At 72.6% G+C, this 57,036-nt stretch carries 45 protein-coding genes, 1 tRNA gene and 13 pseudogenes (1 of these 59 only partly in view); 17 read left to right on the forward strand and 42 right to left on the reverse strand.

Annotation, left to right across the window (positions count from 1 at the left end; translation table 11 throughout):
• The 9 genes and pseudogenes from BJF83_RS11680 to cysS all read right to left on the reverse strand — a co-directional run.
• Positions 1-824 (reverse strand): IS701 family transposase (locus BJF83_RS11680; RefSeq protein ID WP_316042262.1); only part of this gene is annotated, 824 nt, incomplete at its 3' end.
• A gap of 76 nt (positions 825-900) precedes the next feature.
• Positions 901-1,563 (reverse strand): annotated as a pseudogene (locus BJF83_RS30490) (hypothetical protein); the annotation flags it as partial.
• 63 nt (positions 1,564-1,626) lie between these two features.
• Positions 1,627-2,610, reverse strand: coding sequence for a hypothetical protein (locus tag BJF83_RS11690; protein WP_075926300.1), 984 nt, complete (start codon positions 2,608-2,610; stop codon positions 1,627-1,629).
• Positions 2,607-2,984 (reverse strand): pilin, encoded by a 378-nt coding sequence (locus BJF83_RS11695; RefSeq protein WP_262391476.1) that lies wholly within the window; start codon positions 2,982-2,984, stop codon positions 2,607-2,609. The genes BJF83_RS11690 and BJF83_RS11695 overlap by 4 nt, the downstream gene beginning before the upstream one ends.
• 99 nt (positions 2,985-3,083) lie before the next feature.
• On the reverse strand, positions 3,084-3,806 hold the full coding sequence (locus BJF83_RS11700) for a hypothetical protein (protein WP_075926301.1): 723 nt from the start codon (positions 3,804-3,806) through the stop codon (positions 3,084-3,086).
• A gap of 298 nt (positions 3,807-4,104) precedes the next feature.
• The gene (locus tag BJF83_RS11705; RefSeq protein ID WP_083678497.1) at positions 4,105-5,118 is read right to left on the reverse strand and encodes a tyrosine-type recombinase/integrase; all 1,014 of its coding nucleotides are present in this window, start codon (positions 5,116-5,118) and stop codon (positions 4,105-4,107) included.
• Between the two features lie 77 nt (positions 5,119-5,195).
• Positions 5,196-5,268: transfer RNA gene (locus tag BJF83_RS11710), tRNA-Thr, on the reverse strand.
• A gap of 66 nt (positions 5,269-5,334) precedes the next feature.
• Positions 5,335-6,288: a 23S rRNA (guanosine(2251)-2'-O)-methyltransferase RlmB gene (gene rlmB, locus BJF83_RS11715; RefSeq protein WP_075926302.1), complete on the reverse strand. Its 954-nt coding sequence runs from the start codon at positions 6,286-6,288 to the stop codon at positions 5,335-5,337.
• A gap of 118 nt (positions 6,289-6,406) precedes the next feature.
• Positions 6,407-7,801, reverse strand: a complete 1,395-nt coding sequence (cysS, locus tag BJF83_RS11720; protein ID WP_075926303.1) for a cysteine--tRNA ligase — start codon at positions 7,799-7,801, stop codon at positions 6,407-6,409.
• 271 nt (positions 7,802-8,072) lie between these two features.
• Here cysS and BJF83_RS28970 point away from each other — a divergent pair, with 271 nt between their 5' ends.
• The gene (locus BJF83_RS28970; protein ID WP_075926304.1) at positions 8,073-8,516 is read left to right on the forward strand and encodes a DUF2637 domain-containing protein; all 444 of its coding nucleotides are present in this window, start codon (positions 8,073-8,075) and stop codon (positions 8,514-8,516) included.
• On the forward strand, positions 8,405-9,706 hold the full coding sequence (locus BJF83_RS11730; RefSeq protein WP_262391477.1) for a hypothetical protein: 1,302 nt from the start codon (positions 8,405-8,407) through the stop codon (positions 9,704-9,706). The genes BJF83_RS28970 and BJF83_RS11730 overlap by 112 nt, the downstream gene beginning before the upstream one ends.
• 275 nt (positions 9,707-9,981) lie before the next feature.
• Here the strand turns inward: BJF83_RS11730 and ispF are convergent, their stop codons facing one another.
• The 3 genes from ispF to phoU all read right to left on the reverse strand — a co-directional run bounded on the left by ispF (position 9,982) and on the right by phoU (position 11,950).
• Positions 9,982-10,452 (reverse strand): 2-C-methyl-D-erythritol 2,4-cyclodiphosphate synthase, encoded by a 471-nt coding sequence (gene ispF / locus BJF83_RS11735; RefSeq protein ID WP_187347132.1) that lies wholly within the window; start codon positions 10,450-10,452, stop codon positions 9,982-9,984.
• 33 nt (positions 10,453-10,485) lie between these two features.
• On the reverse strand, positions 10,486-10,968 hold the full coding sequence (locus BJF83_RS11740) for a CarD family transcriptional regulator (RefSeq protein ID WP_026122741.1): 483 nt from the start codon (positions 10,966-10,968) through the stop codon (positions 10,486-10,488).
• Between the two features lie 319 nt (positions 10,969-11,287).
• The gene (gene phoU, locus BJF83_RS11745; RefSeq protein ID WP_075926307.1) at positions 11,288-11,950 is read right to left on the reverse strand and encodes a phosphate signaling complex protein PhoU; all 663 of its coding nucleotides are present in this window, start codon (positions 11,948-11,950) and stop codon (positions 11,288-11,290) included.
• A 124-nt stretch (positions 11,951-12,074) separates the two neighbouring features.
• Between phoU and BJF83_RS11750 the strand changes: the two genes are divergently transcribed.
• Both BJF83_RS11750 and BJF83_RS11755 read left to right on the forward strand, forming a co-directional pair.
• A complete protein-coding gene (locus BJF83_RS11750; RefSeq protein WP_075926308.1) occupies positions 12,075-13,268 on the forward strand; it encodes a cell wall metabolism sensor histidine kinase WalK in 1,194 nt (397 codons plus the stop codon).
• Positions 13,265-13,967, forward strand: a pseudogene (locus BJF83_RS11755) (response regulator). Before BJF83_RS11750 ends, BJF83_RS11755 begins: the two are co-directional and overlap by 4 nt.
• Before the next feature lie 85 nt (positions 13,968-14,052).
• Here the strand turns inward: BJF83_RS11755 and BJF83_RS11760 are convergent.
• The 3 genes from BJF83_RS11760 to BJF83_RS11770 form a co-directional block, all read right to left on the reverse strand.
• The gene (locus BJF83_RS11760; protein WP_158070357.1) at positions 14,053-14,652 is read right to left on the reverse strand and encodes a hypothetical protein; all 600 of its coding nucleotides are present in this window, start codon (positions 14,650-14,652) and stop codon (positions 14,053-14,055) included.
• A 470-nt stretch (positions 14,653-15,122) separates the two neighbouring features.
• Positions 15,123-15,548: a D-aminoacyl-tRNA deacylase gene (gene dtd / locus BJF83_RS11765; RefSeq protein WP_075926310.1), complete on the reverse strand. Its 426-nt coding sequence runs from the start codon at positions 15,546-15,548 to the stop codon at positions 15,123-15,125.
• A gap of 113 nt (positions 15,549-15,661) precedes the next feature.
• A complete protein-coding gene (locus BJF83_RS11770) occupies positions 15,662-17,509 on the reverse strand; it encodes a DUF2207 domain-containing protein (RefSeq protein WP_075926311.1) in 1,848 nt (615 codons plus the stop codon).
• A gap of 90 nt (positions 17,510-17,599) precedes the next feature.
• Between BJF83_RS11770 and BJF83_RS11775 the strand changes: the two genes are divergently transcribed.
• The 3 genes and pseudogenes from BJF83_RS11775 to BJF83_RS11785 all read left to right on the forward strand — a co-directional run bounded on the left by BJF83_RS11775 (position 17,600) and on the right by BJF83_RS11785 (position 22,071).
• Positions 17,600-18,550: a neutral zinc metallopeptidase gene (locus BJF83_RS11775; protein WP_083678499.1), complete on the forward strand. Its 951-nt coding sequence runs from the start codon at positions 17,600-17,602 to the stop codon at positions 18,548-18,550.
• Positions 18,520-19,514: pseudogene (locus tag BJF83_RS11780) on the forward strand (neutral zinc metallopeptidase). The gene BJF83_RS11775 and the pseudogene BJF83_RS11780 overlap by 31 nt, the downstream one beginning before the upstream one ends.
• 193 nt (positions 19,515-19,707) lie before the next feature.
• Positions 19,708-22,071 (forward strand): hypothetical protein, encoded by a 2,364-nt coding sequence (locus tag BJF83_RS11785; RefSeq protein WP_262391478.1) that lies wholly within the window; start codon positions 19,708-19,710, stop codon positions 22,069-22,071.
• A 24-nt stretch (positions 22,072-22,095) separates the two neighbouring features.
• On the opposite strand, the gene BJF83_RS11790 is transcribed toward BJF83_RS11785, so the two are convergent.
• The 4 genes and pseudogenes from BJF83_RS11790 to BJF83_RS11805 form a co-directional block, all read right to left on the reverse strand.
• Positions 22,096-22,395: a DUF2516 family protein gene (locus BJF83_RS11790; RefSeq protein WP_075926313.1), complete on the reverse strand. Its 300-nt coding sequence runs from the start codon at positions 22,393-22,395 to the stop codon at positions 22,096-22,098.
• Between the two features lie 114 nt (positions 22,396-22,509).
• Positions 22,510-23,456: pseudogene (locus tag BJF83_RS11795) on the reverse strand (M56 family metallopeptidase).
• Positions 23,457-23,461: 5 nt separating this feature from the next.
• Positions 23,462-23,824: a BlaI/MecI/CopY family transcriptional regulator gene (locus tag BJF83_RS11800; protein ID WP_075926314.1), complete on the reverse strand. Its 363-nt coding sequence runs from the start codon at positions 23,822-23,824 to the stop codon at positions 23,462-23,464.
• A gap of 48 nt (positions 23,825-23,872) precedes the next feature.
• Positions 23,873-25,378: a deoxyribodipyrimidine photo-lyase gene (locus tag BJF83_RS11805; RefSeq protein ID WP_262391479.1), complete on the reverse strand. Its 1,506-nt coding sequence runs from the start codon at positions 25,376-25,378 to the stop codon at positions 23,873-23,875.
• 90 nt (positions 25,379-25,468) lie between these two features.
• On the opposite strand from BJF83_RS11805, the gene BJF83_RS11810 reads away from it, so the two are divergent.
• From BJF83_RS11810 to BJF83_RS11830, 5 genes and pseudogenes are all read left to right on the forward strand, one after another.
• Positions 25,469-26,446: a DUF523 and DUF1722 domain-containing protein gene (locus BJF83_RS11810; protein ID WP_075926315.1), complete on the forward strand. Its 978-nt coding sequence runs from the start codon at positions 25,469-25,471 to the stop codon at positions 26,444-26,446.
• 203 nt (positions 26,447-26,649) lie between these two features.
• A pseudogene (locus BJF83_RS11815) lies at positions 26,650-27,641 on the forward strand (alpha/beta hydrolase).
• Between the two features lie 109 nt (positions 27,642-27,750).
• Complete coding sequence (gene mshA, locus BJF83_RS11820) at positions 27,751-29,049, forward strand: D-inositol-3-phosphate glycosyltransferase (protein ID WP_075926316.1); 1,299 nt, start codon at positions 27,751-27,753, stop codon at positions 29,047-29,049.
• 23 nt (positions 29,050-29,072) lie between these two features.
• Positions 29,073-29,585 (forward strand): YbjN domain-containing protein, encoded by a 513-nt coding sequence (locus BJF83_RS11825; RefSeq protein ID WP_075926317.1) that lies wholly within the window; start codon positions 29,073-29,075, stop codon positions 29,583-29,585.
• A 75-nt stretch (positions 29,586-29,660) separates the two neighbouring features.
• Positions 29,661-30,407, forward strand: a complete 747-nt coding sequence (locus tag BJF83_RS11830) for a phosphoglyceromutase (protein ID WP_075926318.1) — start codon at positions 29,661-29,663, stop codon at positions 30,405-30,407.
• 93 nt (positions 30,408-30,500) lie between these two features.
• Here BJF83_RS11830 and BJF83_RS11835 read toward each other — a convergent pair whose 3' ends face one another.
• Positions 30,501-30,863 carry a DsrE family protein gene (locus tag BJF83_RS11835; RefSeq protein WP_075926319.1) on the reverse strand — a complete coding sequence of 121 codons (363 nt, stop codon included), beginning with the start codon at positions 30,861-30,863 and terminating at the stop codon, positions 30,501-30,503.
• 14 nt (positions 30,864-30,877) lie between these two features.
• Entirely contained in the window at positions 30,878-31,651 is a 774-nt protein-coding gene (locus tag BJF83_RS11840; protein ID WP_075926320.1) for a GIDE domain-containing protein, read from the reverse strand.
• 197 nt (positions 31,652-31,848) lie between these two features.
• Here BJF83_RS11840 and BJF83_RS11845 point away from each other — a divergent pair, with 197 nt between their 5' ends.
• The 3 genes from BJF83_RS11845 (at position 31,849) to BJF83_RS11855 (ending at position 34,377) form a co-directional block, all read left to right on the forward strand.
• Positions 31,849-32,403 carry an FABP family protein gene (locus BJF83_RS11845; protein ID WP_075926321.1) on the forward strand — a complete coding sequence of 185 codons (555 nt, stop codon included), beginning with the start codon at positions 31,849-31,851 and terminating at the stop codon, positions 32,401-32,403.
• A 330-nt stretch (positions 32,404-32,733) separates the two neighbouring features.
• On the forward strand, positions 32,734-33,762 hold the full coding sequence (locus tag BJF83_RS11850; RefSeq protein ID WP_075926322.1) for a folate-binding protein YgfZ: 1,029 nt from the start codon (positions 32,734-32,736) through the stop codon (positions 33,760-33,762).
• 126 nt (positions 33,763-33,888) lie between these two features.
• Positions 33,889-34,377 carry a GNAT family N-acetyltransferase gene (locus BJF83_RS11855; RefSeq protein WP_075926323.1) on the forward strand — a complete coding sequence of 163 codons (489 nt, stop codon included), beginning with the start codon at positions 33,889-33,891 and terminating at the stop codon, positions 34,375-34,377.
• A gap of 105 nt (positions 34,378-34,482) precedes the next feature.
• Here the strand turns inward: BJF83_RS11855 and BJF83_RS11860 are convergent, their stop codons facing one another.
• The 9 genes and pseudogenes from BJF83_RS11860 to BJF83_RS11895 form a co-directional block, all read right to left on the reverse strand.
• Positions 34,483-35,199: a type 1 glutamine amidotransferase gene (locus BJF83_RS11860; RefSeq protein ID WP_075926324.1), complete on the reverse strand. Its 717-nt coding sequence runs from the start codon at positions 35,197-35,199 to the stop codon at positions 34,483-34,485.
• An 11-nt stretch (positions 35,200-35,210) separates the two neighbouring features.
• Positions 35,211-36,464: a MurT ligase domain-containing protein gene (locus tag BJF83_RS11865; protein WP_075926325.1), complete on the reverse strand. Its 1,254-nt coding sequence runs from the start codon at positions 36,462-36,464 to the stop codon at positions 35,211-35,213.
• An 85-nt stretch (positions 36,465-36,549) separates the two neighbouring features.
• A pseudogene (locus BJF83_RS11870) lies at positions 36,550-38,759 on the reverse strand (hypothetical protein).
• A 256-nt stretch (positions 38,760-39,015) separates the two neighbouring features.
• Positions 39,016-39,321 (reverse strand): DUF1416 domain-containing protein, encoded by a 306-nt coding sequence (locus BJF83_RS11875; protein ID WP_075926326.1) that lies wholly within the window; start codon positions 39,319-39,321, stop codon positions 39,016-39,018.
• Complete coding sequence (locus BJF83_RS11880) at positions 39,318-40,163, reverse strand: sulfurtransferase (protein ID WP_075926327.1); 846 nt, start codon at positions 40,161-40,163, stop codon at positions 39,318-39,320. The genes BJF83_RS11875 and BJF83_RS11880 overlap by 4 nt, the downstream gene beginning before the upstream one ends.
• A 378-nt stretch (positions 40,164-40,541) precedes the next feature.
• Positions 40,542-40,628 carry a putative leader peptide gene (locus BJF83_RS31035; protein ID WP_352983320.1) on the reverse strand — a complete coding sequence of 29 codons (87 nt, stop codon included), beginning with the start codon at positions 40,626-40,628 and terminating at the stop codon, positions 40,542-40,544.
• Between the two features lie 93 nt (positions 40,629-40,721).
• The gene (locus BJF83_RS11885; protein WP_262391481.1) at positions 40,722-41,027 is read right to left on the reverse strand and encodes a thioredoxin family protein; all 306 of its coding nucleotides are present in this window, start codon (positions 41,025-41,027) and stop codon (positions 40,722-40,724) included.
• Between the two features lie 82 nt (positions 41,028-41,109).
• The gene (locus tag BJF83_RS11890; protein ID WP_075926340.1) at positions 41,110-41,808 is read right to left on the reverse strand and encodes a DUF2993 domain-containing protein; all 699 of its coding nucleotides are present in this window, start codon (positions 41,806-41,808) and stop codon (positions 41,110-41,112) included.
• A 235-nt stretch (positions 41,809-42,043) separates the two neighbouring features.
• A pseudogene (locus tag BJF83_RS11895) lies at positions 42,044-43,199 on the reverse strand (putative quinol monooxygenase).
• A gap of 318 nt (positions 43,200-43,517) precedes the next feature.
• Here BJF83_RS11895 and BJF83_RS11900 point away from each other — a divergent pair.
• Positions 43,518-44,239: pseudogene (locus BJF83_RS11900) on the forward strand (HAD family hydrolase).
• 296 nt (positions 44,240-44,535) lie between these two features.
• Here the strand turns inward: BJF83_RS11900 and BJF83_RS11905 are convergent.
• The 4 genes and pseudogenes from BJF83_RS11905 to hemL form a co-directional block, all read right to left on the reverse strand.
• A pseudogene (locus tag BJF83_RS11905) lies at positions 44,536-45,530 on the reverse strand (epimerase).
• A 224-nt stretch (positions 45,531-45,754) separates the two neighbouring features.
• Positions 45,755-45,853 carry a 30S ribosomal protein bS22 gene (locus BJF83_RS11910; RefSeq protein WP_013155353.1) on the reverse strand — a complete coding sequence of 33 codons (99 nt, stop codon included), beginning with the start codon at positions 45,851-45,853 and terminating at the stop codon, positions 45,755-45,757.
• A 223-nt stretch (positions 45,854-46,076) separates the two neighbouring features.
• Entirely contained in the window at positions 46,077-46,712 is a 636-nt protein-coding gene (locus BJF83_RS11915; RefSeq protein ID WP_075926329.1) for a histidine phosphatase family protein, read from the reverse strand.
• 35 nt (positions 46,713-46,747) lie between these two features.
• Positions 46,748-48,042, reverse strand: a pseudogene (hemL, locus tag BJF83_RS11920) (glutamate-1-semialdehyde 2,1-aminomutase).
• A 225-nt stretch (positions 48,043-48,267) separates the two neighbouring features.
• Between hemL and rraA the strand changes: the two are divergent.
• A complete protein-coding gene (gene rraA, locus BJF83_RS11925) occupies positions 48,268-48,750 on the forward strand; it encodes a ribonuclease E activity regulator RraA (RefSeq protein ID WP_075926330.1) in 483 nt (160 codons plus the stop codon).
• Positions 48,751-48,967: 217 nt separating this feature from the next.
• Here the strand turns inward: rraA and BJF83_RS11930 are convergent, their stop codons facing one another.
• The 8 genes and pseudogenes from BJF83_RS11930 to BJF83_RS11965 form a co-directional block, all read right to left on the reverse strand.
• On the reverse strand, positions 48,968-49,630 hold the full coding sequence (locus BJF83_RS11930) for a bifunctional DNA primase/polymerase (RefSeq protein WP_075926331.1): 663 nt from the start codon (positions 49,628-49,630) through the stop codon (positions 48,968-48,970).
• A 95-nt stretch (positions 49,631-49,725) separates the two neighbouring features.
• Positions 49,726-50,724, reverse strand: a complete 999-nt coding sequence (gene hemB, locus BJF83_RS11935; RefSeq protein WP_075926332.1) for a porphobilinogen synthase — start codon at positions 50,722-50,724, stop codon at positions 49,726-49,728.
• Between the two features lie 39 nt (positions 50,725-50,763).
• Positions 50,764-52,452, reverse strand: a complete 1,689-nt coding sequence (locus BJF83_RS11940) for a uroporphyrinogen-III synthase (protein WP_075926333.1) — start codon at positions 52,450-52,452, stop codon at positions 50,764-50,766.
• A gap of 100 nt (positions 52,453-52,552) precedes the next feature.
• A pseudogene (hemC, locus tag BJF83_RS11945) lies at positions 52,553-53,511 on the reverse strand (hydroxymethylbilane synthase).
• Positions 53,508-55,041: pseudogene (locus tag BJF83_RS31040) on the reverse strand (glutamyl-tRNA reductase). Before BJF83_RS31040 ends, hemC begins: the two co-directional pseudogenes overlap by 4 nt.
• A gap of 140 nt (positions 55,042-55,181) precedes the next feature.
• Positions 55,182-55,876, reverse strand: a pseudogene (locus BJF83_RS11955) (redox-sensing transcriptional repressor Rex).
• A gap of 689 nt (positions 55,877-56,565) precedes the next feature.
• Positions 56,566-56,832, reverse strand: coding sequence for a glutaredoxin family protein (locus tag BJF83_RS11960; protein WP_075926334.1), 267 nt, complete (start codon positions 56,830-56,832; stop codon positions 56,566-56,568).
• Positions 56,833-56,866: 34 nt separating this feature from the next.
• Positions 56,867-57,036: the 3' portion of a MoaD/ThiS family protein gene (locus BJF83_RS11965; protein WP_075926335.1), read on the reverse strand. Its footprint extends 88 nt past the window's final position; 170 of the gene's 258 nt are visible here — the last part of the coding sequence; its start codon lies off the right edge, out of view; the stop codon is at positions 56,867-56,869.

The following is a 57,036-nucleotide window of genomic DNA, read 5'->3' on the forward strand; positions in this document are numbered from 1 at the left end:
CACGTGCGCACCTGGTGCTCGTCCAGCCCAGCCAGACCCTTGCCCTGCTGGAAGCTCTCCTCCACCCGCCACCGGCGCCCGGCCACGGCGACCAGACGCTTCAACGGCACCATTTCGGGTGCGTAGCACCGGTAGAACGCCAGCTCACCCGTGGTGCGATGGCGTCGGATCAACGCCCACCGGCACCCGGACGGAGCGGGTTCGGCATCGATGAGCGCCCAGTCGTAGAAGCGCTGGCCCTTGGCTCCGGGCCCGGCGGACAGGCGCTGCCACGCCGTGCCGGGGGCCAGGACCGCGAGTTCGCCGACGGTGGCCGGGCCGTGCGGCAGCATCAGGCGTTCAGTGCGGGCCACGGCCATGACGTATCCGAGCCGGTGTTCCTCCAGCGCCTGGCGCAGGTGCGGGTTGCCTCCGTCAACCTCGTCGGCGGCCACCCAGGCCGCGGGGGTGTGCGCGGCCAGGGCGGCGGTGATCATCTGCTCGGCGAGTGCGGGTTTGGTGGCGAAGGCGACGTGCTCGGGAACGCCCGCCGTTCGCAGGCGTTGGGGGTCGTTGGTCCAGGAGCGGGGGAGGCAGAGGCGGTGGTCGACCAACGCGTGCCCGGCCGGGGTGGTGTAGGCGAGGTAGACCGCGACCTGGGCGTTCTCGATGCGCCCGGCGGTGCCGGTGTACTGGCGTTGGACCCCGACCGTTTCGGTGCCCTTCTTCAGGTCCCCGGTCTCGTCCACGACCAGGACTACGTCCTGTTCTCCCAGGTGGGTGCGGGCGTAGGTGCGCAGATCCTCGACCAGCCCCGGTTCGTCGATGCGGGCGCGGGAGAGCAGGTGCTGGAAGCGGGACGACCGCGACGGCCCCGAGGAGCCACAGGGGCACGTCGCCCATCAGCAGCGAGAACAGACCCCACACCGTCAGCCCGACGGGAGCGATGACCAGCAGTTGCCGCGCGGTGAGGTTCCACAGCACGGGTTCGGGTCGATCGATGTCCGTGGGAATGCGTGCGTGCCACGTGGAAACGTCCTGGTCCATGTCGGTGTCCCTTCCTCGCGTGGGTGGTTCAGTGCCGTCGCCGGTTCCAGAACCGGAGCCGGGACGGATCGGGTCTGCGCGGCCACGGAAGACGGCGTTCGAAACGCTTCGGCCAAGGCTGGGCGCCGGACGACCGTTGGGCTGACCGGCGCGGGGTGGGCCCTTGCTGGTGCGTGTTCGGGCGCGGAGGGTGCCCGGTGACGGGACGGGCGCCGCTGCTTTCGTGCCGGTGGTCGGGCACTGGGTCCGGTGACGCCGTAGCCGGGGCTCGGCGCTGCCTGTTGGTGGGAGGCGCCACAACGTGTTGGGGGTGGGGAGCGGACGGGGTGTGTCCTGGAGCGTGTGTCCCGCTCGAGCCTGACACAGAGGGGGACAGTGGTTCGGGACAGCGGCGTGGCCTGTGGTGGCACGATGAGTCCGGTGACCGGCTGCTACGGACGCGGGTCGTGTGCCTGGCGTGCCGAAGCGCCAGTTGCGCGCGCGTCGGGGCAGGGGCGTCGTGGGTGCGGCGGTGCGGCTCGCTCGAACCCGGCGCATCCCCTGCTGCCCGACCCTCAGCAGTGCGCCCGTCCGACCGCCCACTCCCCGTACGGCCGCCGCTCACCCACCGGTCCCTGCCGTTACTGCTGCCACCGCCACCCAGGTCAGGGCCTTGGCCACCCAAGCCGCAGGGGATCGACCGGAGGGTCCCGACCACACCGCCCGGTACGCCCTCACGGGAATGCGGATCTGCACATAGACGAGCACCAGGAGGAGGAACAGGTCGAAGAGGTTGACGTCTCCACGCACGACCTGCGCGGCGCCGAACATCGCGCGGGCATCGCCCTCGAAGAACACGCGCATGAGCGCCACGAAGGCGAGGGCCTGGGAGATGGGCACGAGGCAGACCGCGCCCAAGGCGCGCCACCACATCTGCGCGACGCGGTTGGTCTGCGGGAGCCCGTGGAACATGAGCATCGCCGGTCCGCCGACCATCAGCAGGATCACGATGACGATGCGGACGATCTCCACGATCACCCACAGGATCATCAGGACGACGAACACCAGGAGGAAGAGCACGACGATCGCCGCGTCCTCACCCAGGAACTGCACCGTCCGCTCGTTGAGGTTCTGAGCGGCCACCTCGTTGCTGATGCCGTCCGCGGTGATGGCCTGGGCGACGGAGGTCGAGACGTGTGCCGCGAATCCGACGACGCTCAGCGAGACGTTCGAGGCGACGAACCCGGCCACGAGGCGTGGCAGGACCTCCCGCGCCGAGTACTGCGTCTGGAGTCCGTGGTGGGTCATGATCACGAACCTGGCCGCGATGACCAGCAGGGCGTAGGCGGTGTTGACCGTGGCGGAGCCTCCCTCCCACACACCGGTGATGCCGTCGGTGGAGCCGGGGGTCGTGAACAGCGTTCCGGCGATCCATCCGAAGAGCGGTTCGAGGATGCCGAGAACCAGTCCGTGGAACCACTGGGTGATGTGGCAGGAGACCTCGATCGCGCCGCAGTCGAAGACGTCGGCGTACTCCTCCTCCAGGCTCAGCGGACTCGCCAGCGCGAATTCTTCGCGCCCGGGCTCGGCCGGTGCCGTGCTCATGGCGACTCGTACTTGCTCAGGTAGTCCAGGGCGAAGAGCAGGACCTCGCCCGCGAACACCACGACGTAGCCCACGGCCGCTCCGGCGAACCCCCGCTTGGCCTTGTCGATCTCGTTGGGATCGCCACCGGCCAGCATCCAACGCAGGCCAGCGACGATGATGAAAAGCGTCGCCACCGATCCCGCGATGGCCTGGCAGAGCCTGGTGAGGCGCAGGATGACGTCGTTGAGCTGGTGGGCGAACAGCCACGCCTCGTCCGCGAGCACGGGTTCGGCGAGCCCCAGGACGAGGGCCAGCGCGCTCCCCGACGTACAGACCCAGGGCTGCGGCGAGCAGCGCCCGCGCCGTGGTCGGCGTTCGTGTGGAGTCGCCATGTCGCCCCCCGTGGTCGGCTCTCCTACCTCGGAACAGAGCCACCACGGAGGGCGGGATTGGACTCGATGTCAGCGATCCTTGACCCAGTCCTCGAGTGGTCAGGCCGCTGACAGGGCGGACAGGCGTGCGGTGACCAGCCCCGATCGCACCGCGTCCGTGAGCCGCCGTTCCGCGCGCGATCGGCGTTTGGCGAGCTGCCAGTAGGCGGTTCCGCGTTCTCGGGCCACGTCCGTCAGCGGCACCCGGTCCAGCCTGGTGCGCCCGATGAGGTCGGCGTCCGCCTTACTGATCACGCCCTGGCGGACCGCGTCCTCCAACACCAGGTCCGGGTTCCCGGTCGGGACGGGCCCGTTGGCGAGCGGTTCGGCCACCGCGGTCGGCACGGCCAGCGCCTCCTTACGCGCCCGCAGCCCCCATCGACTGGCGCGACAGCGCAGCACCCACGGCAGTCGGCACCAGGAGGTGTCCACCTCGTGGACGGCGGCGATGAACCCTGCCAGCATCTCCTCCTGGACGTCCTCGGCGGCCCGAGCGTCGAGGCCCACGCACATCCGCGCCGCGCACGCCCGGAGCGCGGGCATGGCCAGACCGATGGCGGCCACCATCCACTCCTCGCGCACGCGCGCCGACTCGATCACCGTGCGCCAGACGCTGTCACGCACCTGGCGGGCCAGCGAGCCCGACAGCAGGAGTTCGCGCAGCTCCAGCAGGGTGTCCGGGCGGGCGTCGGTGAACGGTGCCAGCTCGCGCAGCAGGTCGTCGGTGTCCAGCTCCAGGCGCAGGAATTCGTGCTCGGCCGCGCGCAGTGGGTCGTGACGCATGGTGGGTCTCCCCGTCGTCGATCGGTGATGACCCGACCGACCAAAGGAGGCGCGGCTGACGCTGGACTGGCGGCGGTCTGACCGTCAGCGCGCAGGCGGCGAACGGGGGTCTCACAAGGTTCTGACCCACCGCTCACACACGGTCGTCAGCCGTGGGTGCGGACAGGGCCAGGTGCCTGAACCACAAGCACCGATCTGCGCTATGACCAGGGATGACAGCCTCTCCGGTGGCTGACAGACCTTCGCTGTCAGCCACCCACCGGCCGCGTTGACTCAACCGTTGCCGGATTTCTCGCGTTCATGCGACTCCGCACATGATCCGGTCGTAGCTGCGTTGGGCGCGCGAGGCGGCGGCGGAGCGCCCGTAGCGGCGCAGCATCTGGCGCGAGTCCCAGCCGTTGAGCTCCATCAGTTCGCCCTCGGAGCCGCCGTTGTCCAGGTACCGGTGGGAGAAGTCGTGGCGGTACCGGTGCAGGTAGGCGCCCTCCACCCCGGCTCGCTCCGCTCGGCGGCGCACCATCTGGTAGTTCCCCGACGCCGAGAGCGCCCCGCCCTTCTGCGACAGCCACAGGTGCGGCAGGTGCGCGTGGGAGTGCTTGGCGCGCTGGCGCAGGTAGCGGTCCAGCGCCTTGGCGGTCTCGAAGGTGAACTTCACGAACCGTCGCTTGCCGCCCTTGCCGGTGACCAACGCTCGGCGGTCCGATACCGACACGTCGTCCACCGTCAGACCGGCCAGCTCCTGGCGGCGCATCCCTGTGTCGCGCAACAGCATGATGATCGCGGTGTCGCGGACCCTACACGCCTTCCCCCGCGCGCCACGGCTGCCCGGCATCTCCAGGATCCGCTTGGTGGCGTCCTTCTCGAACACCGGCACCGGCTCGGGCACCACCGTGGCCGGCTTGAGCTTGCGCATCGGGTTCGGGATCTCCTCCTCGGCCAGCCACTTGAAGAACTGCTGCAAGCAGCGGAACTGGTTGTTGAGGTAGGAGTCCTTGTGACCGCGGCGGCGCAGCCGCACCAGCCAGGACCGGATGTGCACCCGGGCGACCAGCTCCCAGTCGCGCACGGGCTCGAAGGTGACCATGTCAGCGCTGCTGTCAGCGGCGGTGTCGTAGCGACGGTCGATGTCAGACGGCCGACCACCGGCCAGCAGGTGCTCGGCGGCGAACCACCGCACCGCTTCGCTGTACATCGTGGCGGTGCGCTCGCTGCGACCGGCGGCGCGCAGGGTCAGGACGAAGGAGTCGACGTGGGGCTTCAGGGGTCCAGCAGCAAGGTTGCGCGGTCCCCGGCGTACGCGCTTGGTGCCCATAGGCGATTGCTCTCCAGGCGGTGAGGCTGTCAGCGGAGTGACTCCGCCTGAAGATGTCCCAGGTCAGACATAGTGAGAGCCAGCGAGGGGACTTGAACCCCTAACCTATCGCTTACAAGGCGATTGCTCTGCCAATTGAGCTACGCTGGCGGGCCTCCGGGGCCGTCCGACCTCGGAGAGTCCTTCCGAATGGTACCGGTTCCTGGACCGCGTGGCCTACTCGGAACCGGCCCCGCGCCTGCGCGCGACCTCGTAGAGCGCGACGCCCGCCGCCACGGACGCGTTCAGCGACTCCGCACCGCCGATCGGGATGCTCGCCACCACGTCGCACGTCTCCCGCACGAGGCGGGACAGACCCTTGCCCTCGGAACCCACGACGATGACCAGCGGTCCCGTCGCCAACTCCAGCACCGGCAGGCTCGTGTCGCCCCCGGCGTCCAGGCCGACGACGAACAGCCCGGCCTTCTTGTAGGCCTCCAGCGCGCGGGTCAGGTTGGTGGCCTGCGCGACCGGGAGCCGGGCGAGGGTGCCCGCCGAGGTCTTCCACGCGGTCATGTTCACGCTCGCCGAGCGTCGCTCCGGGATCACCAGGCCGTGCGCTTCGAACGCCGCAGCCGAGCGCGCCACCGCGCCCAGGTTGTGCGGGTCGGTCACTCCGTCGAGCGCGACGATCAGCGGCGCCGTGTCCGACTCCAGGGCCCGGTCCAGCAAGTCCTCCGGCGCCCAGTACCGGTACGGCCGCACCTGGAGGGCCAGTCCCTGGTGGGCGGCGCCCGGCTGGCCGTTGCTCTCGCACCGCCGGTCCAGTTCGGCCCTGGTCACCTCGACGATCTCGATGCCGCGGTCCCCCGCGGCGCGCGCCGCCTCGGTCACCCGCTCGTCCTGGTCCAGGCTGTTGGCCAGGAACAGTCGGGTGGCGGGCATCCCCGCGCGCAGTGCCTCCACGACCGGGTTGCGGCCCACCAGCAGGTCGGAGTCGGCGGCACGGCGCTGCTGCCGTGCGGGGGCCTCGCCGGCCGTGCGGGGCAGTTTCGCCGCGCGGGCGCGCTGCTTGCCCTCGTACCAGTGCCGCTGCTCGGCGGGCAGCGTCCCGCTCTTGCCCTCCAGTGAGCGCCGACCCTTGCCGCCGCTGCCCTTGGTCGGGCCCTTCTTGCTCTTCTTCGCCGGCATGTCCGCCGCCTCCCCGTACGTCTCGCGAGCATGCCGGAAGCACAGGGGCGTCCGGCGGATCCGCCACCAGAGGACGGTGGCAAACGTCCAGCCTAACGCCGACGCGCCACCGCCCGTGTCAACCGTGCCTCAGGTCCCAGCGGGGTCCCTGCGGCGTGTCCTCGACGATGACGCCCGCCTCGGCGAGCCGGTCGCGGATCGCGTCCGCGGCCGCGTAGTCCTTCCGGGCCCGCGCCGCCTGCCGCTGCTCCAGGGCCACGGCGACGAGGGCGTCGACGACCTCCCGCAGCCCGGCGCCCCCGCTCGCCCACTGTTCGCTGAGCGGGTCCAGGCCGAGGGTCGCCAGCATCGCGCGGAGCTCGCCGGCGAGCTCGGCGGCCCTGTCCTTGTCTCCGGAGGCCAGCGCCGTGTTGCCCTCGCGCACGTGTCCGTGCACGACGGCCAGCGCCTGGGAGACCCCGAGGTCGTCGTCCATGGCGGACGCGAAGTCGGCGGGGACGCCGGCGGCGGGGACGACCTCGCCGAGCACCTCGACGGCGCGCGTGAGGAAGCCCTCGATCCGCTGGTAGGCGGCGGCCGCCTCCTGGAGCGCGGCCTCGGAGTAGTCGATGGTCGACCGGTAGTGCGCCTGGCCGAGGTAGTAGCGCAGCTCCACCGGGCGGACCTGCTGGATCATCTGCGGGATGAGCATCGAGTTGCCGAGCGACTTGCTCATCTTCTCGCCGCCGACGCTCAGCAGCCCGTTGTGCAGCCAGTAGCGCGCGAAGCCGTCCCCCGCGGCACGGGACTGGGCGAGTTCGTTCTCGTGGTGCGGGAAGACCAGGTCCAGCCCGCCCCCGTGGATGTCGAAGCTCGGTCCGAGGTACTTGGTGGCCATCGCCGAGCACTCCAGGTGCCAGCCCGGCCGTCCTCGGCCCCACGGCGTCTCCCAGCTGGGCTCGCCCGGCTTGGCGCCCTTCCAGAGCGCGAAGTCGCGGGGGTCGCGCTTGTCCCGGTCCTGGTCCGCGCTGTCCTCCATCTGGTCCGGCCGCTGGTTGGACAGTTCGCCGTAGGAGCCGTAGGAGCCCACGTCGAAGTAGACGTCGCCGGAGCCGTCCTCGGCCGCGTAGGCGTGGCCGTCGTCGATGAGGCGGCGCATGAGATCGATCATCTCCGGCACGTGGCCGGTCGCCCGCGGCTCGACGGTGGGCGGCAGGCAGCCGAGGACGTCGTAGGCCTCGGTGAACGCGCGCTGGTTGCGCTCGCTGACCTTCCACCACGGCACGCCCTCCGCCGCGGCGACGTTGATGATCTTGTCGTCGATGTCGGTGACGTTGCGGCAGAACGTGACGTCGTAGCCGAGGTGGGTCAGCCAGCGGCGCAGGATGTCGAAGTTGACGCCCGAGCGGATGTGGCCGATGTGCGGTGGTGCCTGCACCGTGGCGCCGCACAGGTACAGGGAGGCACACCCCTCGCGCAGGGGGACGAAGTCTCGGACCTGTCGGGCACTGGTGTCGTAGAAGCGCAGACTCACGTTGTCAAGCGTAGCCGCTGTACCCTCGCACGCGGGTCACAAACCACCATTCGCCGTCGCCTTCGGCCGACTCCCGGACAGACCCGAGAGCACATATGTGGTGAGCCGTATTACGGGCGACCTGGTGTGAGATTTCCGGGCACGGAAGCCCGTCCCCCACGGCGATCAGGGCGCCTGCCGCCTCGGTTCCCGCCCCGGCCACGCCGCGCGGCGACCGTGATCGGCCGGAATCTCGTGTTGGCGCGGCCTCCTCGACTACGCTGCGGTTGCGATGGCCCCTTACGACAAAGCCCCCGAGACAGGGACACGGAACGGCCGCCCGGCGAGCCGCGGACTGGGAGCCGGTGCTCTCGTCGGTGGCGCGCTCTTCGTCGGTCTGATCGCCGTGTGCGCCCTCGTCATCTCCTACGCCGGCGTCTTCCGTTTCGCCGAGTACGGCGGACACGAGGACAGCCCCCTGGCGCACGTGTTCCCGGTGACCTACACCCTGCTGCTGCTCATGGCGTTCTGGGTGAGCTACGTCCTGCGCGAGGCCCATCCCCGGGACCGCGCGTGGGTGGACCTCGCGCTCATCCCGGTGCTCATCGTGGTCGCCGCGGGCGCATGGTGCTCAACAACCTGGGGCTGGTCGAGTCGGTCCACCAAGGGGTCGCCAACGTCATCGTCGCGGTGGCGCCGCTCGCGGCGCTGCTCGTCGCCTTCCTGCTGTGGATGACCGTCCGCGCGCACATCCGCCGTCGCCGCCGCGGCGCTCCCGTTCGGCCCACTCCCTCGGCTGACCGGGCGACGGTGCTGCACGGCCGCGCGGTGGAGCCGTCGGAGCTGGACGACGACCACCACCTGACGACCCGGCTGCTGGACTTCGGCCCCGCCCCGCTCCGCCACGACCCCGGGGCGGACGCGCCCGAGACGGCGACGCGCCCCCCGTGGCTCGACGAGGACGACGAGGACGAGGTCTCCGGGGTCGTCTCGGTGACGTCCGTCGCCAGTCGGCCGGTGAGCGCGGCCGAGCCGGCCGCGGGCCCGTTGCCCAAGCGCACCCGCACCGGAGCCAACCCGATCAAGCGCGCGAACACCGACGTCCCCGTCGTTCCCGGCGCCGCCGCGCCGGTGGACCCGCCCGCGGAGGGCACGGACCGTGACGACCGCGCGAGCGGGTTCGACGACGGGTTCGACGACGAGCCGCCGCCGGGGGACCCCGCCACCGACGAGGCCGACGCACCGACCGCACCCGTGGCCGAGGAACCGCGCGGACCGGCGCCGGGGCCCGGACCCGTCGAGACCGAGCCGTTGGAACCGGACCCCCGGTCCTTCGACGCCTCCGAGCCCGAGGACGCCGCGATCCCGGACACGGCCCTGTGGGAGCCTCCCGCCGATGCGATCGCCGGGGGAACGGTCGCCGACTACGTCCCGCCGGAGTGGACCCCCCCGGAGGACGATGAACCCCCGCATCCGGCCCTGGAGGACGCGCCGGAGGACGAGGAGCCGACCCCCGTGCTCGACCACGACGCCGGACCCGAGGTCCGGGCGGCCTTCGGGATCGGGTCGGTTCCCCCGCGCGCCGCCACCCCCGAGCCGGTGCAGCGGATCCAGGACGCGGAGCCGAGGGACCGGTACCGGGAGCCCGAGCCCGTGACCTGGTTCGAGGACGGCTTCCTGGACGACGCCGAGGGCGCGTTCGCCCCGGAGACCGATCCGCCCCCCGTCCAGGCCGCCGAGCACCTGGCCGAGGCAGCTCCACCTCCGGAGTCGGCGGAGCCGGCGTCCCGGCCGGTCACCGAGCGCCGTACGCCGCTGGAGAAGCGCCCGGTGGTCCTCAGGCCGCGTCGTCCGCCGATGACGGACCTCACCCCCGGACCGCCGTCCGGGCGGGTCCGCAGCGAACCTCTGCCCCCGGGCGACTGACGCGCCCCGGGTCTCAGGCGTGCAGGCGCGCTGCGGTCGGCCGGTGGTCGCTGTCCGTCCGGGCAGCGTCCACGCCTCGGTCGCCGTCAGCTCGCGCACCGGGACGTGGTCGATCCGCACCATCGGGAACGCGGCGGGCCAGGTCATGCCCAGCCCGTCGCCGCCGGTCCCCCGCACCGAGGCCAGGTGCACGACGTACACGTCCATCGCGCCCTCGGGCGCGTCGACCTCGGCGCGCATCCCCCGGTACGGGGCACGGGCCGGACGACGGTGGTTCAGTCCCGAGGCGCGCACAGGGCGGTGGCCACGGCGGCGATGCCCTCGCCGCGCCCGGTCAGCCCCAGGCCGTCGGTCGTGGTGGCCGAGATGCTCACCGGAGCCCCCACCACGGCGGACAGCGTCTTCTCCGCCTCCTGGCGCCGAGGCGCGAACTTGGGGCGGTTGCTGATGATCTGGACGGCCACGTTGCCGATCTCGAAACCGGCGGCGTGCACGCGGGCGACGCTCTCGGTCAGCAGGGCCGCCCCGGACGCGCCGCGCCATCGGGGGTCGGCGGTGCCGAAGTTCGAACCGAGGTCCCCCAGTCCGCAGGCCGAGAGCAGCGCGTCGCAGGCCGCGTGCGCGGCGACGTCACCGTCCGAATGACCGCTCACACCGTCTTCCCCCGGCCATTCCAAACCGGCGAGGAAAAGTGTTCTTCCAGGAGAAAACGGGTGGACGTCCGTTCCGACGCCCACCCGAGGCATATTCATCATGAAAAAGTGCTTCTTCGACCCGTGTCAGTTCGTCAGAACCTCGTCGAGGAGCGCTTCGGCCTTGTCCTCGTTGGTCTTTTCGGCGAGCGCGAGTTCACTGACGAGAATCTGGCGGGCCTTCGCGAGCATCCGCTTCTCGCCGGCGGACAGCCCGCGCTCCTTGTCCCGGCGCCACAGGTCCCGGACCACCTCGGCGACCTTGTTGACGTCACCGGACGCCAACTTCTCCAGGTTCGCCTTGTAGCGCCTGGACCAGTTCGTGGGCTCCTCGGTGTGCGGCGCGCGCAGCACCTCGAAGACCTTGTCCAGGCCCTCCTGTCCCACCACGTCACGAACGCCGACGTCCTCGGCGTTCTCAGCCGGCACACGCACCGTCAGATCGCCCTTGTCGACCCTCAGAACGAGGTAGGTTCTGTCCTCGCCCTTAATGGTGCGAGTCTCGATCGCTTCAATACGAGCAGCCCCATGATGGGGGTAGACAACAGTGTCGCCGACCTTGAAAGCCATGTGACAGGTACCCCTTCCGCTACCACAAGGATACCACGAATCTGTGACTTAACGTACCTATTAGGTTTGCGAACACGCAGGTCAAGCCACACTTTTCAGGGCTTGACAAAGTGTACCCGAGGCCTGCCGAGGCCCTGGTCGGACCACCCTCCGGCGGCCGCGAACCCCTGCTGGCCAGCGAATCCGCGGACCCTCGCGCAGGGGATCGGGGAGGGACCGACGGCCCCTCCCCGGGACTCTCCGGCGGCGTCGGAGCGACGGATGTCACGTTCGCGACACCCTTCGACGCTCCGGGTCACCACACCTCGGTCACCCGGGGTCACGCTTCGGGTTCGTAGTCCTCGCGCTTCTCGCCGGTCACCATGTAGACGAGGTTGTCGGCGACGTGCACCGCGTGGTCACCGAACCGTTCGTAGAAACGGCCCACCAGGGTGACGTCCATGGTGGCCTCGACGCCGTACTCCCAGCCCGGCGCGAGAATGCGCTGCAGCAGCTTGCGGCGCAGCCGGTCCATCCGGTCGTCGTCCTTGTCCAGCTCCAGCGCGGTGTCGGGGTCGCGTTCGCTGATCACCTCGCCCGCCTTGGTCACGAGCAGCTCGGCCTGGTGGCCCATCTCCAGCACGATCGACCGGACGGGCTTGGGGATGGCCGAGTCCGGGTGCCGCCGCCGCGCGATCTTGGCCAGGTGGACGGCGTGGTCGCCCATCCGCTCCAGGTCACCGCGCATGTACAGCGACGTGATGATGGTCCGCAGGTCCGAGGCGACCGGCTGCTGCCGCGCCATCAGGCTGAAGGCGGTGTCCTCGATCTCCTGGTCCAGCCGGTTGATCTCCTCGTCACCGGAGATCACCTCCTGCGCCGCCGCCAGGTCATCGTCCAGAAGCGCGGTGGTGGCCCGCGCGATCGCGTGCCTGGCCAGGCGCGTCATCTCGACGAGGCGTTCGCCCAGACTGTCGAGGTCCTCGTGGTACGTATCCCGCATGTCGTCAATGCTCCCAGTGGTTCGTTGAAGAGTCGGCCAAGAATTGGTGAACGATGCAAGAAGCTCGGTTGTGCCATCCGGTCTGACCGGGTAAGGATCCGGTCCGCCCGTTTACGATCGAATCGTGCAAGGGGAACTTCTCGCCGCCGTGACCGGCATCTTCGGACTCGTGACAGGCGTCGTCGTCGGCGTCCTCGCCGGTCTCTACCTCCGTACCAGCTCGCCTGAGCGGCATTCGCCGGCTCCCGCGCGGCACGACGGCGCCACCCTCCCGTCGGGCATCGCCGAGGTACTGTCCGCGATCCCCTCGTCGGCCGTCGTCCTGGACTCGGCCGACCGGGTGCTGCGCGCCTCGTCCGCCGCCCGGGCCTTCGGGATCGTCCGGGGCGACGAACTGGTGATAGGCGAACTCCTGACCCTGGCCCGGCAGGTGCGTCGGGACGGGGTCATCCGCGAGACCGACATCGAGGTGGCCGTTCGCAAGTTCGGGCCCGACGCCACCTCCTTCGCCGTACGCGTGGCGCCCCTGGGGGGCACCGGTCTGGTCCTGGTGCTGGCCGAAGACCAGACGGAGCACCGCCGCGTCGAGGCGGTGCGCCGGGACTTCGTCGCCAACATCTCGCACGAGCTGAAGACGCCGGTCGGCGCCCTGTCACTGCTGGCCGAAACCGTACAGGACGCGAGCGACGACCCCGAGGCCGTCCGCCGGTTCACCGACCGCATGCGGCAGGAGGCCACCCGGCTGACGGCGGTCATCCAGGACCTCATCACGCTCTCCCGCATCCAGGGCGCCGAACCCATGGCCGAACCCACACGGGTGGACCTGGGCTACGTCGTGGAGGACGCGCTCGACGCGGTGCGCATGCCCGCCGACGCCAAGGGGATCGAGCTGGTCGGCAGCGGCGCGGAAGGCGTCGCCGTCCTGGGCGACGAGGGACTGCTCGGCACCGCCCTGCGCAACCTGGTCGCCAACGCCGTCGCCTACAGTCCGAAGAACACCCGGGTCGCGGTCTCGGTCGGGGTGTCCCGGTCGAGCGTGGACGTCAGCGTCGCCGACCAGGGCATCGGCATCCCCCAACAGGATCTGGAGAGGATCTTCGAGCGGTTCTACCGTGTGGACGCCGCTCGGAGCCGGGCGACCGGTGGCACCGGTCTCGGCCTGGCCATCGTCAAGCACATCATGACCCACCACCGTGGAGAAGTGACCGTGTGGAGCAAGGAGGGGTCGGGATCGACGTTCACTCTGCGTCTGCCCCGACCCGAGAGCCGGAGGGTCGAGCCCGCCGGCAACAGCGACCGTCAGGAGGCGGCACAGTGACGCGCGTACTCGTTGTCGAGGACGAGGAATCCTACAGCGACGCCCTCTCGTACATGCTGCGCAAGGAGGGTTTCGAGGTGGCCGTGGCGCCCACGGGCACGGTCGCCCTGGAGACCTTCGACCGCACCGGCGCCGACCTGGTGCTGCTGGACCTGATGCTGCCGGGACTGTCGGGCACCGAGGTGTGCCGGACGCTGCGGCAGAAGTCGAACGTCCCCGTGATCATGCTGACCGCGAAGGACTCCGAGATCGACAAGGTCGTCGGCCTGGAACTGGGCGCCGACGACTACGTGACCAAGCCGTTCTCCTCACGTGAACTCGTCGCGCGCATCCGGGCCGTGCTGCGGCGCCGGGGCGAGGGCGACGGCGCCGAGCCGCTGCCCGCGGCGCTGGAGGCCGGCCCCGTCCGGATGGACGTCGAGCGGCACGTGGTGACCGTGCGCGGCACGAACGTGCAGCTCCCGCTCAAGGAGTTCGAGCTCCTGGAGGTGCTCCTGCGCAACGCCGGCCGGGTGCTCACCCGGATGCAGCTCATCGACCGCGTCTGGGGCGCGGACTACGTCGCGACACCAAGACGCTCGACGTGCACGTCAAGCGCTGCGCGCCAAGGTCGAGGAGGACCCGGGCAACCCCAGGTACATCGTGACCGTGCGCGGTCTCGGCTACAAGTTCGAACCGGTGACCGCGAGCGTGGAGTAGCGAGGTCCGTCGCGTCCCGCGGCCGGCCCCGACGTCGCGGGGTGTCCCGAGGTGTCCCGGGGCGGCCGGATCCCTTCCCGCCGAGTCACCGGTCCCGGACCGCGGTCACAGCGCCGTCCGGGACCGATTCGTGTCCGGGCTGTCCCACCCGGCAGCCCAGCAGCGCGCTCGCGCAGGCCATCATCCCCAAACCCACCAGGTGGCCGGCGGTGTTGGCGCACAGGTCGGCCAGGTCCGTTCCCCGTTCCGACACGAGTGCGAACCGGAGGCCCTCGACGGCGGCGGACACGGTCGGTCCGACGGCGGCGCGGGCCCACGGCGAGACCAGGACCCGATAGGTCACCAGGCCGAGGGGGGCGAAGAGGACGGTCTGGGCGAGGAGTTCGTCCAGGATCGACGGCGGCGGCTCCGCGGGCGCGATGTCGATCGCCGGCGTACCCGCCATGAGGTCGTCGGTCGGCGGCGGGACGTCGGGGACGTGCCCCGCCGGCGACCAGTCGCCGCCCGGGTCCACGACGAGGACCGCGTAGGCGAACAGGACGGCTGCGATGCCGAGGGCGCCCAGGGTCGAGGCGGCGCGGGGTCGGACCAGACCGAGCCAGGCCAGGGGCAGTGCGGGAATGGCGAACGCAACGAGGAGGAGTAGCGCGGCACCCGCGTCGATATGCAGAACGGCATGCCACACGGACGGACCGTGCATTTTTCTCGTCACCTTTCCGTGGGCGGTCGTCCGATTCTCCGCGGTTTTCCCAACCTGTCCCGGGCGACCTCGGCACACGGTGTTCGCCATCGCGCTCACGTGAGTTTCCCTGTCCGTCTCGGGGCAGTGGAAGGGGGAATGCGCGAACGCCGTCGCATACGACCGCCCCAGTTCCGAACCGGTGTGCGGACGGCGAACAGGTGCGGTTCCAGGTCACGGCGAAGGCAGGACGAACCGCTCCCGCGGTCGTAAGATTCGCCATCCGGAAAGCTATATCAATAGGAAACCGAATATCGGATCACGAATGGCGACTCCCACAAACCGAGGGCGATTCACTACGCAACTGTACGGACACCCTCCGCGACCGTCAATGGCACGGCGAGGCATTTTTTCCGCTTTCCTGGAAAAACAGTCGTGACCTGCACGAAATGCGCTTGCCCGCCCCGAGGCCCCGCTCAGACCTCGACGATCACGGTGAACGGGCCCTCGTTGGTCAGCGCCACCGACATCATCGCGCCGAACCGCCCCGTGGCCACCTCGGCCCCCAGATCGCGCAGCTCCTTGACCACGGCGTCGACCAGCGGCTCGGCGACCGGCCCGGGGGCGGCCGCCTGCCACGTGGGGCGGCGGCCCTTGCGCGCGTCACCGTAGAGCGTGAACTGGCTGACCACCAGGAGCGGGGCTCCGACGTCGGAGCAGGACCGCTCGTCCGCGAGGATCCGCAGCGTCCACAGCTTCTTCGCGAGCTTGCGCGCCCGCGCCTCGGTGTCGGTGTGGGTGACCCCCACGAGCGCCATCAGCCCGGGGTCGGTGATCGCGCCGACCACCTCGCCGTCCACCGTCACCGACGCGTGCGACACCCGCTGCACGACCGCGCGCATGTTCCCTCCTCGTGGCCGCCACCGCCGCGGGCCGGTCCCCGCGGACGGACAGCCACGACGATACGGCAGGCACGGGAGCCCCCGGACCGCCCGGGAGCGGCCCCGGCCGGTCCTCAGCGCCTGCGCTGGAACTGGTTGACCAGCCGCATCCGGCGCGCGTTGGTGATGATGCCGGTGAGGGTGACCGCGAACGTGCGGATGGAGTCGGCGAAGTCCTCGATCCGCCACTCCTGGGGCCCGGTGTACCAGGCCAGTCCGTCACCGGTGAGTTCCTCGTCCGTCAGGTCGGTCAGCGCGGCGGACGCCAGAATGTTCGCCCAGCGGTCGACGTCGTCGAAGATGACCGCGTACGGCAGGTAGCGCGAGTAGATCTCCACGCGCTCCCCGGGCCGCTCCGTCGCCGACCTCTGGCTGAGCAGATAGTCGCGGAAGCCGATGGTGTGCGCGAGCACCGAGCTGCCCAGTCGGGTCTTGGCGGGCATGTACTGGGCGGCGACCGTGATCGCGGCCCCGGCGATGACGACCGCGAGCCCGGTGAAGGCCGCCGTGGTGAACATCGCCAGCAGCACGGTCAGCAGCACCCCGAGCGCGGTGATCGCCATGCCCGTGGTGCTCCAGCGTCCGCGCACCTGGTTCGGGGAGCGCGCGAACCACCTCAGCCGCACCATGTCCCGGTACAGCTCCTCCCGGACGCGGTCCATCCTGGCCGGGAAGTCCGAGCACACGCGGGCCGTGCCCACCTGGGACAGGCGGACGGTCCGGCGTTCGGCGAACAGCGCGTCCAGCAGGAGCCACTCGTAGGGCCGCAGGCTCTCCCCAGGCGGCCCGTCCAGACGCACGAGCCGCCAGTCGACCGACGTGAAGTGCTCGTGCGGCAGTTCCTCCAGCCGGATGTAGCCGCGCACGGCCAGGTCCACCACCGCACCGGTCAGGTCGGTGATGTCGACGGTCTCGTTGAAGAGCGTGCCGATCTGGCCGGGGTGCACACCGTCCGGCGGTTCGAAGCGCGCCCTGCCGTGCTCCCCGGTGGTCACCGGCGCCTGGTCGCCCCGGGCCGCCTCCTCGCGCAGCGCGCGCTCGTCCCGGCCGCGCACGCGGATCAGCACCACCAGGCCGCCGACCAGGACCACCAGCAGCAGGCCGAACACCCCGGCCGTCCACGGGGTCACCTGGAAAGCCGAGGCGAGCGACCAGCGGCGGTTCAGGATCGGCTCCCCCTCGGCCGTTCCGGGAGGATAGGTGACGGCGATGTCGAGACGGTCCCTGGGACGCATGTCGGCCTGGAGGAAGTGCGCCACGGCCGTGTCGGCGCCCATGTCGGAGGCCGTGCAGTACAGGGCGCTGCGCGGCTCGCCCGCCAGGCACGACAGTCCCTCGGGGGGCATCTGGGCGGTGACGGTCACGTCCGTGGACTGCACGGTGTGGCTGTAGGCGCCCACCGCCCGCCACTCCAGCTGGACCCCCTGGGCGACCTGGCTGACCGCCCCGCGCACCCGGTAGCGGAGCACCACGGTCTCCGCGCCGCCGGTGGAGATGTGCGCGTACAGGGTGCCGCCCGCCTTCTCCGTCTCGACCGCCAGGTCCTCGCCCGCGCCGTCGGCGGCGCCGATCCCGTGCACCTCGAAGACGCGGTCGTGCTCGGTGTCGTAGAGCATCGTCTCGGTGAGCGCCCGGGTGAAGGTCGTCGGGGTCCCGCCCTCGAAGGTGACCGTCTCCTGCCCGAGCAGGACGCCGTCCTCCTCCAGGTGGAGCCGGATGTCGTTGGTGATCACCGTCCCGCTGGTCGAACTCCGGCCGACGACCGCGTCCGGAGGCCCTTGTACTGTGGGTCCCGGTGCCGCCGTCACGGCATGGGCCGCGCCCACGGACCCGACGGCGGTGACCACCGTGAACAGCGAGGAGAACACGAGAGCGGCCGCCGCGGACGCGACGGCCGGGCACCTGGAGCCGACCCACCACATGACGCGAGAGCCTATCCGGTCCCCCCGTTCCCCCCGTGCACTGACGCCCCTTCCCCTGGGTCGGACCCACCGCCGCGGCCGGGTGGTCCCATGGTGACCCCGGCCCCCGACGTGGGCGCCGGGTTCTGGTCGGAACGGCCGGGGTTCGTCCAGCGGCTCGGGCTGTCCGCGTCGTTCACGCTGTGCGTCGGGCTGGCCGCGGTCGGGTTCACCGGGTTCCTCGCGACGTCGGAGATACTCGCCCCCGCGGAGGCCTCCTGGCCCGACGCCCACCCGTTCGGCGCGGCGGGCCAGGACCCCGAGCCGACGACGGCCGAGGCTCCGCTGACCGACACCGGCGGTGATCCGCTGCTCGACAACGCCCTCTACGAGGTCGGCGAACTGGGCGAGGTCACGTGCGGCGCCCCGGAGCTGGCCCCGGACGACCCCGCGTCGACGGAGGGGTTCGCGCACGCCATCGCCGACTGCCTCGACCAAGCCTGGAGCGCCTACTTCACGGAGGCCGGGCTGGAGTTCTCCTCCCCCAACCGCGTCTACTGGTACGCCGAGGGGCACAGCCCGTGCGGCCCCTTCCCCAAGGAGGACACCGCGGCCTTCTACTGCCAGGCCAACCAGGGCCTGTACCTGGGGGTGGAGGACATCGTCGAGGCCTCGGCGGGCACCGACCGGCCCGAGGCGTACACCTTCCTGCTCAGCCACGAGTACGGGCACCACGTCCAGGGCCAGTCCCGCGTGCTCGCGGAGTTTCGCTCCGACCGCGCCGCGGCCGACCCCGAGACCGCCGACGAACTGACCCGCCGCAACGAACTCCAGGCCGACTGCCTCGGCGGAGTGTTCCTCGGCGCGTCCGGCACCTCCCTGGACCTCGGCGCTCGGGAGCGGGCGAACATCCTCGACGACGTCGCCCGGCGCAGTGACCACGGAGCCGAGCGCACGCACGGACAGGCGTCCAGTGCCCGCCTGTGGACCGAACACGGCATGGACCGAAGGGACCCGGCCGCGTGCAACACGTGGAAGGCCAACGGGGAGCTGGTGCGGTGAGGGGCGGGACGGACCCGGTCGGCGACCGGGCCCGCCAGGTCGACCGCCGTGTGCTCGGCACAGTGGCCGCCCTGCTCGCGCTGCTCATGACGCTGGCCGTGCTCTCGTGGTCCGCGGTCGAGGACGACCGGGGCACGGCCCCCGGGGCCGCGGCCGACGACGCCGACCGGTCCCTCCCCAGCGGCTCCGGCGACGGGGGCGCGGCGGATCTCGCCCACCACCCCGACCAGCGGGGGCGCCCTCCGGCCGCACGGCGCTGGTGGCCAATCCGCTGTACGACACGGGCCGTCTCAGCCCGCTCCCCTGCCCGGTGCCCGAGCCGGACGTCGACGATTCCGACTCGATGGAGCGCTTCCTCCACCGGGTCGCGGACTGTCTGGACGACGCGTGGAGCACCCAGTTCTCCCGGGCGGGGATCCCGTTCGAGCCGCCGGACCGCGTGTTCTGGGACGAGCCCGGGACGAGCCCGTGCCGGGCCTACCCCTCCGCCGCCGGCGCCTTCTACTGCCGGGCCAGCCGGAGCGTCTACATCGGCACCGCCGACGTGGTGGAGAAGTGGAACGGCGCCACCGACAGCGTGGTGTACGCGTCCCTGCTCGCGCACGAGTACGGGCACCACGTCCAGGGCGAGTCCGGCCTGTTGGAGTACTACCACGAGCGGCGCCGTCTGGAGGTCGACGCCCTGGAGCGCAACGCGTGGACACGGCGGAGCGAACTCCAGGCCAATTGTCTGGCGGGCGCGTTCCTCGGGTCGGTCCGTCTCGGCTACCGGTTGGACGGGGACGACTTCGAGGCGCTCCTCGACGACGCGGCCGCCACGGCCGACCGCGAGGACGGCGACGAGGAGGAGCGCACCCACGGGTCGGCGGACAACGGCGTGTGGTGGACCAGGCGGGGGTGGGAGGAGCAGACCCCCGGCGCGTGCAACACGTGGGACGTCGCCGACGAGTCACTCGTCCATTAGGGCGTGTGCCGCGGACACACGCCCCGCTGAGCGACACCCCGGCGCGGCTCCCGCCGCGTTCCCGCCAGCCGCGAGGACCCCGCCCTCACTCCTTCCTCGGCCTCGCGACAGCCGCACCGGACACCTGCCCCGCCGCGGGCGGCGTCCACGGATCACGCCCCAGCGCTGTCGCGCACTCACCCAGCGTGGCAGGATGCTGGGTATGTCGGACCCCGCCCTGCCCCCCGAACCCGTGGCCCTCGTCACCTCTGACCGACCGTGCCCCGGCCCGGAACGCGTCGAGCTGCGCGTGCACGGCGTCGCCGGCGGCACGGCCGAGGAGCTTCTCGACGTCGAACCGGCCATGCGCGTGGCCGGCGACGGCCTCGCGGGCTTCTTCCGCTGGCGCGGCCAAGGCGGCGCCGAGACCGTTCCGGGGGTGCGCCGCGAGATCTTCGCGTGGGGGAACCTGACCTCGGGCAGTTCCTCGCGCGCTCTGTGGCTGTTGTTGCTCCCGTTCATGCTGCTCAACCTGGCGTACTGGACGCGGCCGGGCGGCCTCGACCGGTGCCAGGGCGGCGGGCGCCACGCGGCCGACCACGTCTACGACGGCTCCGTCCGCCTCCTCGCGCTCTCCCTGACCGTGCTCATCACCCTGGCCGCCGCCGGGATCGGGATGGACCTGGTCGCGTGGCAGTGCACCGCACAGGCGGAGGCGTGCGTCCGCGCCCGCCCGTGGCTGACCTTCCTGGCCGCTCCCTCCTCGCCTCTGTCGGCTCCGGGGACCGCCCTGATCCTCGGCGCCCTCGTCCCGGTGTCGGTGGTCGTGGTGCTCTGGTGCCTGTCCCGGCGCACCGAGAGGGAGTACGAGGTCGTCCGGGGCCCCGCCTGCCCGGTGACGAGCGACGCCGCCCCGCTCAGCCGCCCCGGCTTCTGGCACAACGGCGAGCTCCTGGCGCGGCTGCGGTCCGCGCACATCGCGGTGGCCCTGGGCACGGTGGCCGTGCTGCTCCTCGTTCCGGCCCTGCGGCACGACCTCGCCGAGGGCGGAAGCGTCCTGTCCGGGCTGTCGTCGGTCGGGACGGTTCTGGCGGCGCTCCTGGGGACGGTGATGACGGCGAGCGCCGGGAGCGTCGTGGTGCCCGGCGCGGGCCCGAGACACAACGGACGCGTGGACCGCGTCTGCCGGATGCTGCGGGACGCGACGGTCGCGGTCGGGGTGGGGGTGGCCGCGTACACCGCGTGGCCGCGACCGTCCTGGACGCCGTCGGACCGTCTGCCGGGCCACGGCGCGACGCTCAACGCGCTGTTCACCGGCCAGGGGCTCCTGGTGTTGGTGTTGTTGGCGGCGTCGATGGCGCTGTACGTGTCGGACCGCGCCGACGACCGTTCGGCGATGCGGGGCACGGCGGGTCCGGCGACCGCGGCGCTGGGCGCCCTGCTCGGGGGCGGTTTCTCCGCCGCGCTCGTCTACCAGGGTTCGCTGTGGCTGAGCGGGTGCGACGCCCTGACACCGAGCGCCACCGCCTGCCTGGAGGTCGCCCCGCCGACGGCGTACTCGTGGCTCCAGCTCGCGTTCACCCTGGAGGCCGTGATCGCCCTGCTCGTCGTGGCCGTGCTCGCGACCGCGCTGCGCCGCGCCACCCGCGCCCACCTCCCGGCCGTCACCGAACACTACGCCCGCAGCGTGCGTGACCGGCGCACCTGGGAGATCGCCCGAGCGCGGGCCATGGGGCGGATGACCGAGGCCCTGCCGGCGGTCATGGCCGCCTTGCTGGCGCCGACGGCGCCGTTGGTGGCGCTCGTGCTGTACTCGGCCTTCTCCGGCGACGTGATCGCGGGCCCGCGGCCCGCCGACACCGCGGTGTCCGGCGGAATCGGGGGGCTCGCCCGGGAGACGGTGGCGCTGATGGTCAGCGTCGGTTCGATCCTGGGCGGCGCGGCGCTGCTGGGCGTGGCCTGGGTCGGCCGGAGCGCCTACCGTGACCGGCCGACGCGGCAGGCGGTGGGCGCGCTGTGGGACGTGGGCACGTTCTGGCCCCGCGCGGCGCACCCGCTGGCTCCGCCCTCCTACGCCGAGCGCGCGGTGCCGCAGCTGACCGCCCGGGTGGCGCGGATGGTCCGCGACGGCGCCGACGTGGTGCTGTCGGGTCACTCACAGGGGTCCGTGCTCGCCGCCGCCACGATCTGGCAGCTTCCGCAGGACTGCGTGGAACGGGTCGGGCTCGTGACCCACGGGTCGCCGCTCGACCGCCTCTACGCCCGCTACTTCCCCGCCTACTTCGGTCCGCACGCCTTCGCTGACCTGCGGCGCCGCGTGTCGGGCTGGCGGAACCTGTGGCGGGTCACCGACGCCTTCGCGGACCCGGTGCGCACGATGGAGCGTTCCGGCGGGGGACCGGACGTGCCCGGGGTGGTCCCTCCGGCGGAGCCGCTGCCCGATCCCCGCGCCTACGACCCGCCGCCGGGCGAGGCGCTGCGCCCGCGGATCCTGGCGCACTCCCGCTACACGGACGACCCCGCCTACGCGGAGTCCCTGTGGAAGGTGCTCAACGACGCGGGCGGCCACCGCGGCTGAGGTCCGGGAGCGTGGTCGGGTGGTCTACCAGGGGCCGTAGGGCCCGTTGTTGCGACCGCCGCCCGCGCCCTTGACCGCCGGGCGCACGTCGAGCAGGAAGACGAGGGTGGCGACCAGGCCGAGGATGACGAACATGCCGGTGCCGGAGAACACCGCCAGGAGGGACAGACCCGTGGCGGCGCCGGTGAGGATGAGCCAGAGCTTCTTGGTCTGCTTGTCCATCAGCTCGAACGCCTGGGCGGGTGTGCGGATCACCTCGATCAGGGCGTACAGACTGGCCACGAAGGTGACCAGGTAGATGGCCTGCCAGATCATTGCGAACACTGCACACTCCCGACGACGTGTTCCGGCGGGGGTCCCGCCCGCTCTCCACGGTAAACGCACCGGGGCCGCCGATCGTGCCCAGGGGAGTCGGGCGTCACAGACGTGCGCCCCGGGTCAGACCGGGATGTGCCAGAGGCAGGTGACCGACGCGAGGAGGAACGCGGAGCCGCCCATGATGAACGCGCCCGCGTGGTAGGAAAGTTCGGAGTCGGGACGCAGGAGGCGGTTGACGCGACGTACCACCCCGGCCTGGGCACTCGCCTCCAGTGCGGCCATCGCCCCGGCGGGCACCGGCGCGGGTCCGGCGGCGCCGAACCGCAGGAGGGCCATGGCGAGCTCGCGGGAGGAGCTCGTGCGGCGGGCCTGGTCGTCGGCGCACATCTCGATGAGCAGGGCGACGCTCTCGTAGTACGTCCGGATCAGGGGGGCGCGCGGGAAGGCGCGCTTGAGCGAGGAGAACGGCAGCAGCACGAGGTCGTGGCGCTGGCGCAGGTGGGCGTGTTCGTGGGCCAGGACGGCGGCAAGTTCGCGGTTGTCGAGGACGGCGAGGGCGCCGGCGCTGATGACGATTCGGGACCGCAGCACGCCGGGCAGGCAGTACGCGGCGCGGCCGGATGGTCGACCACGCGGGCGCCGGGGACGTCGGGGTGTTCGCTGGCCACGAGTTCGAGGAGGTCGTGGTGGCGGCGGCGCACCCGCACGACGTGCACGAAGGAGGAGACCAGTCCGAAGAAGAGGACGAGGGTGAGCACGGTCGCCAGCGCCACGGCCGCGATGCGACTGACGCCCTCCAGGCCGTGGGAGGCACCGGTGGACAGGAGGTCGCCGGAGACGGCGTCGGTGGCCAGCGCGAGCAGGCCCGCCGCCGCGCCGAGTTCGTAGGTGGACAGTCCGTAGGCGAGCAGCGCTCCGATGGTGGACACGCCCCACGCCAGGCCCAGCGCCTGCCACGTGATCACGGCCGTGTAGGGGCCGCGCGACGGCCATCGCGCCCGGTGCAGGGCCTCCATGGCGAGCACGCAGCCGACCGCGACGAGGGAGAGGAGGGCGGCACTGACCATTCGGACTAGTTCCTTGGCTGCTCGATTTCCGAGAGTGCGCGCCGGAGCGCGTCAGCCTCCTGGCCGTCCATGGACTGGACGAAGGCGGCCAGGGCGGCGTCACGGTCTCCCGTCTGCCCGAGCGCGTCGAACATCAGCTCGGACACGTACGCCTCACGGCTGGCTGCCGGACGGTACCGCCACGCACGACCCTCCCGTGCCCGTGTGACGACCTTCTTCTTGGCCAGTCGGTCGAGCACGGTCATGACGGTCGTGTGTGCGAGGTCGCGCTCGGCGAGGGCCTTGCCCACCTCGCGAACCGTCATCGGTTCGTTCTGCGCCCACAGTACATCCATCACCGCGCGTTCGAGTTCGCCTAGCCGAGTCATGGCGTCGAGTCTACCGGGGTTACTACTACAACCTGTCGTACCCCCACGTTAATTCCTGGTCACGCGCGGACAGGGGTTCCAGCCGCCCGGTGGAAGCGGGAAGGAAGGGGACATGGGCAGCACACGACGTCTCACCGTGATCAGGGGCGACATCGCTCGGCGGGCGTCTTCCGCGGGCCCGTGGACGACGGGGCTCGGATCGGGGCGGCGCCTGTCCACGGGGTCGCGGTCGCGCCCGGCGCTCTCACGGCCCGGGTCGGCGATCGGCGGCGGGTAGCCGTCCGGCGCCTCCGCCTCCCGCCACGGCGTGAGCGCCCGCCTCCCCGGCAGGCCTCGCAGTTCCGGCACGTGACGGCGGACGTAGTCGCCCTCGGGGTCGAACCGGCGAGCCTGGCGCAGGGGGTTGAACGCGCGGTTCGGCCGGGTGTCGTTGCCGGTCCCGGCGACCCACTGCCAGTTCCCGTAGTTGTCGGCGACGTCCCCGTCCACGAGGTGGGCGTGGAAGTGGTCGGCGCCCGCCCTCCAGTGCACGCGCAGAGTCCGGGTGAGGAAGGCCGCGGTGATCATGCGCGCCCGGTTGTGCATGAACCCCTCCCGCAGGAGCTGGCGCATGCCCGCGTCCACGATCGGCACTCCGGTCACACCGCGGCGCCAGGCGTCGAGGGCGTCCGGATCCTCGCGCCACGCGCGGTCCCTGGGCCGGTAGTCGCGCACGGGCAGTTCGGGAAAGGCGCGCGTGACCTGGTGGTGGAAGTCCCTCCAGGCGAGCTGGCGGACGAACTCCTCGGCGCCCTCCCCCGCCCGCGCGGCCTCGGCCGCCTCGGCGACCTCCAGCGCGGACAGGCAGCCGAAGCGCAGGTCGGCGGACAGGTGCGAGGTGGCCGCGCCGGGCAGGTGGTCGCGTTCCCGCTCGTACCGGGCCAGGCCCCGGTCCAGCCATCCGTCCAGCCGCGCACGCGCCGCACTCTCCCCGCCGGCGGGGCGGTCTCCCGCCGCCGCCCCGGTCCCCGCCGTCGCCAGCCCGTCCGGGACGGCGCCCGGCTCGACCCCCTCCGGCAGGCGCACCTCCCCGGGGGCGGGCAGGACGCTCCTGCGGCCGTACTGCGCCCAGGCGCGCCAGTAGGGGGTGAAGACCCTGTAGTGGTCGCCGCCCGCCGGGGTGAGATCGCCCGGGGGGACCACCGTCAGTCCGGGGAACGGGCGCACGCACAGGCCCGTCCGCCGCAGCAGCTCCTCCCGCCGGGCGGCGAGCCGGGAGACCCCGGCGGTCAGGAACACCGTGTCGGTCCCGGTCCGCTCCGCCAGCGCGCGGACGTGTGCGGCCGTGTCCCCCGCCCGGACGACCAGGTCGCCGCCGCGCGCCCGCAACGAGGCGCGCAGGTCGACGAGCGCCTCGGCCAGGTAGCCGCACCGGTTGCGTGCGGCGCGCCGTACGATCCGCGGGTCGACCACGAACAGGGGCAGCACGGTCTCGGCGGCGTCGACGGCGGCGGTCAGCGCCGGGTGGTCGTGGACGCGCAGGTCCTGGGTGAACAGCACGATGGTCGGCGACACCCGTCCCCCTCACTCACGGTGGCGAATCATCATCTGATCGTAGCGGCGGTGTCGAGGGGGATCCGCACGGATCCCGGGTAGGGGAACGGTATGTACGCAGCACACGAGCAGACGGCCGCCGTCCGACCCAGGGTGGGGGTGTCGAGCTGTCTGCTCGGCGCGCCCGTCCGCTACAACGGGGGCCACTCCCGCTCACGCTTCCTCACCGACGAACTCGACCGCCACGTGGACTGGATCCCGGTGTGCCCGGAGGCGGAGATCGGTCTGGGCGTCCCCCGTCCGACGCTGCGGCTCCAGCGGCACGAGGGGGCCGACCGGGTGATCTCCAGCAAGGACGGAGCCGACCGCACCGACGACCTCGCCGCCGTCGCCGACCACCACGTCCTCCAGCTGCGCCGGGCCGACGGCTACGTCCTCAAGAACAGGTCGCCCAGCTGCGGCCTGCTGGCCCTGCCGGTGTTCTCGCCAGACGGGAACCGTGTCGACGGCAAGGGCAGGGGGGCCTTCGCCGACCGGTTGACCCGGCTCCTCCCGGACCTGCCGGTCGAGGAGTCCGGCCGCCTGTCCGACGCCGCGCTTCGGGAGCACTTCGTCCAGCGCGTCTTCGCGCACGCCCGCCTGCGCGCGCTGCTGGAGTCGGACTGGCGGCCGCGCGACCTCGTCGACTTCCACACGCGGCACAAACTCCAGCTGATGTCGCACTCGCCGGAGGGGTACCGGAGGACGGGCAGGATCGTGGCCGGGGCCGGATCCGCGGACCGGGACGAGACCGCCGCCGCCTACCGGACCGAGTTCCACTGCGCGATGGCGGCCCGGACCACACGGGGCAAGCACGCCAACACGCTCCAGCACGCCTTCGGTGTGCTCAGTCCGCTCCTGGACGACACGCGCAGGCACGATCTACTGACGGCGATCGAGGACTACCGCACGGAATTGGCGCCGTTGAGCGTGCCCGTCACGCTCCTGCGGCACCACTGCGCGGCCGAGGACGTCGCGTGGGTGCGCGAGCAGACCTACCTGCGCCCGTACCCGGACGAGTTGCGCCTGCGGCACGCCCTGGCGGTCTGAGTCGGGTCGGCGCCGGACCCGACGCGAGGCCCCGCGGGGCGTTCACGGCACTCCGCGGGACACTCGGTACGGAACACGTGGGTTGGGGTTCAAGCGGCAGCCTCCACACACAAAGCCCTCGGTCGACTACAGTGAGTAACATTCCGTGCCGCTCCGCCCCGCTGGGAGTGGATACCGGTCAACCCCGACCCTGAGGTTTCGGTGTGTTCGCGACATTCTCCCGACGGGCCGTCGTGCTCGTCTCCTCGTGCACGGTCGTCGTCTCCGCGGCGGTCCTTGCCACCACCCCGCCAGGGGGACTCCCCGGACAGCTCGGCGAGCGCCTGTTCGCGCCGGCCCCGAGGTCGTCACGGGCCAGGTCCGCTTCCCGCCCGCCCAGGGCGAGACCACACCCGCGCCGATCCCGCAACCGGGCCAGGTCGCCGTCTGCGACCAGGCGGGACGGGACGAGGTGGTCAGCCTCCCCGACCCCGGCGCGCCCGAGGGCGGCCGACCGCTGTGGATCCGCCGTCCGCCCGGCCCCGACAGCGCCGACCTGCCGGTCCTGTACCTGCTGCACGGATCGGCCTCCACACACCGCACGCTGATGGACGAGCGGATCGGGGAACTGCTGGACGAGCAGATGTGCCGCGCCGGGGTCGAGTTCGTCATCGCCGCCCCCTACGGGCAGGTGGCGTGGGGGACGACCACCGAGTGGGGGGACGCGGCGGACGGCTCCTTCGCCTTGGAGTCGTTCCTCATCGGTCCGACGGTCCACGCGGTGGAGGGCGACCGCGTCAGGCCACGGGAGTTGCGCGCCGTCGGCGGCTTCTCCATGGGCGGCTACGGCGCGGCGGCCGTCTCGCTGCGCAACCCCGGCCTCTACGGGCAGGTGGTGAGCTGGGGCGGGTACTACCGGGTGGACGACCCGGACGGGATCTTCGGCCACGACCCCGAGGACCGCTCCCCCGATCGACTGCTGGACTCCTCGGCTCCGCACATCAGATTCGCACTGGTCGAGGGTGAGGACGATCACACGCCGCTCCAGGAGGGCAGCATCCACGGCGAGGCGGAGCGCTTCGCAGGGCTGCTCGCCGAGGCGGGGATGACGGTGACCACGCTCAGCCCGCGCGGCGGCCACGACTTCCGGACCTGGACGCGGAGTTTCCCCGACACGGTCGACTTCCTGGTGTCGGGCTGGTCCGCGACGCCCTGAGTCGGCGCGCCGCCGTTACCAGGACCCTCGGACAATCCTGATGGGAACAGTGTGTACCTTCGTCGCTGTTGACGACAGCGGCCGTGTACACGATCGGAGGGGACCACCGGTGTCCGCAAACGTGCCCGAGGGCGAACAGACGGCGGTCCCGTCCCGCGTCGCGACCGTCAGTCTGCACACCTCTCCGCTCGACCAGCCCGGCACGGGCGACGCAGGTGGACTCAACGTGTACGTCGTCGAGGTGGCGCGGCGCATGGCCGAGCGGGGCGTGGCCGTGGACGTGTTCACCAGGGCCACCAGCGCCGACCTGCCCCCGGTCGTCGAACTCGCGCCCGGCGTGCACGTGCGGCACGTGCCCGCGGGCCCCTACGGACGCCTGGACAAGCACGCGCTCAACGACCACCTGTGTCCGTTCATCTTCGGCATGCTCCGCGCCGAGGCCCAGGGCGAACCCGGCCACTACGACCTGGTCCACGGCCACTACTGGCTGTCCGGCAGGGCCGGCGTGGTGGCGGCGCGCCGGTGGGGGGTGCCGCTCGTCCAGTCGATGCACACGATGGCGCGGGTCAAGAACGCCTCCCTCGCCGAGGGCGACTCCCCGGAGCCGGAGGCCCGGGTCCGCGGCGAGGACCAGCTGGTGCGGCAGGCCGACATGCTCATCGCCAACACCGACGACGAGGCCCGCCAGCTGCGCGAGTTCTACGGAGCGCGCGACGAGCGGATCAGCACCATCCCGCCCGGCGTCGACCTGGAGGTCTTCACGCCCGGCGCACGCTGCGAGGCGCTGCGCCGGATCGGGCTGGCGCCCGACACCGAACTCCTGCTGTTCGTCGGTCGGGTGCAACGGCTCAAGGCCCCCGACATCCTCATCCGCGCCGCCGCGCGCCTGCTCGACCGCGACCCCTCCCTGCGCCAGCGCCTGGTGGTCGGTGTGGTCGGCGGCCTGTCCGGCGGCGGCACGCGCGAGCCCGGACTGCTGGCCGACCTGGCGAACTCCCTGGGCGTGGCCGACGTGGTCCGGATCGAACCGCCTCAGGACCGCGCACGGCTGGCCGACTACTACCGGGCCGCCACGGCGACCGTCGTCCCCTCCTACTCCGAGTCGTTCGGGCTGGTCGCGGTGGAGTCCCAGGCCTGCGGCACGCCGGTGGTGGCGTCGCGGGTGGGCGGGCTGACCACGGCGGTGGCGGACGGGACCTCCGGAGTGCTCATGGAGGGGCACGACCCCGACGACTACGCGGCCGTGCTGCACCGGCTGATCACCCAGCCCGCGTGGCGTGCCAGACTCGCGATGGCGGCCCCACGGCACGCGGCGACCCTGGGCTGGTCGCGGACGGTGGAGGAGTTGCTGGAGGTGTACCGGGCGAGCATCGCCCCACGCCCGCTGCCGATGGCCGCGTGCCGGTGACGGATCGAGGGGGAGGAACGGACGTGGGAACGGATGCGGCGCGCGAGGCCGCGGTTCGGGCGATCGTCGAGGCGGTGGCCGAGGCCGGGCTGGAGACGGAACGGCCGCGAGAGGGCTCCTTCCTCGTCACCCTGCCGGGGACAGCCAAACTCAAGACGCTGGTATGGCTGGAGGTCGGTCCGCACAGCCTGACGCTGACGTCGTTCTTCTGCCGTCAGCCGGACGAGAACCACGCCGCCTTCTACCAGTGGCTGATGCGCCGCAACTCCGACATGTACGGGATGGCGTTCGCGGCCGACGACGCCGGAGACGTGTACCTGCGCGGCCGTCTGCCGCTGGAGGGGATCACCCCGGGCGAGGTCGACCGGCTGCTGGGGTGCGCGCTCACCTACACGGACGAGAACTTCAACGCCGCGCTGGAGCGCGGGTTCGCGTCGGCGATCCGCAAGGAGTGGCGTTGGCGGGCCGAACGCGGCCACGACATGCGCAACCTGACGGCGTTCGCGCACCTGGCCGAACCCGCGCACCGCGACTAGACCTCCCGCTTCCCGGGGCGAGCACGGCCGGGGCCGCCCCGGGACCGGATGACCGGGGTGGATACGCTGGGTGCCATGGGAACTCTGGTACTGCTGCGACATGGTGAGAGTGTCTGGAACGCGAAGGGCCTGTTCACCGGATGGGTGGACGTGGACCTGTCCGCCACCGGCGAGGACGAGGCCCGCCGCGGCGGGGAACTGCTCAAGGCCGCCGGGATCACCCCGGACATCGTCCACACCTCCCTGCTCAAGCGCGCCATCCGCACGGCCAACCTCGCGCTGGAGACCGCTGACCTGCACTGGCTGCCGGTCCGGCGCACCTGGCGCCTCAACGAGCGCCACTACGGCGCCCTCCAGGGCAAGGACAAGGCGCAGACGCGCGACGAGTACGGCGACGAGCAGTTCATGATCTGGCGCCGCTCCTACGACACCCCGCCGCCGCCGATCGCCGACGACGACCCCTACTCGCAGGCGGGCGACGCCCGCTACGCGGGTCTGCCGCCCGAGCTGCTGCCGCGCACGGAGTGCCTCAAGGACGTGCTCGACCGCGCCCTGCCGTACTGGTACGACTCCATCGTCCCCGACCTGGCGGCGGGCCGGACGGTGCTCGTCGCCGCGCACGGCAACTCGCTGCGCGCGCTGGTCAAGCACCTGGACGGGGTCAGCGACGCCGACATCGCGGGGCTGAACATCCCGACCGGCATCCCGCTGCGGTACGACCTCGACGACCGGTTCGAGCCGACCAACCCGGGCGGCGCCTACCTGGACCCGGAGGCCGCGTCGGCGGCCATCCAGGCCGTCGCCGACCAGGGCAGGAAGTAGACCCGGCCGACGCCGCGTGCCCGTGCCACCGGTGCGGCACGGGCACGGCCGGGCGCGGGGCCCAGGCTGCGGGCACGCGCGTCGGGACCGCGATCAGTAGACGAGGGCCTGGGCGCCCTCCCGCAGGGCCTCCTCGACGAACGAGGAGGCCCCGGCTATGCGCACGCCCTCGATGAGGTCCTCCTGCTTCAGGTCCCGGCGGGCGGCGCACTGCGTGCACACCGTCACCCGGCCCGCCGTGAGCACGGCGGCGAGGAGTTCCGCGAGGGGGGCGGCGTGCGGGAGCGCGAAGTCCTCCGCGCGGCCGGGGACGGCGAACCACGCCGACTCCCCGGTCAGCCACAGCGAGACCTCGACTCCGCCGGCCAGGGCCGCGGCGGCGACCGTGAACGCCTGGTTGCACCGTTCGGGGGCGTCCCCCCCGGCGGTGACCTTGATCACCATAGATCGAGACATGGTCGCCAGCCTACTCAGACCCCGAGGAGGACCAGGAGGGTCCCGGCGAGCGCGCAGACCGCGAGGGCGGCCGAGAAGGCCACCGCCTCGCGGCGGCGGGGCGACAGCCGCACCGGCTGCGCGTCGACGCCGTGCTCGATGGTCAGACCGCCGCCCTGGGGTGCGGCGATCACCACACGCCCGTCCCGGATCTGGACCTCGCCGGAGACGCGGACGCGGGCGCCCCGCCTGATCACCCACTCGCGGTACTCGAACTCGATGGTCTCGCCGCGGAAGACACCCGAGATCCGCCCGCGCACGCGCGGCAGGAGGTCGTCGGCGGCGGCCGCCACACCCGGCTGGGGGCGCCCCACCACGCGTTGCAGGCACAGTTCGGCGTCGCGGGGATCGCCCTCGGCCGGGTCGACCATGACGCGGTCGCCCTCGTCGGACGCCCCCTCCACGACCAACCCGAACAGCTCCTCGGAGCCGAACTCGGCGATGCGGTCGCAGGCCCGCTCCCGGACCGCGCCGGACGCACGGTCGCGGTTGAGCGGCCAGTAGTGCCGCAGCACCTCGTGGCCGTGCCACACGCACTCCGCGCCGGCCAGGCCGGAGCTGATGGTCCCGGCGGGGCCGGGGGCGGCGAGGCCGGTCAGGGTGACCCGCTGGCCGCCGTGCGCGACCAGGGCGCTCGGACGCAGACGGGCCAGGCCGCGCTGGCGCAGCCAGCGCCGTACGGCGAGGAAGGTCAGCGGGAGGAGGACCACCGCGGCGGCGAGCAGCACCGAACCGATCACCAGTAACACAGGCCGCCCCTTCGGAAAGTGCGTTGGAGGTCGAGGACGACAGTGGGCGAGACGCCCCGTGGCCACACCGCGTCGGTGACAATCTTTACCAGCTCTTCGAGAAACCCGGGCCAATTGGGCATGACCGGACCCGTGCGCGAGGGTGGCCGGAGCGGGCTGTCGCCGTCACCCTGCGGACGCGGCTACGCTCGGGGACCATGGACGCTGATGTACACCCCGATCTGGCGAAACTGTCCTTCCTGATCGGCCGTTGGGAGGGCGTCGGCGTCGCCGGATACGCCGACGAGGAAGAGTTCCAGTTCGGCCAGGAGATCGAGTTCGCGCACCGGGGCGACCTGCCCTACCTGGACTACCGCAGCAGGGCCTGGCGGATGACCCCCGAGGGGACGCTCGGCGAACTGATCACCGAGGAGTCCGGATACTGGCGTGCGCTGTCGGAGGAGGACACGGCGCGCTACGCCAAAGACGACGACGCGAACGTCATCCACCTTGAGGTGCTCATCGCCCACAACGAGGGCTTCATCGAGTCGTACCTGGGCAACGTGTTCGCGAACCGGGTGGAGATGGCCACCAGCGCTGTGGTGCACACCATCACCGGCCTGGAGGTGACCGCGTCGCACCGGCTCTACGGCCTGTTCGGTGAGGACAGGGAGACCCTGGGGTACGCGTGGGACCTGGCGGCACGCGGCCACGACCTTCGTTCGTACATGTCGGCGCAGATGAAGCGGACCGACCGGAACGACCAGGGCTAGCGCGGGACCGGGGGCCGTCCGTCATGCGGACGGACCCCGGGCCGTCTCCCGCCGAGGGGGCGGGGCCGGTCGGACGAGGTCCGGCAGCCCGGGGTCCGGGTGTCCGTCTGGGATTCGCGGCGAACGACGTCGCGCGAACGCGTTGCGTCGCCCTAGCGGACGGCCACCTCGCCAGTCCTAGAGTCAACCATTTCTCGGACCACCTCCTTTCTTGCGTGCCACGACAGTACGTCGCTCGCCACGCCTGGGGCAAATGTTTTTCCTTTGGACATCACCGCAGGTCAAAGACGAGTTTCCGGTGCGTCTTCCGCTGCGGCTACGCTCGGCGGTATGACTTCGCCGCTGCTGACCACACCGGGCGCCGTGACCGCCGAGTCGATCGACTCGGGTGTCGCCGCGCACTACGGCGACCCCGCCCACGAGGGCCGCGCCATCGAACGCTCCAGCGCGTGGGTGGACCGGAGCAACCGGGGCGTGGTCCGGGTGGGCGGGCCCGACCGCCTGGGGTGGCTCAACGACCTGACGAGCCAGCTCACACGCGGTCTCCCGCCCGGAACCGCGACCGAGGCCCTGGTCCTGGACACGCGCGGCCACCTGCGGCACCACCTGTCACTGGTGGACGACGGAGAGGCCACGTGGATCCACACCGAACCCGGCGACGGGCCGGGGCTGGTCGCGTTTTTGGACTCGATGCGGTTCATGCTGCGGGTGGAGGTCGAGGACCTCAGCGCGTCGTGCGCGGTGCTGACGGTGCTCGGACCCGACCGCGCCGCGGCGGTCGCCGCGGTGACGGAACGGGTCGACGACGTCCTCGTGCGGGCCGCCGAGGACGAGACCGACCTGTTCCTGCCCGCCGAGCGGCTGGCGGACGCCGCGCGGGCGTTGACGGAGGCGGGGGCCCGCCCGGCGGGCATGTGGGCCTACGAGGCGCACCGGATCGCCGGTCACCGGGTCCGTCCCGGTGTGGACACCGACGACCGCACGATCCCGCACGAGGTCGACTGGGTGGGTCGCGCGGTGCACCTGGAGAAGGGCTGCTACCCGGGGCAGGAGACGGTCGCGCGGGTGCACAACCTGGGGCGGCCGCCGCGGCGGCTGGTGCTCCTGCACCTGGACGGAACCGCGGAGCGGCTGCCGGAGGTCGGCGCCGCGATCGAACTGGGGGGCCGCGCCGTGGGCCGGGTGGGGTCGTCCGCACGCCACCACGAGCTGGGCCCGATCGCGCTGGGCGTGGTGAAGCGGGCCGCGCCGACCGACGCCGACCTCGTGGTCGAGGGGATCGCGGCGGGCCAGGAGGTCGTCGTGGATCCGGACACGGGCGCCAACGCCCAGATCGACCTGCGCCGCCGCCCGAGGTAGCGGCCGCGGTACGGGGAACCGCGTCCCACGGCGACGGTGGGGCGCGGTGGCGGCGGGTTCGCCCCGCTCAGTCGCCCGCCCGAAAAGCGACGGTCGCGTGGCAGTGCGGGGTGGCAGACTGAGCGTATGCACATCCGCGTCGCCACCGCCGCCGACTGGCCGGCCATCTGGCCCTTCTTCCACTCGATCGTCTCGGCGGGTGAGACGTTCACCTTTCCCACGGACCTCGGGGAGGAGGACGGACGCGACTGGTGGCTGCTTCCCGAACCCGACCGGACGGTGGTCGCCGTGGACGGTACCGGGACGGTGCTCGGCACGGCCAAGATGAACAGGAACCACCAGGGAAACTCCGGGCACATCGCCAGTGCCAGCTACATGGTCGACCCCGTCCATGCGGGCGGCGGGGTGGGCCGTGCCCTGTGCGAGTACACGTTGGAGTGGGCACGCGCGGCGGGTTACCTGGCCATGCAGTTCAACGCGGTCGTGGCGACCAACACGCGCGCGGTACGGCTGTACACGTCACTCGGGTTCGACATCCTGGGCACACTGCCCGAGGGGTTCGCTCACCCCAAGCACGGCTACGTCGGTCTGCACATCATGCACCGGCTGTTGTGACCGGGCGCTCCTGGGAGCGCGGACATGACGGCCCCCGTGACGGATGCTCCGATCACGGGAACCGCAGGGTTGTGGGGCACTCGGTTCCGCGCCGCGCCTCAGGCGTCAGCCGCTCAGGACCGCGGCGAGGCGCTCCTCGTGCAGACGCTCACCCCAGGACGGGGCGAGCGGGGGCAGCTGGCCCACGCGCCAGCGCAGCAGGAGGTCGGCCAGCGCCGGGTTGCGCGGCAGCGCCGGGCCGTGCAGGTAGGTGCCCAGGACCTGGCCCTGGTAGGCGCCCTCGGTGCGGTCGTCGTTGCCGATGCCGTGCACCGTGGTGGACAGCGGGCGGGCGGACGGGCCGATCGCGGTGCGGCCCTGGTGGTTCTCGAAACCGGTGATGCGGCCCACCCCCAGGGAGGGGTCGACGTCGGCGACGATCTCGCCGACGGCCCGGGTCCGGCCGCGTCCGCTGCGGATGTCGAGGATGCCCACGCCGGGCAGCGGCTTGGCCTCGTCGTCGCCGTAGCTCTCGCCGATGATCTGGTACCCGGCGCACACGGCGAAGACGCAGGCGCCCCGGGCGGCGGCGCGGGCGAGGCCGCCGTCGGCGCGCAGCCGGTCGGCCGCGAGGATCTGCGGGCGGTCCTCACCGCCGCCGAGCAGGTAGATGTCACCCTGCTCGGGCACGGGGTCGCTGGAGTGGACGTGCGTGATCTCGGTGGGGATCCCGCGCAGCTCCGCGCGGCGGCGCAGGATGAGGGCGTTGCCCTGGTCGCCGTAGGTGCTCAGCAGGTCGGGGTAGATCCACACGATCCGCAGGGCGCTGCTGGTGTCCGTCATGTGTGTCTCCCCTACTGGACGCGGCCGTAGGCCGTGCGGATCTGCTGGAACGCGGTGTAGTTGGCGATGACGTCGACCTTGGTGATGTCGGGCTGTTCCGCCTTGAGCCGCTGCAGGACCTGGTCGACCCGGTCGGCGACCTCGAAGGCCACCCCGTCGGTCTCCAGCCGCAGGGCCAGGTCGGTGCGGCGCTCACCCATGACGAACACGCGGCGCCCGCGCAGCACGGTGTAGTCCACGTCCCAGAGCCAGGACGTGTCCTTGCCGTCGGGGATCTGCGCGTTGACGGAGAGGATGACCGGGACCCGCGGCGGGTCGAGAACCGCGAAGGACTCCAGCCATCCGGCCGGGTTCTTGGCGAGCAGCAGGCGCACCTCCACGCCCATGGTCACCACGGAGGTGTACCGTCCGGCGACGGAGGTGATCTCGCGGAGCCGCTCGACGGCGCGCACCGGGTGGATGCCGTACCCGGCGACGGTGGCGGCGGCGATGGCGGCGTTGGACCGGTTGGCGTCACCGGGAAGGTTGAGCTGGAGCCGCACGCGCTGGCCGTCGGGGCAGACCAGGGAGTCGGTGTCGTTGTCCACCCCCCAGGTCGTCTGGGGCCGGGCCAGTCCGCACTCGGGGCACTCCCAGTGCGGGTCGACGTCGCGCTTGAGGTGGCCGCCGCACTCGGGGCAGCACCAGGAGTCCTCCTTCCAGCGCTGACCGGCCGAGACCCAGGTGGCGTTCGGCGCGCCCAGTCCCGCCCACGCGACGAGGGGGTCGTCGGCGTTGGCGATGACGTGCGTGTCGGTCTCGGCGAGCGCGGTGCGCCACTTCTTGGCGAGCAGGTTGATCTCCGATGCGCGGTCCATCTGGTCGCGGCTCAGGTTCATCAGCACGACGAACGCCGGGCGGGTGGCCCGCAGGACCTGCGGAAGGTACTTCTCGTCGACCTCCAGCACGCCGTTGACGGCGGAGGTGCTGGACAGCGCCGTGATGTGCCCGGTGGGCATGTTCGCGCCGAACTCGTTGGTGGCGACGTCACCGAGGTCGCGCAGGGCCTGCGTGATGAGCTTGGTGGTGGTCGTCTTTCCGTTGGTGGCGCTGACCAGGGCCAGGCGGCGCCCCTGGGCGAGTTTGGCGAGCAGGTCGGGCTCGACCTTGAGCGCGACCCGGCCACCGATCACGGAGCCGTCTCCGCGTCCGGTCGCGCGCGACAGGCTGGCTGCGCTCCTACCCAGTACCGATGCCAGTTGGGCGCGCAGGGGAAGCTCGCTCATCATTTCTCCAGGTCGCTGGATCACCCGCGCCACCACGTGGCGGTCGCGGGTGACGTGTTGGGCCAAGCCTATTGTCCACCTCGGGTCAGCCCCGCCAGTCCAGGCGCTCGGGGGGCGGTCCCAGGTTGGGCGGCACCCGGTCTGGCACCTCGGCGCGGTCGGGAGACCCGGACGACGCCGACGCCGCTGCACTCCCGACGGAAGGAGGTTCGGGGGGTGTTCTCCGCGTCCGTGTTGGGTCGGTGCGGCGCCCCGGCGGTAAGGTCCGCCCGGCTCCTCCGGCCACCGGATCGGCGCCGTGTCCGGTGGCACGTGAGTCCTCCACCGTGGCCAGGGTGGCCGTGGACAGGCCGAGGATACCCGGGTTGGCGTCGGCGAGGACGGGCCCGTCGTCGCCCAGGACCAGCACCGCCGTGCACGGCAGCCGCCGCAGCGATCCCGCGTCCAGCCCGACCGGCCGTGACCCTCCCTCGGCCCGCGCACCGGGCTCGGCAGGCGCGTCGATCTCCTCGGCCTGGGTGGTGGCCCGCCCCCAGGCGGTGGCTGATCTCACATGACGGACGAGGTCGAGGGGCGCGATCCCGGACGCCGCGTTGCGGATCATCGCACCCGACTCGGTGTGCGGGGACGCGAAGAACCGGTCGTCGGCCTCCGCCTCGGCCTCGGGGTCCGGATCGGGTTCGGTGACCGTCGCGCCCACCGCCTCGCCGATCACCTCGGTCAGCCGGTGCACGGTGAGTCCCGCGGCGCCCGTCCCGGCCACGCCCGGTACGGAGGCCATGGCGCGCTCGACCGTGTCCGCGAACCCGCCGCGCTGGCGCATGACCACCGGCAGACAGGCGGGATCGGAGAACCTGGCGAGGGCCGCCGGGACCGGGGTGCGGAACATGAGCACCACCTCCACGCCCCCGTCCGCGGCGGCGCGCAGCACCTGGTCCACCTCCCCCTCCGGCAGGCTCTCCGCCCCGCAGACCACGACCGTGCGGGTGCGTTCCGGGCGCGGCCGGGGCCGTTCCGCCGCGCCCCGCTGCGGCTCCTCGTGCGGGCCGTCCTCCAACAGCTCGCTCAGCGCCGCCACCGTGTAGGTCCCGTACACGCGGGCCGCGACCTCGCCCGCGGCCCGGTCGGTGGAGATGATCTTGATCTGCGCGTACGTGCCGTCGTCGACGCGGGTGCCGACCGTCTCGAAGGGGCTCAGCCGCCGTTCCAGCTCCCAGGCCAGTTCCCATACCTCCGGGGTGTCGGCGCAGCGGCGGCGCACCCGGGCGCGCTGGTCCGCGGTGAGCCGCACCAGCGCCGGGTCGTCCTCGGCCGCGTCGCCCTCCGGTGTGCACAGCGCGCGCAGTCCGCCGATCAGCTCCGCGATCCCGGCGCCGGGGCCGAGCACCTCCAACAGCCGCAGCAGGAGGGTCTCGTCGGCGTCGACGTCCTCCGCCGATCCGGACGCGGCGGCGACCGCGGACAGGACGCGGGCCCGCTGCCCGGCGTCCAGGTTGGTCCCGAGGGTCATCCGGGGCAGGTCGGCGGGGAGCACCCAGCGGCGCGGGGCGACGGCGCACCGGCGTGCCAGCCGGACCAGCTCGCGGGCGACCGACCGCCCGGTGAGGTCGACGACGGTGAGGTCCCCGCCGCCGCGCAGGCGCGAGACTCCGACCGTGCTGAGCAGGGCGGACCAACCGGCGTCGGTGCCTCCGACCACGACGACCGCCTCGCGGCCGGTGGGCACGGTGACCCCGTGCCAGTGCGGCTGGGCCTCGTAGGCTCGGCTGGCCGCCTGCCACTCCGTGTGTCTGCGGGCGTGGTCACGCTGGCGATCGCGCAGGGCGCGGTCACGCTCCTCCCGCTCGGCCGCCAGCCGTTCCTCGGCTCTGGCCAGGCGTTGGGCGATGACCTGTCGGCTCTGCACCAGCGCGAACCCGACCGGCGCGGCGATGGCCGCGCACGCGAACACACCGCCCACGGCAAGGGCGGCGGGCAGGATCCGCTGGGACCACAGCAGGACGAACAGGACGGCGAACAGGGTCAGTCCGACCAGGGCGATGTGGAGCGGACGGTTGGTCTGGGCCTCGCTGTCCCGCTGGCCCGCGATCCACTCCTCGCTGAGGGTGCGCGCGTCGTCGGGCGCGGGCGGCGCGGGGCCGGACCCGGGTGCGGCAGGAGGACGGCGTGCCGCCAGCCGAGGTAGGTCCGTCCGGCCTCGCCTCGGGGTGGTCCGTCTGTCCGTGGGGTGGGCACCGTCCGAACGCCTCCTGACCGGCCTCGGTGAGGGCTCCGGGCACACCCGGAGTGGGGCATGAGGCCGTCACCAGCCCGCCGAACCAAGTCAAGCAGGCCCGGCCACGCGCTGCCAGCCTCTTGCCGTCGCCTGTGGACAACCGGCGTGCCGCGCCTGTCGCCCGGAGGAACCGCCCCGGGCGACGGGGTCCCCTCACCCGCCGCGCGGAGCCCGGGACGACGGCGGGGCGCCGACGCGACGGTGGTCCCGTCTGCGTCGCGCCCCGCGCACGCCCCGGCCGGGTCCGGCGCTCGCCGCCGGTTCCGTGCCCGAGCGTCAGGCCCGCACCTGGAGGTCGATGACCTTGCCGACCTCGGCGTTCACCGTGTACTCACCGGTGAAGCCCTGGGAGGCGAGGACCCGAACCCTCCACGACCCGTCGGCCGCGAAGAAGCGGAAGGTGCCCTCGTCTCCGGTGGCCACCTCGCCCACGAAGTCGTCGGACTCGTTCAGGAGCCGGGCGTAGGCGCCGCGCAGCGGCTCTCCGCCCCGCGTCACCGTGCCCTGGATGACCGCCTGGTCACCCGCGTCCACGTCGGCGAGGGCCACGCCCCCGACCGGTGCTCCGCAGCTGTCGCTCACTTGGCCTCCGCCTCTCCGAGCTCGACCGGAACGCCCACGAGGGAGCCGTACTCGGTCCAGGAACCGTCGTAGTTCTTCACGTTGTCCAGCCCGATGATCTCGTGCAGCGCGAACCAGGTGTGCGAGGAGCGCTCGCCGATACGGCAGTAGGCGATGATCTCCTTGTCGAGGTCCACACCGGCCTCGGTGTAGAGCTCGCGCAGCTCCTCGGCCGTCTTGAACGTGCCATCCTCGTTGGCGGTCTTCGCCCACGGGATGTTGCGCGCGGTCGGGATGTGGCCGGGGCGCTGGGAGGTCTCCTGCGGCAGGTGCGCCGGAGCCAGCAGCTTGCCGGTGAACTCGTCGGGCGAGCGGACGTCGACCAGGTCCTTGGCGCCGATGGCGGCGACGACCTCGTCGCGGAAGGCGCGGATGCTCTGGTCCTGCTCCCGGGCCGTGTACGAGGTGGCGGTCCGCTCGGGGACCTCCTTGACGAGCTCGCGGGAGTCCAGCTCCCACTTCTTGCGGCCGCCGTCCAGGAGACGGACGCCGTCGTGGCCGTAGAGCTTGAAGTACCAGTAGGCGTACGCGGCGAACCAGTTGTTGTTGCCGCCGTACAGGATCACCTGGTCGTCGTTGGCGATGCCCTTCTCGGACAGCAGCTTCTCGAACCCGGTGCGGTCGACGAAGTCGCGGCGGACCGGGTCCTGGAGGTCCTTCTTCCAGTCGATCCTGACGGCGCCGCGGATGTGCCCCCCGTCGTAGGCGGACGTGTCCTCGTCGACCTCGACGAGGACCACGTTCTCGTCGTCCAGGTGAGCCTCCACCCAGTCGGCGTCCACAAGGACGTCGGAGCGGCTCATGGGGAACCTCCTGTGATTCGTGATGCGGTGTCGCGTGTGCTGGTCGGTGCCCTCCGGGCGCGCGGGCCCGGTGGTCGGGGGTCAGGCGATCAGGGTGCGGGCGAACGCGGCGTCCCGGCCCCTGGCTCGGCACGGCCCGGCGGGGACGATGGCACGCGATGCGGCGGGCCCGTTCTCCGGCAACCGCTTCCGCTCGGCTCGCCGCCGACGCCGGCGGGCGCGGGCACGGTTGGGCAACCGTGGATCACGGAAGGGAAGGGTGTCGGGGCGGCACGACGCCGCCCGCGAGGGCTGACCCGCATGGCGTGGGGTCCCCGACCTCGTGCCCGGATGCGAACCGGTCGCACGGAGGGGTGTGGGTTGGGAGGCCCGTCCGCCCTAAGGACACAGACAGAGCGCGGCGGCGACACGGCAGAAGTCCACTGCCCGTCGCTTCGTCAGATACGCGCTCGTCAAGGAAGTCACGCCCTAGACGCTACAGGTGGGTCGAGGTGTTTGTCACGGGTGGGCTGGATCACAGCCGGGTGCGTCAGCGCCGGTGGGGAGGGGGGTGTGGGCTCAGGGGATGGCCGCACCGAGCGCGGCGATCACGTCGGCCCTGCGGGGCTGTCCTCCGCCGCCGCGCACGACCCGCCCGGAGGCGTCCAGGACGAGCACGGTGGGGGTGCCGCGCAGACCCAGGCGGCGTACGAGGTCGAGTCGGGACTCGGCGTCCACCTCCACGTGGGCGACGCCCCCGACCATGCCAGCGACGTGGTCGAGCACGCGCCGGGTGGCGCGGCAGGGCTGGCAGAACGCCGTGGAGAACTGCACGAGCGTCGCCCGCTCGCCCAGGTCCGCGCCCAGGTCCGCGCGGTCGAGCAGCTGGCCCTCCCAGAGGCGCGCGGCGTGGTTCCGGGCGCCCCCTCGGGCCTCGTACGCGGTCACGGATCCCCCCGGGAGTCGGTCAGGCCGCCTCGGCGCCCATGAGCGGGACGTCCTGGCCCACACCGGTGATCCGCAGGCCGTTGGACGTGGCCTCCATGTCGGTGACGGTCAGGCCGAAGGGCAGTGCGGGCGCCTGCACGCTGAAGCTGAGCATGCCCTGGACCATGGAGGAGACGTCGATCGGCGTGTCGCCCAGCTGCACGTCGACGGGGGTGAGCCGGACGGTGTCGCCCTCGACGGTGAACTCGGCGCCCGCCGACACGGAGGTGCTCAGACTCAGTTCGGGCAGGGCCAGCTCGCCGACGATGCGCGGCTGCCCGCCCTCGGTCGTGACGGTCATGCCCTCGGGCAGGTGGGCGTTGAAGTAGGAGTAGGGGACCACGAAGGAGCCGTCGATCGTTCCCGCGACGACGGAGGGCTGTTCGAGCAGGTCGCCCAGGGGCGCGTCGACGTCGGTCGCGTTCGCCTCGATCTGCTCGACGCTCACCCCGGCCATGGCGGCGCCGTCGCCGGTGATGGTGATTCGCGAGTACTCGCCGGTGACGGCCTGGGGCAGGAAGGCCCAGCCCTCGATGGCCACCTCCGGGTTCTCGGTCATGTCCAGCTGCTGCGCCATCCGCTCGGAGATCACGCCCTCCGCGACGCCGCGCAATGCCACGTCCGCGACCACCGCGACGACTCCGATGAGGAACAACAGGACGACGAGGAGCTTACGCATGAGTCCCAGCACACTTTCTTTCGCTCAGGCGCGCCTGTCGGCCGGTTCGTCCCGCCGGTCTAGGTCACACGCCGTCGGCACCCGGTGGGGCCCGTCATGAAAAACCTGTAGGGAAGGGTACTTCACCCGGATTGCGGCGACGTGTGCCTCGGTGCGGTCTCCCCCCGCCCCGGGGAGGACGGGGGTACGGGAGCTCTCGCGCCCGGCGTCGCGTCGCGCGGCGTCGGGGACGCGTTCAGCGGGGCATCAACATGGCGGCGAGGCCGTCGCTGGCCGAGGCGCCCGACAGGGAGAGTTCGATGACGTTGGTGGCCACCACCTGCGGGGAGGAGCGGCGGGCGAACTCCAGGGTGTGCGGCTGCGCTCGTGTTCCTCGCGGGCCAGTTCGTCACGGTAGATCGCGTAGACGATGCGTTGGAGGGGCGCGTTGGGCACCGTGTGGCAGGCGAACAGCAGCGTGTCCGGCTCGTGGTGGGCGACCTGGTCGACGACGGCGTCGGCGATCTGGTCGAAGCCGCCCTCCTGGCCCTCGGCGAGGGTGTAGATCGTGATCACACCGCGCAGCTTGGACGGGGCCTGACGCGCCGGCGGAGCGTCGTAGCGGTCGGGCTCGGGGTTGCGACGCCTGCGGCGCACGGGTTCCTCCTGGGGCTCGGCGTAGGACTCGAAGGACTCGTCGGCGTCGTCGTAGGGGTCCTCGTCGTCGTAGGGGTCGCCGTCCTCGTACCGGGCCCGGCGCCGGGGGCGCGCGACCATGGCGGAGGCTCCCCACAGGGACGCGACGGCTCCCAGCGCCAGCAGCGGCCCCAGGACCCCCAGGCCCATGCGTCCGACGACGACGCAGAGCAGGGCGGCCAGCGCGACCAGGCCCAGCACCGACAGGTCGGGAACCCGGTCGAGCCGGTCGTCGCGTCGGCTCAGGACCGCGACGAGCGCGCAGACGAGGAAGACGGCGACCACGAGGTGCGCGCCGCCGATGAGCCAGCGGGGGATGATGTCGTAGTGGTCGGCCAGGGCCGGGAAGGAGCGTTCGAATCCTCCGCTCAGCCGGTCGACGGACAACACCACCAGCGGAACGATGGTGAAGGCGCTGAGGAACAGGCGCGAGGCGAACCGGCCGCGAGGCGACCGGACGCCGTACTCGACCGCACCCCACGCCATGTAGAGCGGGCCCAGGAGCTGACGCCGATCTGGTGGAGCCGGAAGGTGACGTCGCCGAAGCCGAAGATCGCGCCGATCACTGCGGCGCTGAGCCCGACGGCGACGCCGAGCGCGGCGACCAGCCAACCGACCGTGGCGGCGCTGGGACGACGCTGGGCGTACGCGGCCAGAGCCGCGGTGGCGCTCCAGGCCACCAACGCGCTTGTGAATGCCAGTCCTACCGTCACCATCCCGACAATGATGCTGCACGTCGACGGGTGGATGTGCACGTCAGTGCGGCGGCGGGGGACAGTCTGGGGGAAGATCCCGCAGAGTGGAGGCACATCCCGCCGGACGGACTGTGACCTTCATCACCAGAATTACGCCGAGAACCCAGTGATCCCACGGGACTCACCCGTGGCCGTAGGCTCGAAGCCAGCGGGGAGCGTCACCCCGGACATGGAGGGCCGCCTCCCCAGCCGAGCCAGGAGAGAACCGTGCCGTACGACGCGCCGCGCCCGCCCTCTGGGGGGCCGGGAGCCGCCTTCTTCGACGTGGACAACACCCTGATGCGGGGAGCGTCGATCTACCACTTCGCACGGGGCCTGGCGTCCCGCGACCTGTTCACCACGCGCGACCTGATGCGGTTCGCGTGGGGGCAGACCGTCTTCCGGGTGACGGGCGCGGAGCAGCCAGACCACATCAACGCCGCGCGCGAGGCGGCCCTGGCGTTCGTCGCCGGGCACGACGTGTCCGACCTGGTCACCCTGTGCGAGGAGATCTACGACGACTCCATGGCCGGGCGCATCTGGGAGGGCACCCGGCGGCTCGTCCAACACCACCTGGACGCCGGGCAGCCCGTGTGGCTCGTGACCGCGACGCCCGTGGAGCTGGCCCAGATCATCCGCCGTCGTCTGGGGCTGACCGGGGCGCTGGGCACCGAGGCGGAGAGCATCGACGGCGTGTACACGGGACGGCTCAACGGGGACCTGCTGCACGGCCCGGCCAAGGCCGTGGCGGTGCGCGCGCTGGCGCGCAAGCAGGGCTGGGACCTGACCGAGTGCTCGGCCTACAGCGACTCCTCCAACGACCTGCCGCTGCTGTCGATCGTGGGCGACCCGCACGCGGTCAACCCCGACAGCGACCTGCGCAGGTACGCGCGTGCGCACGCGTGGCCGGTGCACGACTTTCGCAGGCACAGAAAGGCGCTGAAGGTGGCCGTCCCCGCGGCCGTGGCGGGCGCGTGGCCGGAGGCGTGGCGGTACGGGCGCTGCGCCGCCGCCGAGCCTAGGTGTACGGATCACGGAGGTTGGCGACGCGGGAGGCGGGAGGGCCGCCCGTCGCGCAGCGGGGTGTGCGTCCGCGGCACAGGCCCAGCGTGTCGGGCACGCGGGTGACGGACGGGGACGGCCGGTGCGGCCGTCGCGGGGCCGGGGACGGAGTGATCCGGAGACCGGCCTCGACTGGTGAGAACGCGGGGAGCGGGGCTGGGGCGCCGCTCGGCGCGGAAGACGCCCTGGCGGACCTCCTCCGGAGCGGTCGCACCGCAGGTCCGGTGTTCGGGCGCCGGGACCGCGCCACCGCGGTTCAGCGGCCCAGGGTCGCCCGGGCGAGCGCCAGCACGTGGACGGGGCGCAGTCCGGCGCCGCGCGGCGGCTGCTCGGCGGCGCGGCTGCCCGCGTAGGACTCGAAGGCCTGGGCCGAGGTGTAGGACGGCGACCAGCGCAGGACGCGCTCCAAGGGAGCGGTGTCCCAGCGTGCGGCGTCCATGGTCGCGCGCACCGAACGCGCGGCGCTGGCACTCGCGTAGGCGATCCGGCCGTGGCGGGCCAGGCCGCGCAGGACGCGCAGCCCGGATGCGGGAACCGGAAGCCGCTGCCCGCCGATCCTGCGCAGGCAGTGCGACAGGGGCACGGAGTCCTTGGCGGCGACGTCGAAGGAGCCCGTCTCCTCGCTCAGCGCCATCCGCACGAGCGCCTCGGCGCCGTCGTCCTCGTGGAGGAAGCGCACGCGCGGGTCACGGCCGAGGACGGTGGGGACGACCCGCGAGTCCAGGTACCGGGTGAGGGGGGTGTCCGTGGAGGGGCCGATGAGGTTGGCGAACCGCAGAACCGCCACCGAGACGTCGGGTCTGCGCCGCTGGAGTCCGCGGGCGTGCCGTTCGACCTCGTCGGCGTCGTCAGCGTCCAGGGTGGCGCTGGAGCGCACCACGATCCGGCGCACGGACGCGATCGCTGGGCCGCGGTCAGGGCCCGCATGGCGCCCAGGAGGTGGTCCTCACGGTGGCGGCCGCGGTCGGCGTCCAAGCCCAGGTGCAGGACGAGGTCGGCGCCGGAGTCGGCGACGATCTGGGGCAGGCTCTCGTCGTGCAGGTCGACGTGGGCGTACTCCAGGGCCGGGGGGGTCGCGTCGTCGCCGGACGCCTCCCGCGCGGTCGGGGCGTAGGTCGCCCAGTCCTCGCCCGAGGGCGGCGCGGAGTCCGCTCCGATGACCCGACGCACGTCGGGCGACCCGCTCAGGGTCTGCGCGACCCTGGCTGCCATGGGGCTGGACACCCCGGTGACGAGTACGACACGAGCCATGGCGAGACGTTCCTTGGAAGACGGGAGTCGAGATTCCGGGAGGTCAACGGACGTTCACCGAGAGGTGAAGAAAGTGTCCGCGACTCGTGAACCACAACAGCGGCTCACCTGGAAAATTCCTGCGCGGTGCTCGGTACCACGCGGGGGGAGTTGGTGTCTCCGCGTCCGAAGGCGCGCCCAGGGCCCGCCCACGCCCGCGGAGAGACGACGTTCGCCGCGACTTCCTACTTCTTGTTGCGACGCGCCACACGCGTGCGCTTGAGCAGCTTGCGGTGCTTCTTCTTCGCCATCCGCTTGCGGCGCTTCTTGATGACGGAACCCATGGGATCACCCTCTCGCTGACTGGAGTGCCGGACATGCCGCGCCAGTGGGCGGCGCCCTGCCGGCATGGAGCTCGGATGCGGTCGCCGTGCCCGAGGGGCACCGACCGGCGCCGGGCGCGGGGTGGCCCGTGCGGCCGGGGCGGACCCCGGTGGGGCCGCCGACGGAGGCGTACGCCCACCGCACCCGAAGCTCCAGCTTACCGGTCCGGGCACGCGCTCAGCATCACGCCCCCGGAACCCCCATCGAGTCGGTGTACAGTTCCGCGGCGGGTTCGGCGTAGCTCACGCCGGTCAACCGCTCGTCGACGAAGGTCAGTGACGTGACGCTCGCCAGATTGCACTCGCGCCTGTCCGGCCGGTGCCACAGGCGCCTCTGCTCGGCCGCCCGGCGCGCCATCCAGATCGGCAGTTGGTGGCTCACGCACACCGCCTCACGGCCCCGCGCGGCGCGGCGCGCGTCCTTGACGGCGTGGACCATGCGGTCGACGATCCGGGTGTACGGCTCCCCCCAGGACGGGAGGAACGGGTTGTACAGGCGACTGAGCACCCGGGGGTCGCGCGCCGAGCGGGCGGACAGCGACATGCCCTGGAACCGGTTGGCCGCCTCGATGAGTCGGTCGTCCAGGACGACGGGCAGGTCGAGCCGTTTCTGGAGCGGCATCGCGGTCTCCTGGGTCCTGTCCAGCGGGGAGGAGAACAGGGCGGCCACGTCATGGCCCTCGAACCACTCGGCGGCCAACTCGGCCATCTGCTGGCCCCGGTCGCTGAGGTGGAAGTCGGGCAGTCTGCCGTACAGGACTCTGTCGGGGTTGTACACCTCGCCGTGACGCAGCAGGTGCACGACGGTGGTCGTCGTCATGGTGGTCGTCCTCGTGATCCGAATCGCGGGCGCGCCTAGCCCTGGGCCTCCGCCGCGGCTCGCGCGGCGCGCGGTAGCGCCGCGACCACGCGGTCGACGGCGTCGTCGTCGTGGGCGGCGGAGAAGAACCAGGCCTCGAAGGCCGCGGGGGGCAGGTAGACGCCCTGGTCGAGCATGGCGTGGAAGAACGCCGCGAAGGCGGAGGCGTCGGTGGTGCGCGCGGTGTCGAAGTCGTGGACGTCCTGGTCGGTGAAGAACACCGTGAAGAGGTTGCCGCCGCCCTGGACGCGGTGCGGCACACCGGCCTGGCTGAGCGCCTGGGAGACCTCGGACTCGACGTGGGCCGAGACGCGGTCGATGTGGGCGTAGACCTGCGGGGTCGCGCCGCGCAGTGTGGCCATCCCGGCCGCGGTGGCCAGGGGGTTCCCGGAGAGGGTGCCGGCCTGGTAGACGGGGCCCTCGGGGGCGAGGCGGTCCATGACGTCGGCACGGCCGCCGAAGGCCGCGGCGGGCAGGCCTCCGCCCATGACCTTGCCGAAGGTCATGAGGTCGGGGGCGATGCCCTCCAGGCCGTACCAGCCGGAGGCGCTGACGCGGAAGCCGGTGAGGACCTCGTCGAGGATGAGGAGGGCGCCGTGAGCGTGCGCGATCTCCTTCAGGCGGGCGTGAACCCGTCCTTGGGCGGGACGACGCCCATGTTGGCGGGGCAGGCCTCGGCGATGACGCAGGCGATGTCGCCGCCGTGGTCGGCGAAGGCGCGCTCGACGGCCTCGACGTCGTTGTAGGGCAGGACGAGGGTGTCGGCGGCGCTGGCGCCGGTCACGCCCGGGGAGTCGGGGAGGGCGAAGGTGGCCAGACCCGACCCGGCGGCGGCCAGCAGGGCGTCCACGTGACCGTGGTAGTTGCCCGCGAACTTGACGATCTTGCCGCGCCCGGTGAAGCCGCGCGCGAGGCGGATCGCCGACATGGTGGCCTCGGTGCCGGAGTTGACGAGGCGGACCTTCTCCACGGGGGTGCGCTCGACGATGAGCTCGGCGAGCTCGATCTCGCCGGGCGTGGGCGCGCCGTAGGAGGTTCCGGCCGCGACCGCGTCGTGCAGCGCGGCGACGACGGGAGGCGCGGCGTGGCCGAGGATGAGCGGCCCCCAGGAGCAGACGAGGTCGACGTACCGTCGGCCCTCGGTGTCGGTGAGGTAGGGGCCCTCGCCCTTGACGAAGAAGGGCGGGGTGCCGCCGACGGCGCCGAAGGCGCGCACGGGCGAGTTCACACCGCCGGGGACGACGGCGGTGGCCCGCTGGAAGAGCTCTGCGGAAGTCTGTTGAATACCCACGTCACCAGTGTGTCAGCTGTGTCCGGTTCGGTGACCGTGACCCGCCCCGTACCGGTCGCGGCGTCGCCGGTGGCGGAGGGGGTCGCCGGCTCAGGGGCGACGTGCGCGGTCCGCGCCACCGGCGGCGTCGGACCGACCGGGGCTCGGGCGGTCCCGGCCCGAGCCGGTCTCCTACCAGTGAGTAGCTTGGGTCGCGCACACCTTTGTCCACCGACCGGAGTTGGCATGGCGACGAACTTCACCACCGCGGACCTCATCGACGACCACGGCGACACGCTGCGCAGCTGTACCACGCAGTTCCTCCGGTTCGGAGGCCGCGACCGCTTCCGCGGCCCCGTCCGCACGGTCCGGTGCCACGAGGACAACGGCCTGGTCAAGCAGGTACTCAACACACCTGGCGAGGGCGCGGTCCTGGTCGTGGACGGCGGCGGCTCGCTGCGCTCGGCCCTGATGGGCGACATGATCGCCGAGTCCGCCGTGCGCAACGGCTGGGCGGGCGTGGTGATCCACGGCGCCGTCCGCGACACCGTCGCCCTGGGCGGGCTCGACCTGGGCGTCAAGGCCCTGGGGTCCAACCCCCGCAAGTCCGCCAAGGACGCCGCGGGACGACTGGACGTTCCGGTGACCTTCGGGGACGTCACCTTCGTTCCCGGCGAGTGGCTGTACAGCGACGAGGACGGGATCGTCGTCAACGCCGAGCGCGTGTGACCGCCGGCGGCCGACGCCCTCCCCGCCGCCGGGAACCGACTCGGCGGCCCGCCGCGCGGGCTCGGGCCTCGCGCCCCGTGCGGCGGACGGGTCGACGCGTGCCCGGGTCATGGGGCCGCCCGTCCGCGGCGGCGCGCGCGGCGGCTGTGCGCGGGGGAGGGCCGGCCCGTTCACCCGGACGGGACCGGGCCGTGGGACCCGCGTCGTCCGGAACCGGTCAGCGGCCGTCCCCGGCGAACTCCTCGCTCGCGTCGGAGAGGATGTCGAGCACCGCGATCGGGTCGGGCAACGGCACGGATCCGCCCTCGTCGTAGGGCGCCCGGATCCAGGTGACCCGGCCGCCCGACGGCAGCGCCGACGGCGCGCCCAGCACGAAGCTGTCCCGGCAGTGCCACCGCAGCCCCGGGGTCTCCTCGACCGACTCGGGGACGCAGTCCAGGTGGCACGACCACCACTCGTCCTCGTCCACCGGCGAGCGGGTCGCGACGAAGAACTGGTAGCGCGCGGACTCGACCGCCGCGACCGGCCCCGCCGGGACGCCCGCGCGGCCCATCCGCGCCAGGGCCATCACACCGGCCTCGCGGGGCACGTCGAACACGTCGAAGACCCGGCCGGTCGGCAGGATCACGTTCGCGTGGGGCGAGGCGGTCCACCAGCGGCGGATGGCGTCGGTGTCGGTGCTCGCCTCCACGCCCCACGCCATGGTGGCCGGGTGTGCCGCCGGGTCCGGGCAACCCATCCGGTCGCACGTACACGCCCGGTCCCGGCCGGGCGCGGCCCCGCGCACCACCGGCCAGCCGAGCCGTGCGTACCGGAGCGCCGACTCCAGCATGCTGTCGGTCGTGTGGCGCCGTCTCCGTCGGTAGAGCACCTCTGCCATCGAGCCTCCCGGTGATCGTTCGTGGTCGGGACGCGGCCGGTGGCTGGTGGCCCCGCGACCGGCGACCGCGACCGGTGCTCGAAGGCCCGGCGCCGTCACCGGAGCAGACGCGCCGCCTCGGTCGCCCAGTACGTGAGGATCTGCTCGGCCCCCGCCCTGCGGTAGGACGTGAGCGTCTCGACGATGGCGCGCTCGCGGTCGAGCCAGCCGCGCTCCGCCGCCGCCTCGATCATCGCGTACTCGCCGCTGACCTGGTAGGCCGACACGGGCACGGGAGAGGACTCGGCGACCTTCGCGACGATGTCGAGGTAGGCCAGGCCCGGCTTGACCATAACCATGTCCGCGCCCTCCGCGACGTCCAGGGCGACCTCGCGCAGCGCCTCACGGGCGTTGGCCGGGTCCTGCTGGTAGCCGGAACGGTCGCCGAACCGGGGCGCGCCCTCGGCGGCCTCGCGGAACGGCCCGTAGAAGGCCGACGCGTACTTGGCGGCGTAGGCGAGGATCGGCACCCCGGCGTGCCCGGCGCCGTCGAGCCCGGCCCGGATCGCGGCGACCTGGCCGTCCATCATCCCGCTCGGCGCGACGACGGCGGCGCCCGCCTGCGCCTGGGCCGCCGCGATCGAGGCGTACCGCTCCAGGGCGCGGTCGTTGTCCACGTTCCCGTCGGCCGTCAGCGGACCGCAGTGGCCGTGCGAGGTGTACTCGCACAGGCACAGGTCCGCCATCACCACGATGTCCGCCCCGACCTCGGCCGACAGGTCGCGCAGGGCCGCCTGCACGACGCCGTCCGGGTCGTCGGCCGCCGAGCCGTGTTCGTCCTTGTGCGCGGGGACGCCGAAGAGCATGAGCCCCCCGACCCCCGCCGCGGCCGCCTCGACCGCGGCCTTGCGCAGGCTGTCGCGCGTGTGCTGCACCTGGCCGGGCATGGAGGAGATCGCCGCCGGATCGGTGAGCCCCTCCTTGACGAACATCGGCAGGACGAGGTTCTCCGGGAGCACCCGCGTCTCGGCGACGAGGCGGCGCATCGCCGCGCCGCGGCGCAGTCGGCGCGGTCGGGCGGCGGGGAACGCGGCGTCGCGGCTGGAGGCGGTCATCTGGGTGCTCCCGGGTGGTCGTCGGATGTGGGTGTGGGCTCAGAGCTTGCGGCGGCGTCCGCGGCGCTTCTGGCTCGGCTTCAGGACGGGCTTGCCCGCCTCGATCGCCTCGCGCCGCTTGGCGGCACCGTACTCCGAGAGCGCCCCCACGAGGGCCGAAACGGAGGCATTGGGGGCCACGACGTCGACGCGCAGCCCGAACTCGATCGCGGTCTTCTCGGTCTCGGGGCCGATGACGGCGATCACCGTCGTGTTGTGCGGCTTGCCCGCGATCCCCACCAGGTTGCGCACCGTGGAGGAGGACGTGAACAGCACGGCGTCGAAGCCACCGCCCTTGATCGCCTCTCGGACGGGCGCGGGCGGCGGGGCGGCGCGCACGGTCCGGTACGCGGTGACGTCGTCGACCTCCCAGCCCAGGTCGGTGAGCCCCGCGGACAGGGTCTCGGTGGCGATGTCCGCCCGGGGCAGCAGCACCCGCTCGATGGGGTCGATCTCGGCGTCGTAGGGGGGCCACACCGACACGAGCCCCGCGCTGGACTGCACGTCATGGGGCGGGAGCAGGTCGGGCTGGATCCCGAAGTCGCGCACGGCCCGCGCGGTGGCGTCCCCGACGGCCGCGACCTTGACCCCGGCGAAGGCGCGCGCGTCGAGCCCGTAGGACTCCAGCCGCTCGCGGATCGCCCGGACCGCGTTGACGGAGGTGAACGCCACCCACTGGTACCGGCCGGTCACCAGACCCCGGACGGCGCGCTCCATCTGCTGCGGCGTGCGCGGCGGCTCGACGGAGATCGTGGGGACCTCCTCGGGCACGGCGCCGTGCGCGCGCAGCCGTTCGGACAACGCGGCGGCCTGCTCCTTGGTGCGCGGCACGAGGACCCGCCAGCCGAACAGCGACTGGGTCTCGTACCAGGACAGTTCCGCCTGGCGGCTCACGGACGCCCCGACGACCATCAGCGCTGGCGCGGTGAGGTGGTGCCCCTTGGCGTCCTTGGCCTTGAGTTCGGCGACCAGGCGGTTCAGCGTCGAGGTGACCGTGGTCTGTCGGGTGGTGCCGCCCGCGCGCACGACGGCCACGGGCGTCGTCGGCGCACGTCCGCCCGAGATGAGGGTCTTGCACAGCACGTCGATACCGGGCCCCTGATGCGCGGAGGGCTCACCGGGAGGGGCGTCGGCGCCCAGGATGACCAGTGTGGCGTCGCTCGCGGCGGCCTCGTGCCAGTCCACCTCGCCGTCGCCGTGCGCACGCGCGTGCAGCAGGCGGACCTCGGGGTTGGCGTCGCCCAGGAGCGGGATGCCCGCGAAGGTCGGCACGGAGGTCACCGAGGAGATCCCCGGGACCACGTCCACGTCGATCCCGGCCTGGCGGCAGGCCGCGACCAGCTCGCCGCCCCGGCACCCGAAGAACGGGTCGCCCGAGAACAGCCGCACCACACGCCGCCCCTCGCGGGCGCGTGCGACGGCGAGGGCGTTGACGTCGCCGCCGCACTCGTCGGCCTGGATGACGGACACGTCGTCGGAGCAGTGCGCGAGGAGCCCCTCCCGGAAGCCGGCGAGCTCCTCCCCCGCCGGTTCGCGGAGGGTGATGACCACGTCGGCGCGGCGCAGCATGTCGGCGCCGCGCAGGGTCAGCAGGTCGGCGCTGCCGGGGCCGGAACCGACGAGCGCCACGTGTCCGGTCCGCGATGCGGCGCGCGGCTCGTCAGGCTGGGGGTTGGCGTTGGCGTTCACGTACTGGCTCCTCGTGTGTGGTTCGCCTGCTCCCGGGGCGCGGGTTCCGGGAGGGTGACGATGCGGCGGGCGGTGTGTGCGGCGGCCCGCCGACCGGCTCCTACGGTGTCTCGTCCCTTTCGGCGAAGGCCGCGGCGACGATGCGGTCGGCGCCCTCGGCGATCATGCGCCGCGCCAGCTCCCGCCCGAGGTCGGCGGCGGCGGCCAGGTCCTCGGGGTCGTCCAGTCCGATCTCCCGCTCCCGGCGCACGGCCTCGGCACCGTCGGTGGCGACGACGGCGGCGCGCAGGCGCAGCCGACCCTGCCCGTACTGCGCGTAGGCGCCGACGGGCGCGGCGCATCCGGCCTCCAGTTCGGCCAGCACGGTCCGCTCCGCGACGACCTCGGCGCGGGTGGGCGGGTGGTCGACGGAGGCGAGGTAGGCCAGGTCGCCCCCGGCGCGGTCGGCGGCGCACTCGACGGCGAGGGCACCCTGGCCGGGCGCGGGCAGGACCTGTTCGGGCTCGAAGACCTCGGTGGCGTCGTCGAGGCGGCCGACGCGGCCGAGCCCGGCGTAGGCCAGGACCACGGCGTCAACCTCGCCGGAGGCGACCTTGCCCAGGCGGGTCTCGGCGTTGCCGCGGATGGGCACGAAGACCAGGTCGGGGCGGAGCGCGGCCAGCTGGGCGGCGCGGCGCGGGGAGCCGGTGCCCACGCGGGCGCCCGGGGGCAGGTCGGCGAGTTTGAGGCCGTCGCGGGCGCACAGGGCGTCGCGGGGGTCGTCGCGTTCGGGGACGGCCGCGAGCGTGAGGCCCTCGACGGGGGACGTGGGCAGGTCCTTGAGCGAGTGGACCGCGAAGTCGATGTTCCCGCTTCGAGTTCGTCGCGCAGGGCGTTGACGAACACGCCGGTGCCGCCGAGCTGGGTCAGCTGCGCCTTGGTGACGTCGCCGAAGCTGGTGATGAGCACGAGCTCGATCGCCTGTCCGGTGCGCTCGGTGATCGCGTCCGCGACCATCCGGGACTGGGTGGTCGCCATGGTGCTGCGGCGGGTGCCGAGCCTGGCGGTGGTGCCTGTCATGACTTCTCCTGGGCGGAGGGCTCCGCGTGGGTGGGGCCCGTCGGGGCGGCGAGCGCGCCGGGAGCCTGGGGGTCGAGGTCGAACAGTTCTCTGAGGGCCGCCTCGTAGGATCCGCCGTCCGGCGCCTTGGCCAGCTCCTTGACGCGCACGGTGGGCCGGTGCAGGAGCTTGTCGGCGACACGGCGCATGGCGCGCGTGATCTCCTCGCGGGCCTTGGCGCCGAGGTCGTCGGGCAGCCGGCCGTGCAGGCGGGCCAGTTCGGCCTCGACGACGTCCTGTGCCTGGGCCCGCAGGGCGACCACGGTGGGCGTCACCTGGTTGGCGCGGCGGACGGCGCCGAACTCGGCGACCTCCTCCTCGACGATCCCGCGGACCAGGGTGAGGGAGGCGGAGCGGTCGCCGCCGCTTCCGGAACGGGTGGCGGCGGCCTGGCGCAGGTCCTCGATGTCGACCAGGCGGGCGCGGACAGGTCGCGGACGGCGGGGTCGATGTCGCGGGGCAGCGCGAGGTCGAGGAAGACCAGGGGTCTGTGACGTCTCTCTGCGGCCGTGGCGACGGCGTCGGCGGTGAGCACGAGGCCTTGGGCGCCGGTGCAGGAGATGACGAGGTCGACGTCGGCGAGGGCGTCGGCGGCGGTCTCGAAGGGCACGGCGCGCGCGTCGACGGCGTCGTAGGCTCGGTGAGGCACTCGGCGAGGCGGGCGGCGCGCTCCTGGGTGCGGTTGGCGACGACCACGGCGCTCGCCCCCTGGCGGGCGACGGTGTTGGCGGACAGGGCGCTCATGGACCGGCGCCCAGGACGAGGACGCGGACCCCGGTCAGGGAGGCGGGAGCGGGCCGGGCGACGTCGGGGTCGGCGGTGGTCTCGGCGGAGGGCGGAGGGGGCGGTGGTTCCGGAGGGGGCGGTGACGGCCGGACATGGGGCAGCTCGCGGGGGCGGCAGCGCCTCGGCGGGGGTGGTGCGGTCGACGGTGACCTCGGTGGCGGCGGCCGGCGCGCCCAGGTGGCGGAGGGCCTCGGTGATGCCGAAGCTGACCATGTCGGCCCCGGCGTGGTCGAGGTGGGTCTCGGTGTGGGCGCGCTTGCCCACGCGCAGGGCGCGCTGGCCGAGGTCGTTGAGCACACGGCCGACGGTGGCTGTGTCCTGGCCCTCCTTGAGCGCGTCGCGGACCTGCCCGAGGATCTGGCCCTCGCCGACGACCATGGAGTCCAGTCCGCAGGTCACGGAGAAGAGGTGCTGCACGGCGCGGTCCCCGTAGTGCACGTAGAGGTGCTCGGACAGTTCGCCCAGGGGCACGCCGGTGTGCCAGGAGAGGAGTTCGGTGATGGCCGCGACGCCGCCGTGGAAGGTCGCGACGTCGGCGTAGACCTCCGTCCGGTTGCAGGTGGAGACCACCATGACCTCGTTCACGAAGTCGGAGCCGAGCATGTCGCCGACCGCCCTGGTCCGCGTCTCCCCGTTCAGCGCGACACGTTCGAGCAGCGCCACCGGCGAACTCCGGTGGCTCAACCCCACGGCCAGGACACTCATCCGAACTCTCCTATGCGGGCCCTACACGGCTTCGTCCATACTCGGGCACGGGTCGCCAGCCCCGGGGGCGGCCCCTTCCGAGACGCGGCGCACGCTCGCTCGCCGCCGCGTGTGCGGGCCTCGCGGCCCCGGTGTCGGTCTCACGTCAGTTCCAGTCCCGCCCGCCGCGCCCCGCGGCCGTCGCCGTCGGCCCTGCGCTGCGCGTGGAAGGCGAGGATCTGGAGTTCGATGGACAGGTCGACCTTACGCACATCGACCCCGTCCGGCACATTGAGCACCATGGGGGCGAAGTTGAGGATGCTCGTCACCCCAGCCTCGACGAACCGGCTCGCCACGCCCTGGGCGGACGCCGCCGGTGTCGCGATGACCCCGATGGACACGCCCTTGGAACGGACAACCTCCTCCAGGTTGTCAATATGCCGCACGTCGAGGGAGGCCACGCTCCGTCCGACCACCGACGGGTCGCGTCGAGCAGGGCCGCGATGCGGAACCCGCGCGAGCCGAAGCCCCCGTAGTTGGCCAGTGCGCGCCCCAGGTTGCCGATGCCGACGATGGCCACGGACCAGTCCTGGGTGAGACCAAGCTCACGCGAGATCTGGTACACGAGGTACTCGACCTCGTAGCCCACCCCGCGCGTCCCGTAGGAGCCGAGGTGGGACAGGTCCTTGCGGAGTTTGGCGGAGTTCACCCCCGCGGCCGTCGCGAGCGCCTCGGAGGAGACGGTGAGGATCCCGCGGTCCTGGAGCGCCTGGAGTGCGCGGAGGTAGACCGGCAACCGGGCGACGGTGGCTTCGGGGATTCCCCTCTCCCGGGGCCGAGGTGGACGACGTGTCACAGGCGGGCGCTCCTGAGCGGCTGTGGTGCGGACGGGGTGCGGGCCGTGAGCGGCGCGCCGTGGGGGCCCGGTGCGTCGTCCTTCCCCGACTGGTCTGTGTCCCAGATTACGCGCTTGTGAAAGCACGCACAAAGTGGGGTCGCGTGTGACGCGGCGTTCATGAGTTCCCACGAATCGAGCGCGCGGGCGCCGCGCGGCGCGGCCGTGGCCGCCCCGCGTCCCCTCGCGCGAGGTCTACGGCCGCGTCCGGTGGCACGGGAACGCGGAATCCAGCCGCCGACCGCCCGCTCCGCCGCCTTCGCGAAACGGCCCCGCACTCCGGCGAGGCGGTATGGCCGGGGTGCCCATTCCGGGCCGCCGGAAGAATCCGATGGGAACTCTTGTGCGGAATCGCTGGTATTCGCTCACCCACGCGCACGCTCCATCTCCCCACCGCGATGGCGACATGTGGATCCACCGCCGAAAGCGCGCACCGAACCGGGCCGGGCGAACCGGCGCGGACACCGGCCGGCACGGATCCGGGCACGGCACCCGCGCACCCGCCGCGACACGCCCGAGGCGGAGTCCGCGAGCCCGCACGCGGGGCTCGGCCCCGACGTCGATCCCGCGCACCGGCCAGGAACGCGCCCCAGGACGCGCGAGCAGCCGGGCGCGGCGCCGCCCGACGCGGAACCCGCCTCCGGACGGCCTCACACCCCGATCGCGGAGCGCAGCCGGTCCTCGGCGACCCGCCAGAAGTCGTGCCGCCGCCCGTCCACGAAGGTCACCGGGATCTTGTCCCAGTACTCCTCGCGGTCGGCCTCCCCGACCTCCTCCAGCCGGACCTCGGCGCGCGTCACGCCGAGGTCGTCGGTGACGCGCTCGACGACCGACCACGCCTCCTCGCACAGATGGCATTCCGGCTTGCCCAGCACGACCACGCGCGCCCGCCGCGCCCAACCCGGTGTCTCGCCCATGTCTCCTCCGTGTCGCGAATTGTTGTCGCGGCCCTCACCCGCCCGCGAAGGGCGGTAGGACCTCGATCACAGTGCCGTCCTCGACGGGGACCTCGCGGTGCGGCCGACGGCCGACCGGCCGTTCGTTCACGAGAAGGGACGAAGCCCCGAGAACACGCTGGAAACGGTCGTCCGGATGCAGCAGCGAAGCCGCGTCCAGAGCCT

It is taken from the genome of Nocardiopsis sp. CNR-923 (genome assembly GCF_001942255.1).
In the GTDB taxonomy this organism is placed as follows: Bacteria; Actinomycetota; Actinomycetes; order Streptosporangiales; family Streptosporangiaceae; genus Nocardiopsis.

Excerpts from the sequence above, each read along its gene's own strand:
- BJF83_RS11850 (WP_075926322.1), top strand. The coding sequence starts at position 32,734 with ATGACTTCGCCGCTGCTGACCACACCGGGCGCCGTGACCGCCGAGTCG.
- BJF83_RS11960 (WP_075926334.1), bottom strand. The coding sequence starts at position 56,832 with ATGGGCGAGACACCGGGTTGGGCGCGGCGGGCGCGCGTGGTCGTGCTG.
- BJF83_RS11830 (WP_075926318.1), top strand. The coding sequence starts at position 29,661 with ATGGGAACTCTGGTACTGCTGCGACATGGTGAGAGTGTCTGGAACGCG.
- BJF83_RS11775 (WP_083678499.1), top strand. The coding sequence starts at position 17,600 with ATGGTGACCCCGGCCCCCGACGTGGGCGCCGGGTTCTGGTCGGAACGG.
- BJF83_RS11740 (WP_026122741.1), bottom strand. The coding sequence starts at position 10,968 with ATGGCTTTCAAGGTCGGCGACACTGTTGTCTACCCCCATCATGGGGCT.
- BJF83_RS11690 (WP_075926300.1), bottom strand. The coding sequence starts at position 2,610 with ATGAGCACGGCACCGGCCGAGCCCGGGCGCGAAGAATTCGCGCTGGCG.
- BJF83_RS11855 (WP_075926323.1), top strand. The coding sequence starts at position 33,889 with ATGCACATCCGCGTCGCCACCGCCGCCGACTGGCCGGCCATCTGGCCC.
- BJF83_RS11915 (WP_075926329.1), bottom strand. The coding sequence starts at position 46,712 with ATGACGACGACCACCGTCGTGCACCTGCTGCGTCACGGCGAGGTGTAC.
- BJF83_RS11800 (WP_075926314.1), bottom strand. The coding sequence starts at position 23,824 with ATGACTCGGCTAGGCGAACTCGAACGCGCGGTGATGGATGTACTGTGG.
- hemB (WP_075926332.1), bottom strand. The coding sequence starts at position 50,724 with ATGACCGCCTCCAGCCGCGACGCCGCGTTCCCCGCCGCCCGACCGCGC.
- rlmB (WP_075926302.1), bottom strand. The coding sequence starts at position 6,288 with ATGCCGGCGAAGAAGAGCAAGAAGGGCCCGACCAAGGGCAGCGGCGGC.
- BJF83_RS11700 (WP_075926301.1), bottom strand. The coding sequence starts at position 3,806 with ATGCGTCACGACCCACTGCGCGCGGCCGAGCACGAATTCCTGCGCCTG.
- BJF83_RS11910 (WP_013155353.1), bottom strand. The coding sequence starts at position 45,853 with ATGGGTTCCGTCATCAAGAAGCGCCGCAAGCGGATGGCGAAGAAGAAG.
- BJF83_RS11770 (WP_075926311.1), bottom strand. The coding sequence starts at position 17,509 with ATGTGGTGGGTCGGCTCCAGGTGCCCGGCCGTCGCGTCCGCGGCGGCC.
- BJF83_RS11730 (WP_262391477.1), top strand. The coding sequence starts at position 8,405 with ATGGTGCTCAACAACCTGGGGCTGGTCGAGTCGGTCCACCAAGGGGTC.
- BJF83_RS11845 (WP_075926321.1), top strand. The coding sequence starts at position 31,849 with ATGGACGCTGATGTACACCCCGATCTGGCGAAACTGTCCTTCCTGATC.
- BJF83_RS11890 (WP_075926340.1), bottom strand. The coding sequence starts at position 41,808 with ATGCGTAAGCTCCTCGTCGTCCTGTTGTTCCTCATCGGAGTCGTCGCG.
- BJF83_RS11860 (WP_075926324.1), bottom strand. The coding sequence starts at position 35,199 with ATGACGGACACCAGCAGCGCCCTGCGGATCGTGTGGATCTACCCCGAC.
- BJF83_RS11930 (WP_075926331.1), bottom strand. The coding sequence starts at position 49,630 with ATGGCAGAGGTGCTCTACCGACGGAGACGGCGCCACACGACCGACAGC.
- BJF83_RS11865 (WP_075926325.1), bottom strand. The coding sequence starts at position 36,464 with ATGAGCGAGCTTCCCCTGCGCGCCCAACTGGCATCGGTACTGGGTAGG.
- ispF (WP_187347132.1), bottom strand. The coding sequence starts at position 10,452 with ATGCCTCGGGTGGGCGTCGGAACGGACGTCCACCCGTTTTCTCCTGGA.
- BJF83_RS28970 (WP_075926304.1), top strand. The coding sequence starts at position 8,073 with ATGGCCCCTTACGACAAAGCCCCCGAGACAGGGACACGGAACGGCCGC.
- dtd (WP_075926310.1), bottom strand. The coding sequence starts at position 15,548 with ATGCGCGCGGTCGTGCAGCGGGTGTCGCACGCGTCGGTGACGGTGGAC.
- BJF83_RS11705 (WP_083678497.1), bottom strand. The coding sequence starts at position 5,118 with ATGGGCACCAAGCGCGTACGCCGGGGACCGCGCAACCTTGCTGCTGGA.
- BJF83_RS11835 (WP_075926319.1), bottom strand. The coding sequence starts at position 30,863 with ATGTCTCGATCTATGGTGATCAAGGTCACCGCCGGGGGGGACGCCCCC.
- rraA (WP_075926330.1), top strand. The coding sequence starts at position 48,268 with ATGGCGACGAACTTCACCACCGCGGACCTCATCGACGACCACGGCGAC.
- phoU (WP_075926307.1), bottom strand. The coding sequence starts at position 11,950 with ATGCGGGATACGTACCACGAGGACCTCGACAGTCTGGGCGAACGCCTC.
- BJF83_RS11785 (WP_262391478.1), top strand. The coding sequence starts at position 19,708 with ATGCTGGGTATGTCGGACCCCGCCCTGCCCCCCGAACCCGTGGCCCTC.
- BJF83_RS11695 (WP_262391476.1), bottom strand. The coding sequence starts at position 2,984 with ATGGCGACTCCACACGAACGCCGACCACGGCGCGGGCGCTGCTCGCCG.
- BJF83_RS11810 (WP_075926315.1), top strand. The coding sequence starts at position 25,469 with ATGTACGCAGCACACGAGCAGACGGCCGCCGTCCGACCCAGGGTGGGG.
- BJF83_RS11880 (WP_075926327.1), bottom strand. The coding sequence starts at position 40,163 with ATGAGCCGCTCCGACGTCCTTGTGGACGCCGACTGGGTGGAGGCTCAC.